Raw genomic sequence first — 57,671 nt, forward strand, 5'->3', positions numbered from 1 at the left:
ATCTATCTTTATTATATGCAAATGTCCGCACAATAGCAATACCATTTTTACGCTCCAATAATCTTATTGAATAACTGTAACAATACGTCTTTTACGCCGGATGCATTGAATACAAGACCAACGGCTACCTTTCTTAACTCCAGTCACATTTGTTTTCCTGACAGCATTGGAAAAGAGCCCTAGCCTTTGCAGGAAGATTGTCTGCATTGTAGTATCCGTCATAATAATTCCATCAAATGAGTGAAAGTCTCTGCTCTTTGGCAAAGTATTCGATAACACGGCTATATTTTTTCTGAAGCCGTTGCTATTTGTAGAGAATCACTCTTGTCTCGTATGGCTGCAAAATTCCTTCTACATGGTTTTTGTAGTTTGTGATCAGCTCTTCGCCTTTGTTTTCTTCGAACAGTTCGCATGGGACTTCCTTATTTATAAAGTTGCATGCTACCACCAGTTTTTCGTTTCCAAGCGTTCTCTCATATGCATAGATATCATCATTATCTTTCCAGCAGTCCGTGGAATACTCCTTCCACGATCACTTCATACTGGTGACGCAGCCGGATCAGTTTCTGATAGTAGTAGAATACACTATCCTTGTCTTCCAGTGCTGCTTTTGCATTAATCTGTGTATAATTTTTGTTTACACTGATCCAGGGGGTTCCCATAGTAAATCCTGCATTTGCGCTGTCATCCCACTGCATTGGTGTTCTGGCATTGTCACGGCTGATCATCTTCAGGCAGTTCAACATTTCTTCTTCTGTCATCAGCCCGCTTTCTGTATACTCTTTGTATGCATTGATCGATTCGATGTCTCTGTAATCACTGATCGATTTGAAATATGCATTTGTCATACCTATTTCTTCTCCCTGATAAATATATGGGGATCCTTTTAACATATGCAGACAAGTTGCAATCATCTTTGCAGATATATCCCAGTACTTTTATATCAAGAGTTCTCCAAAGGAGAACTTTCCTACAAAGTGAAAAAAGCCGTCCATTTCTGAACGACTGGGAATAGAAAAGGAACGCCAAAAGTGTACGTTCCGTAGTCTATAAAGTATTTAATTTTTCTCTCTGGTGTGCTATCTGACGCCAATTTTGACCCCAAATTTCTGAAAAATGACGATTTTTGATGAACAGCTACAAATTTTCAAAATCCGTGAATTCCTTGTAAACAGGGCGTTACGGAACTATATGAAACTAGACAAAACCAACGTCACAATAACAAGAGGTGAGTGCTAATTTTTTTGTGAAGAATTTGTGAACGCTACGAGCCATGCAAAATGGTAAAAATAAACGCCCTGCAAGTTTATGATCAGTTTTCAGTGCTTTTTTCATATTACTTTATTGAATATCCCTCATTCTGCCTATATAAGTAAAACTTAGCGAAACTTAAATTAAATCTCTTTCAGACAATTCAATTTGGATATTCACCAACTGTGGATTATTTCTCAGTGCACCAGTTTCCAACTTACCGCCTGCTGCCTTGCATCCACAAATCTCTTATAAATACCTTCCTGTTTCATTAATTGCTCATGTGTTCCCTGCTGTGCAATTCTTCCTTTTTCAACAACCACTATCTGGTCTGCATGTCTGACTGTTTTTAATCTGTGGGCAATCATAATAATCGTTTTTTCCTTTGTAAGTGCATCTACTGCATCCATCAGTTCCTTTTCATTCTCCGGATCAACATTTGCCGTTGCTTCATCCAATATGACGATTGGCGCATCCTTCATAATCGCTCTGGCTATCGAAATACGCTGCTTCTCACCACCGGAAAGTGTGGCTCCTCCTTCTCCGATCACTGTGTCATATCCATTTGGAAGTTTGCTGATGAAATCATGACAACATGCTTTCTTCGCCGCTTCCACCACTTCCTCATGACTTGCATCCTGGCGTCCGAATTTAATATTATTCTCAATGGTGTCTGCAAACAAATACACAGACTGAAATACAAATGAAAAATTACGCATCAGACTGTTCATACTATAGTCTTTTACATTCACGCCTCCAAGTGTCACTTCCCCTGAATCCACATCCCAGAATCTGGCGATCAGATTGCAAAGTGTTGATTTTCCTCCACCAGATGGTCCAACGATTGCTGTCGTCGTTTTCTGCGGAATAGAGAGCGATATATCATCAATGATCTTCCGTTTGTCATAAGAAAACGAAACATTAGAAAGTCTGATATCGTAATTTTCCGGCTGTATTTCTTTACCGTCGATATCCATGGTATCCAGCTCCAATATTGCATTTGCTTTATCTACACATACGCTTACCACATGTAAAAGAGATGAATAATTTCCTGCACATTCCAGACTGGCATAAAGCATAAATGCTGAAATTGTCATACCGATCGCATAGACCGCACTCATAGTTCCATTAATATAAAAATATGCACTGCAAGCCACGATCACAGCACCTGTAATTTTGGTTATCACACTTTGCAGAAAATGATAGGGCACAAACAGCATTTCCATCTTTGTATTGATCTTTTCACATGCTTCATTTGCATCATTTAATCTTTTCGCCTGTTTCCCAAGCAAGTTATATGATTTAACTTCTGATATTCCCTGCAGATACTCCATGATCTGGTTTACAAGCTCCGTATCGCATACCACTTTTTGCTCTGAATCTTTTTTACCCGCATTCTGCATCACAGAATTGACCCCAAAGAAAATAAGTACTCCTGCTGCAGCTATCAGTCCGATTCTCCAGTCAAAAATAAACAGCATAAGAATGATCATTGATGTTTCCAGAATTCCCTGCATTGTCAGCATAACCACTCTCGCAGCCACATCGCCAAGTATTTCCATTGTATTGGTTGTAATGGAAGAAATTTCCCCGATACTATTGGAATTGAAATACCCCATCGGCAGATATCGCAGATGTTCTGCAATCTTGATTCTCATAAAAGCACTTGCATTATATCCTCCCTCTGTCTGAAGCACTGTAGAGTATCTCTTGCAGATTACGTCGACTACAATTGCAAGAACCATAATCGCAACGGAGCCTCCAATATATTTTCCTGTCGGTTTCCCACTCAGCAGACCAATCAGTATGTACATAATAGCCGGAATCTTCATTGCTGAGGCAAGAGCCTCTATGAGTCCGATCACTATCGACAGTTTAAATTTATTGCCATTTTCCCTGCCTGAAAAACGAAAGAATTTTGCCAGAATCCCAAACATATCATTCTCCCTCCTTCACCGTATCTTTTACAGAAATATGGGCATTCCACATTTCCTTATAAAGCGGGCATGACACCAGAAGTTCCTCATGTGTGCCATGTGCTGTTACATTTCCATCATTTACAACAAAGATCTGGTCACTGTCCTTAACAGTAGAAAGTCTGTGTGCTATTACGATCAGGGTCTTCCCTGCTACCAGTTTTGCGATAGAATTCTGCAGAATTGCCTCATTTTCCGGATCTGTGTAGGCAGTTGCCTCATCAAGGATCACGATCGGAGCATCCTTTAACATTGCTCTTGCAATGGAGATACGCTGCCTCTCGCCACCTGACAGATGTCCTCCTGCACCTCCTACAACCGTATCAAATCCATTCTCCAACTGCATGATAAATTCATAGCATCCACTTTTCTTTGTCACCTCGATGATCTGTTCATCTGTAGCATCCGGATTTCCCTGTCTGATATTTTCACGGACTGTTTCATTAAACAGATAATTGTCCTGTGCAACATATGCAATTTTCCGATTAAAATCTGCAAATGCCAGTTCTTTGACATCAACTCCACCGATTTTGATGCTTCCGGAATCCACATCCCACAGGGACGCAATCAGCTTTGCGATGGTCGACTTGCCGCTTCCGGAAGGTCCTACGATTGCATTTACCGTTCCTGCTTTCAGCTCCATAGTTACTCCGTGCAGGATTTCTTTGTCGTGATAACCAAATCTGACATCTTCAAGAGTAACGGAGTTATCTTTTGGAACACTTTTACTTTTCTCTGGACGTTCAAGCTCCGGCTGTTCCAGAATTCCTGTCACTTCACCAACAATCACTCCGATCTTGCCAAGATCATCTGTATAGGAACCCACTGTGATCAACGGTCCAACGATTCCAAGTGATAAAATAATGCAGATGACAAAATCTGAAATCGCAAGTGTTCCATTGGCTACATAATGTGCCCCAAACGGCAATACCGTAAGAAGCGTATAAGGTGTGACCACCATCATCAGTCCATGAAAGATCGAGCACCGTTTCATCCAGGAAATAAAGGAATCTGCATAAGCCATAGCCGCCTTTGTAAATTTTGCATAAGAACTTTCTGTCTTTCCAAATGCCTTGATCACTTCGATTCCGTCAATATATTCCACTGCCGCATCATTCAGATCTTTTGTTGTCTGAACCGTTCTCTCGAAGCTTGGTTTATAATCCAGCATCATTCCAAAATAAGAGAATAGTCCAACAATAACCGGCACCAATGACCAGAGTGCCAGTCTCCAGTCTGTCAGAAAGAAATAGATTAAAATCACAACCGGTGCCAGCAGATTGGACGTGAATTCCGGGACAATATGCGCCAGTGTCGTCTCGATACTGTCGATTCTTTCCACCATGATATTTTTAAATGTACCGGAGGGTGTATCCTTTACATAACCCAGCGGCACCCGCGCCAGCTTGTCACAGCAGGTTTCTCTTATATTTGCGAGTACCGCAAACGTTGCTTTATGTGACAATGCTGTCGAGAGCGAATGAAACAGTTCTGCAATGATAAACGACAGTGCAATGAAAACTGCTTTTGCAAGATATGGTTCAAACTCCTTTTCACCACTTAAAAACAGCTTAACTACATCTGCAATGATAAAATACGGAAAAATCTTAAAAATCACATTTCCTATTGCAAGTAACACACTCCACACATAGGCAATTCTTTTTTGTCCGGCCCATGTCAGGATCCAACTGACTGCCGACTTCTTTTTTTCTTTCACATCTGTTCACTCCTTACGTTCGTTTTATTGTTTCGTTTTATTGTTTTACCTTCTATTAGTTCGCACTAACCACCATATAATAAAATAGGTGGTTTACTGGCATCAACCACCTGATATTATTATCCTGTCTGAACTTTATTCAGAAATCCAGAACCTGCAACACACATAACCTATTCAGAATTCCTGCATCAGTTATACTGGAAATTCAATATTCCACAATCGTTCCCAGCCACCTGTATTAAATTCTTTCAGTTGATGTACATTTTTCTTTGCAGTCTCCCTGTCTATATCATGCTCAATAATCTGAAATACTGATGAAAAAAATCCCGTATAGATCATATGCATAAGACTTTCCTCTACAGTCGGTATTTTGACACCGTTCTCTTTCATTTTTTCCATATATTTCAGGCTGGACTTCATTTCCCGCTCTACCATATTGTGTATGAATAGTTCAAATTTTCCACTGTCTCCGCATTTCAACAATAATCTGAAATTATCATAATGATCATAGATATAATCAACCATCTGCTCCATCCCATCACTGGATGTATCCGACATATTCCTTGTCTGATCACTGGCAGAAAGCTTTTCAAACTCCTCAACAATCTGGTCATAAATCTGATAAATATGTTCCATATAGGGATCCGTCAGCGCATCAAAAAGTGCCTCTTTCGTCGGATAATATTTGTAAAATGCGCTAGTAGTAAGCCCTGCATCTTTTACAATATTTCTTAAAGATGCTCCTGTCAAACCATCTTTCAGAAAATGTTTTCTGGCTGTATCTAATATGTTTTTCTGTGTATCTTCTGCTTTCGTCGACATGCTTTTTGTATCCTCAAAATTTTCTTTTCATAAATATAACAGTGTTATATAGCACTGTTATATTTTAACTCATTATAGGAATTTGTCAAGTCTACTGTTTAGATTTTCTTTATCTTTTATCTATCTACTCTTTTCCATTTTGCAACAGCATTTCTTACCCGCCAGTCAATATCCAGACGTGCTCTGCGACATTCTTTCGGATGTTTTCTTGCTGCCTGAAATGCCAGTTTCACAAAGAGTCCGGATCCAACCGGGAGCATTGTCTTTAGCATGCTCTCCGGAAAAACGAAATGGGTTCCATGCTCATAAATGACATAATCCAATCTGCATGTGTGTGAATGTTCTTTCATACGCTGCTTCATACGGCGGATATATTTTACAGTATCCCACAACACATCATCTTCCGCACCAATTAACAATACTGTTCCATGGATTTTTTCAATCTTGATCATCTCGTCTTCTGTGATTGGATGAGCCTTTTCCGAGTCATCAAACAGTTTTCTTGAATTAATCATATCACCGGTCCGTTTTGTTTCTTTCTTAATCACATGCCAGTAATCCGGATGTTTGTAGCAAAAAGGCATATACGGAAGGGGTTCTCCTTTGTAAGAAAAAAGAGATTCTCCTTCAATCGGCCATTCCTTACAGCCATCTTTTTTGCCCTGCATAAACCCCTGCCAGATAAAATCACTCGGTGTCAGACCTATCGTTAATGTAATATTCTCAAAATAAGAAGCGGCAGTCAATGCAAGTGTTCCTGTAGTAGATGCCCCGACAATTCCTATCTTCTGATTACTATTCATTTTTAACCAATTGATTGCTTTCTCTATACGTTCCAATGGATAATTATGATGTCCATAATCTTTTTTTCCAGGTGACATTGTCATCACATTTACGCCAAGTTTATGTAGCCATTTCACGGATGTACGCGCCAGATAATCCTCTGGATCATCCCCGATCATTGCTATCATTGCACAGTCTGAGCCTGTTTTACATTTCCAGTATGCACCATAAAATCCATCTGTTTCCACATCAAAATGTCTTTTCTTCATTTGTATCATCTCCTTAATATCGGCCACGTTTCTCCAAAACTATTATTTTGTTTGAGATATTCCGAACAGCCGGAATCTTACCTATTACACAATAAACAGGCATAAGCTCTTTCATTCCTTCAACAAGACTGACTTCCTGCCGAACAGAAAATGCCGGCACAATTCTTTGCAGTTCTGTTCCGTTCTTAACTCCCCATGTGAATTTTGCATTGCTTCCCTCTATGGATTTCTCTTTCATATGCTTTACAACAAAGGGTGACATGGTTTCGACCATTACTGTAACTTTCTGAAATGATTTATCAATAATAGAAAACATCTTCCTGATATCTTTCTCATACAAATACATTGTAAGTCCTTCGATTATTACCAGAATATTCTTACCGTGATAATCGATATCATCTATGTAGGAATCATCCATTGCAGACTTTGCAATCTGATACACCGGATCAGTTTCGGTAAGGAACTGGCTCCTTATTTTCATTGTTTCCGGAAGGTCTACATTATACCAGCGCAGATATTTTTCCTTCATCCGGTAGCATCTGGTATCCAGTCCGCATGCAATATTTACGACAACTGTATTTTCATGCTTCTTCAAATATTGCTCAACCATCTGGTCTAATACAATTGTTCTTGCAATCACACCATAGTTCATAGCGTTATCTTTATCTGCTATAGAAAAGTCATAGTCCAGCTTTTCCACAAGTTCTACTGCAATCTCATCTTTGATCTTTGCATTTTGTTTTTTTGTTTCTTTTGCTCTTGCATACAGGGTCTGTACCATCGTTTCCGGCACACCTGTCACATTCACTTTTTCTTTCATTATCTGTCGCCTTCCACTGCCTTTCTTACTTCTTCCACCCACTCTGCACTATGACAGCAAAACAGTTCTTCATGCTGCATGTTATGTCTCCGAATATCCGGATTTTTAAAATAAGTACAATATCTCTTTTCATATTTTCTGCCCATCTTTGTTGCGTAAAACACGTGTATCGTAGTTCCCGGCACATCAATTCCATGCTGGACTTTCGTAACCAGATCAGAATAAAACTGATTATAAACACTCTGTTTCGTAATCCATGGATTTCCTCCTTTACCGATTCCAAACATATTCAAAAATCCATTATATAATTCTTTTTTAACCTCATCTGTCTTATTCAGTTTTTTCTGCATAAATTTCGGAAGAGCACCTGTATGTATCATTTTATACATGAAAGGGACTACCATGGATGACTTGATTTTTGCCACAAGACGACCTGCTTCGTCCATATCACTGCTCCCAATAATGCCATGATCTATATGAATTCTTTTTCGCTGAATCAAAAGGGATACAAAACTTCCACCAAGGGAACACCCATACGCTGCTTTAATTCTTCCACCATACTTTTTCTTGATTTCCAGCTCAATCTTTTCACATTCATCTTCCATTGAATAAAATTCTGTTTTCTCATTTGGATCAAATCCATCATAAGAAACTGTTACCGTGTAAAAATAAGAATGTAATCTATCCAGTACATGTTCAAAGCTGCTATACAGGCAACAGGTACCAGGAAATAAAAATATCACTGGTTTACTACTGTCTCCACTTTCATAAAATTTCATATCTGTCCTCCTTTAGTTTTTTCATATAAGCATAAAATTGCTTATGCAGCTCCCTCATTTCATCTGGTGCCTTCCTGGCATGTTGATACATAAATTTATCTCCAAAGCTACTTTCGAATGTAACAGCAAGCATAAGTATTATAACCAGTTTCTGCAAATAAGACCGCATACAAGGATCCAATCACACCTGCACCATAAATCAATATTCTCATAGAAATCCGTCCTCTTTTTCATTTTCAAAAAAACTGCCAGCGCCCATGTTAGTGATATCTAACTCTCATTTTCTAAAAAACCGTGTGAAAACAAAACTATAATTCCACACGGTTTCTTTTCTTATGCATTCAGTATATCACTTTTACTTAGTTAATCAACCAAATTTTGTCTTCATAATATTTAAAATTTCATGTTCATGCGCATTATATTCACTGCACTTGGAATGCAATTTATACCCTCATCTGGTCATTAAAATAATAATTTACATACTCTTCCGAAGATACATTCTAATCAGTATGATTCCCATATTGACAAACACAAATAACACAATTAAATTCACAAGCAGATATTCTCTGATTCCATCTCCTAGCACTGCAATCCCCGAAAGACTTCCAAGTAAAAACATCTGAGAAATTTTATCCCACATTTTTTTGTATCGTTTTATTGCTTCTGCAATCATTACTATCATAATTACCAATATAAAAATTATAGCTACGATTGCCAAAATCCTGATAACCCAGGCTTCTCCCCCCGTATAAGCTATTTTCTGATTGAACCCATTATCATAAGTCGGATATACCAACCATTCACAAAATCGAACATGCCATTTGATCTGCTTCTTTATCCGGCAGTGGTTCTTTTTCTTCCAACTGTTTCAGAATCATTTCTTCCCGTTCTCTGGCTGCCTTATCTACTTCCAGAAGGTATTCTCCAATGGTGTCCTGCAGAAGCATTACCTGATAGATTGAATTTCGATGGTTCTTCAGATAATCTCTGCGAAGAAAACCATACTTGCCAAGTTGCTCCATCTGCTCACCGGATTTATAGGTGAGATTCGGGATCAGATATCCATTTACATTTGTATACGTTATATAAACAGGACATTCGCAATCCGCTTTCGCTACTTGCTCATGAACGCAGTTGCTTCGCTGCCTGCGTTCATTTTATTAGCACTCTCCATTTCTCATCATTTTTTGACCACAAATTTACGACATTTACGACAAATCTGACACTGCTTTACAATACCAGACAAAATGACTGATGCCCCGGAAAGCCTGTAAAATAGCCACTTTCGGGATACACAAGACAGGACAAAAACCGACTTCCATTATCAAGAGGTGAGTGCTAATTCTTTTGTGAACGCTACGAGCCATGCATACGTATATAATTCTTTTTTGTTCTTTCCTTGATATTCTTTGTTGCCATGTATCGCTCAAACAACGTATTTACGGTCAGTTTCTTGACTGATGCATCTGCAATAAGCAGATCATCCATATCCTTATTAATCTTCTTTTCCTTTTCTCGCAGACTCGCCAGATTAGTTGCATAAACCGAATTATGCTTTCCATTTTCTCCTTCTTAATCCCATTTGAAAGAATCTGTGCCAATACGATTGATCGGTTCATCCAAATCATGAAATTTGTTTGCCATTGTTTTTACCTCATTTTTTCAATATCTTCATCATCTGTTTTTTCGATGGCACCTGACCTGCAACAATCAGTTTCCCGTCAATCATCACAGAAGGAGCCGTCATCACTCCCAGCTTTACGATCTCAACCAGATCTGTCACTCTCTCGATTTCCGTATCCATCCCGAGTTCTTCAAGACACTCCTTCACAACCGCATTTGTCTTATCACAATTTTCACAGCCACTTCCGATTACTTTTATATTCATATCCTACCTCCAGATTTAATTATTCAGTTTCATAGGAAGTCCCACACATTCTTCCCACGCTGCCGCGATTTCACGGATCAGTGCAATTCCGATTTTAGAAATAAAGACAAGCTGAGACTTCGGCTGGGCTTTGTAAGGTGCATAATCCCGTTTTTTTCCAACTACGTCAACCTTTTCCCATCCTTCTTTTTCTACTTTAAAGAATCCCTTTACACGGAAAACATCCGGTTCAATCTTTGCAAGGAAAGCTTCCAGCTTTTCCTTCTGGATCTCTCCTGTAAAATCCATGGAAAATGTTTTCGGTTTATTTTTCGATGAATTCGTAGTATCCTCACATTCTGCCCATTTGTACAGCATCAGATCCATATCATAAAACGAACGGTCAATATTTCCATTCGCACTCTCTGTAATTGGGCATACTGGATTAATTTCACGCACTTTGTCTTTCACCTGTTCAATCTGCTCGCTACCCACCAGATCAACCTTTGTCAGAACCGCAAGATTGCAGTGTTTAAGTTGACGGTCAATTGTCTCTGAATCCCCGATCTGATCCAGAAAATTATAACAGTCCACCAGGCAGATGCATCCTCTGAAGTCATATGCCCCAGGCGTCATTACTTCTGTGGCTGCAAGAATTTCTTCTGCATTAGACGGGTCCCCGAATCCAGAGCTTTCCACAAACACATATTCCAGACCTTTCTGTGCCATCTGCGTCAGTGCATCCACAAAGGATAAACGAAGGCAACTGCAAAAAATAGAGCCTCTGTTCAATTCTATCATCTGGATATCATTATTCTGAAGCACCGTTCCGTCAATACTGATCTTTCCCAGTTCATTCTGGATTACCCCAACCTTTGTTCCTTCCATGTTTTCAAGCAGATTTCTCAAGATTGTTGTTTTCCCAGCTCCTAAGAACCCTGTCAGAAAATATAATTTAATTTTACTCATGATTCATTTTCTCCTTTTCCGTATTACAATTGCAATTTAAAAGTCCGGCATAATCTCCCGGAATCATCAGATGCCCCACTGTCTTATAAACCTCATTCATTACGTCTATGTCCAGAGAATACTGCATCCATTTTCCTTCTTTGCGCGCCTTTACGATTCCCAGATCACACATCAGCTTCATATCATGCGATAAGGTCGGCTGTGTAATATGAAATTCCTCCAGGATCTTACAGGCACATAATTCTCCTTCGGATAACATGTCGATGATCTTCAGGCGTTTCGGATCCGACATCACTTTGAATATACGGGCATATTTTTCATAGTCTATCTGCATTTTCTTCGTAAATCGCTCCTTCCTCATGTCCGGCGGGTAGCAAATTCATATGCCTTTTCGTGCAAGCACGAATGATATTTAAATCCGCCCCACTACTTTGATAATATTACGGATTGCTCCGCAGCGTTGCTGCTCACGCAATCCTCCGGCCATTCGGATTCCGCTGATTTCCTTCGTAAATCGCTCCTTCCTCATGTCCGGCGGGTAGCAAATTCATATGCCTTTTCGTGCAAGCACGAACGGCATATGAGTTTGCTACCCTATATTATCACATTAAACCCATACCCCACAATGATGATTCCGATACACACGATTCCAATGAATGTTCCGAGTAACTTTTTCTTAATCGCTTTGGACAGCATTACCATTGATGGAAGGGAAAGTGTAGTCACTGCCATCATAAAGGATAAAATCGTTCCAAGTCCTGCCCCTTTTGCGAGCAGGCTTTCTGCGACTGGGATGGTTCCAAAAATATCCGCATACATGGGAACGCCTACTGCTGTCGCCAGTGGCACGGCGTACCAGGTCTGTTTTCCAAGAATGCTTCGGACGATATGCTCTGGGATCAGATTGTGGATAGCTGCCCCGATGATGACTCCGACAACGATATACGGAGCTACCTTTTTGACGGTAGCCACAACCTGATTTTTTGCATAATCCATACGGTCTGCTATTGTAAGCGACGGCGAAGCTACCTCCACATTCGGCGCCTGCCGGATAAAATCTGCCACCTGGTCTTCCATATGCAGCCGCTCAATGATCGTTCCCCCTATAACAGCTATGACAAGTCCAACAATCACATAAGCAAATGCGATCTTCCCTCCAAAGACACTCATCAGAAGAATCAGAGATCCCAGATCCACCATCGGAGATGAAATCAGAAACGAGAAAGTAACTCCCAGCGGCAATCCCGCACTGGTGAATCCCATAAAGATCGGAATCGATGAGCAGGAGCAGAACGGAGTCACTGTTCCAAGAAGTGCTCCGATCAGATTCGCCCAGATTCCATGAAATCTTCCCATAATCTTTCTGCTTTTCTCTGGCGGAAAATAGCTTTGAATATAGGATATCACAAAGATCAGCACCGCAAGCAGCACAAAAATTTTTATGATATCATACAGGAAAAAGTGAAGAAATTCTCCTGGAAACCTCCCCTCTCCCAATCCGGCTTTAACAAGAAGTTTTCCGATCAGATCTTTCAGCCAATGCATTCCAAGAATCTGGTCCTGAAAGAAATCCCATCCGTTTTTTATGATTTTCATTCTCTCTCCCTTCCCATAGAAATATAGAAATATTTCTATATATTTTTCATTTTTTAACCGGTGCAATCTATTTCTCACACCGGTTTTCTAATTACATCTTACTCTTCATATAGAATTTTGTCAATATGTTCCCGCTTTTTTTCTAATTTATCCCCTTCGCATTTGGATAGATTTTCTTCATCTTTGCGTCATCATAATGTGCATCCGCCCACTTCTGGACGGCATTTGTCGCCTGCACACCATTTCCTCTCTCATCATATCTTACCAGTGCCACACAGGATACCAGAATGTTGCAAACCATAAATCCCAGTAAAACCCAGGTCAGAATCTTTCCTGCAACTGCCGGTATTTTTTCAATCCATTTTTCCACAGGTGGAAATAATATTTTAAACCACACAACCGCAGCAATTCCCCAGAAAAAGCAGTAGAGCAGATTGATTCGACCTCCCAGGTTAAACGGGATCTTACTGTAATCCCAGAACACTTTTCCAAATACAAGTTCCGTAAACACACTGCAGAAATACTCATAAGCACCACCAAGCAATGTTCCTGTAAGGAAAAGAAAACGATCCCCTTTATCCTTATATTTGTACAAAAGTGCTGTGACAAGCGCAATTGCAAGCCCCCAGACAATGCTGAACGGTCCCCAGACCACACTGCTTCTGCTCATCCATACTCCAGCCGTCACACGACAGAAAATCGTTTCTGTGATATCTCCCAGAAAAGCACCGATCATAAACAGCATCACGATCTTATAAAAGCCGCACCCTTTTGCAAATACCTTTTCTTCGTTCTCTTCCCGGATTTCCTCTTCAATTTTTCTTGCCTTTGGATATGCTTTTTTCAGACGCTTTTCCAGACTTCCGGCAATCTTTCCCGCAATTTTTGTGCTGATCTTATCCATCCCGGCATCCGTTGCGATCCAGCGCTCCGGATTCTTACTCTTTCCGGTAAGAAGCATAAAGGAACCAAAGATATCCACAAAAAGTACACCGATCAGTGTCAGCAGCACAATATGCATCAGAAGCTTCGGCAGAATATGTAATAAAATCAACGTGATCCCATTGCACCATCTCACTGCCAGATAACCGAGCACACCCCAAAATAGTGAAGCAGGAAGACAAATATATCCATCCAGGTTCCATTTGATATTTGAATAATCCCACCATCTTGCCTTGAATGCTTTTTCGATCAGATGTCCACTGACCCATTCTGCAACTGTTGCATAGACCGTTGCAAAGATAAATAGCCAGATTCCCCGAAGTTCCTGTAATCCCACTGTCATCGCAATTGCGGTCAGACCATAGAGCACACAGAACGGTCCATTTACCAGGCCTCGGTTAGCAAACTTTCTCTGCTTCAAAGTTGCCGATATCGTTTCCAATACCCAGCCACCAAAAGAATAAATAAAAAAGAGCCACAGTAATTCATATCCAGTATAGTGATTCATAGTCTTCTCCTTTGTAAATTCATGGTATCATCTTATCATGCCAACCATGAACTTACAATTGGGATTTTATCCGTAAAGATATTATATAACACCAATCGTTTTTACAACCGGTTAAACCGGTATCCGACTCCCCATACCGTCTCGATGATCTGCAGATTCCGCATATCCACATCGTCATTTCATTTCCTGTAGTCGAAATTCGGACTGCGCCTTCTGCTTTTTCTGTATATTTATTTGTTTATCATATATATTTCTCTATTTTTTATCTGTATTCCTGATTTATTTCATATATTTAAAATTATTTTATTTTTTTCAGAATTTTTATTGACATTTTGCATTTTATGAGATATTATAATATCAACAAAACAAAAGGAGGACGGACCACCAGAAACTTAATCTTAACTCCAAAGTCTAAGAAAGTAAGAGGTATGGGCCAAAGGACACTTAATTTAAAACTCGGACAAATCTAATGAAAGTAAGAGGTACGGACCAAAAGGAACATAATTTAAAACCAGAACAAAATTTAATGAAAGTAAGAGGTACAGACCACCGGAAACTTAATTTAAAACCAGAACAAAATCTAATGAAAGTAAGAGGTACAGACCACCGGAAACTTAATTTAAAACCAGAACAAATCTAATGAAAGTAAGAGGTATGGACCAAAAGGAACATAATTTAAAACCAGAATAAATCTGATGAAAGCAAGAGGTACAGACCAATGGCAAGATAATTTATACAATATCAAATCAATAAGAGTAAGAGGTGCAGACCAATGGCATAATAATTATTGAAATTTACATAGAAAAAACTATTTGAGATAATAGTTTCAGATAGATAAGAAGTGAATAAGGAGGATAATCCAATGGATGGATCAAATTAAAATCCACTGTAGCTGAAAGATCAGATACAGTGGATTTTTTATGACATATTTTCTGTTCCAAAGTTCAAGAGCGCGCCTGCTGACGCGCTCAATTTCTGCTGATTCATAGTACAGCGGATTCTATGAAGTCTTCCGGTCCATATCCCATACTGCTTTACCATCATCACAGTATTCCAGATCCGGGCATTCCCCCTGTACAAAGGAATAAACCGGCTCTTTTCCTTCATATTCCTGAATGATACCATTTAATTTGGCAAGCATTTTTTCTTTATCACCCGGAAGATGTCCTCTGACTCTCACATGGATAAAGTCATGAAAACCATCATATAAAATATTTGCTCCTGCTTTTTCCGGTGCGATCCTCTCGATCAGATGATATTCTTCCCGAATTGTTTCCAGCTCATCTGCCGGAACAAAAGTACCTTGCCGTATATCTTGATATAACGGAACTTCTTTATGCAGAAACATGGAAAAATTCACTACATGCGCCGGATTGGTCCTGTTCAGGAACTGCGCCAGTGCTTCTGCATTTTCCATTCCTCTTCCTTTTCCTGCGACTCCGGTCATAATATGTGCATCATAGATCAGTCCTGCTTCATGAAGCCTGTCGATTGCCTGATATGCCTGTGCCAGATCATGATCTTTTTTCATAAATTTCAGCACATCATCCAGTCCGCTCTCGATTCCAATATACAGATGCTTTACCTTTTTTCTAGCAAGCATTTCCAGCTCTTCCTGGCTTTTATGTAAAATACTCGTAACAGTCGCATCCATATTAATCCCTTCACATTCCGGGAAGTAATATGCGATCAAATCCAGAATCTCATACAATTTTTCTGTCTTCAGACCAAATGCATTACCATCCCCCAGAAAGATCTTCTTCGGCTTCCCATGCAGTTCCCGCACTCTCTTTAGTTCCGCTTCAATCTGTTCCATCGGAAGTTCCCGATACTTCAGATGCCGGAATAAATTACAGAATTTACACTGATTATATGAGCATCCAACCATAACCGGAAGCATGAAAGAGCTTCTTTCCATCGGGGCCCGGCAAATCTGTCCTTCGTAATCCATATGTCACACTCCTATGCTTCTACATAATAGACATAATTTTCTTTTCTTGGTTTTGCTGCAGGAAGTTCTGCTGCCGCATATCCAAGTACGCAATGACCGATTCCTTCATAGTCTCCTTCGATTCCCCATCTTTTCAGAAGAGCCTTTCCTTCCTCGGATTCAAATTCTTCTTTTGCCCGGTGGATCCAGCAGCTTCCGATTCCAAGCGAATGCGCTGCATTCATCAAATTTCCCATCACAAGACTTCCATCATAAAGATATGTCGGTCTTGCCTTATCTGCAAGTACAATAAGAACTACCGGTGCACCATAAAACGGATCTGTATCGGTTCCCATAATTTTTGCATTCATTGCTGAAAGCTGATCTCTTGTTGCTTTATCCGTCACTGCCACGATGATCGGTGACTGCATTCCCATTCCCGTTGCCGCATAAGTTCCGGCCTCAATGATCGTATCCAGATCCTCTTTTTTGATCATATCCGGTTTGTATCCACGGACACTTCTGCGTTCTTCCATATTTTTGATTACTTCATTCATAAATTTTCAGCTCCTTTCAAATCTGCTTCTATTGTAGCACGATTTGAAAGGAGCTGTATGTATCTTATTTATTAAATTTTTATATCTGGCTTATTTTTCTTCGCCCCAGACTTCTTCCGCGATTTCTTTTACCAGTGCAAGCTTCTTCCACTGTTCTTCTTCTGTCAGTTTATTTCCGATTTCACAGGAAGCAAATCCACACTGTGGACTCAAATACAGTCTGTCGAGCGGGACATATTTCGCTGCTTCATGGATTCTCTTAATTACGTCTTCTTTATCTTCCAGCTTTGGTGACTTGGTTGTGATCAGACCGAGAACCACTTTTTTATCACCACTTACACTCTTCAACGGCTCAAATCCACCAGAACGTGCATCATCAAATTCCAGATAATATGCACTTACATTTTCACGGGCGAATAAAGCTTCTGCCACACGGTCATATGCACCACTGCTTGCATAAGTAGAATGGAAATTTCCACGGCATACATGAGTGTTGATCACCAGATCCTCCGGCGCTCCCTCAATTGCACGGTTATTGATAGCAAGAAGCTGTTCCATGATTTTCTGAAGTCCGGCTTCATCTGTTCCGAAAATAGCTGCCGCATGCGGATCTACACACATTCCCCATGAACAGTCATCTAACTGAATGTTTCTGCAGCCAGCATCGTATAAGTCACGGATTACTTTCTTATATCCATTGGCGATATCTTCTACCAGTTCCTCTACATCCGGATAATATTTATTTGTATTCGGAAGTGCCATCGGCATAATAAACTGTTCCAGGAACTGCGCCGGTGCAGGAATCGTCTGTTTTGCCACTGTATTTTCATCCTCCAGAGCTTTTACGAATTTGAAATGCTCTACAAATGGGTGCTGATCTACGGAAATTTTTCCAGTCAGATAAGTATCATCGATCATTGCAGCTTCTCCGTGGAACGGAAGTCCGGTCTTGGTCGGCTCATGTCCTACCCCGTTAAATCCCCACATGAAATCAAGATGCCAGGTTGCTCTTCTGAACTCGCCGTCTGTGATCACATGATATCCGGCTTTTTTCTGCTTCTCTACCAGGTCTAAAATTGCAGCATCCTCTACTTTTGTCAGTTCTTCTTTTGAAATCTTTCCTTCTTCAAAATCTCTTCTTGCTCTTTTCAGTGTTTCCGGTCTTAAAAAACTTCCTACATAATCATAACGAAATGGTGTATTTTTACTCATAATATAGCTCTCCTTTTCTCTTTCGTACTGTCTGTCTTTTATGTTTGAAAGTATAGCAGAGTATTCTGCATCTGAAAAATACAAAAAAAATGCAGTTTGCCATAGTTTAAAACTATAACAATATCAAAAAAATGTTTCACGCTCCCTGCTTCCATGCTACAATATTACCAGGATATCTGGTCAGAAGTATTTTCCGCTAAGATACATTTTCCAGATACTTTTCTGATATCCCAAACCCCAAAAAAATATTCTTTATAGAAAGTGAAAAATATGACTCTTCAACAATTAAAATACGTCGTAACTGTTGCTGAAACAGGAACAATTACCGAAGCCGCAAATCGTCTTTATATTTCCCAGCCAAGCCTGACAAACGCAATCCGTGAACTGGAAAAAGAAATGAAGATTACCATTTTTCTCCGGACTAATAAAGGGATCATCCTTTCAAAAGAAGGCGAAGATTTCTTAGGATACGCCAGACAGGTGCTGGAACAGGCCGCTATTCTCGAAGATAAATACAAAGGAACTTCCGGCGGGAAAAAGAAATTCTGTGTATCCACGCAACACTATTCTTTCGCTGTCAATGCCTTTGTCGATCTGATCAAAACCTACGGACAGGATGAATATGATTTCAGTCTCCGCGAAACCCAGACATACGAAATCATCGAAGATGTAGCAAAAATGCGCAGCGAGATTGGAATTCTTTTCTTAAATAATTTTAATGAAACGGTTCTGGAAAAAATTTTAAAATCCAACGGGCTTATTTTTCATCAGCTGTTTGTTGCTAAACCACATGTATTTATCAGCAGACGTCACCCTCTCGCCGATCACAAAATAATCACCAATGAAGAACTGGACGATTATCCATATCTTTCCTTTGAACAGGGTGAACACAATTCCTTTTATTTTTCAGAAGAAATCTTTTCTGTATCTGAACGCAAAAAAAATATCCGTGTACGGGATCGTGCCACCTTATTTAATCTTCTGATCGGGCTAAATGGCTACACAGTATGCAGTGGTGTAATTGACAAAAAGTTGAATGGAAAAGATATCATTGCCGTTCCTCTTGCTGACGAAAGTGATATGCGGATTGGGTATATTACACATAAAAAAAGGATGTTAAGCAGATTAGGGACAACTTATCTGGATGCCTTAAAAAAATATCTGCAATAAAAAACTTCTGGAAGCAGTTTTCCTGTTTCCAGAAGTTTTTGTTTTAAAACAAACATACAATTCCATGCACAATAAATGCAGCAACCCATGCAATCACGCACTGAAAGATCACAACACCGATCGCCCATTTACCACCAAGTTCTCTTTTAATAGAAGCAATCGCTGCCACGCACGGTGTATACAAAAGACAGAAAATCAAAAGTGCTGCTGCACCGGCTGTATTTATCACCGCTGTCAGTGCTGCTGTTGACCCAAACAAAATCGAAAGAGTGGAAACGACACTCTCTTTTGCCATAAATCCGGAAATCAGTGCCGTTGATATTCTCCAATCACCAAATCCAAGTGGAATGAATACAGGTGCGATCATACCTGCTACCGTTGCAAGGATACTTGTCTGTGAATCTGTCACCATGTTCAGATGCAGATCAAAGCTCTGCAGGAACCAGATCACGATCGTTGCACCAAAAATAACGGTAAATGCTCTCTGCAGGAAGTCCTTTGCTTTTTCCCAGAGAAGCTGACCAACATTTTTCGCTCCCGGCATACGATAATTCGGAAGCTCCATAACAAACGGAACAGGTTCTCCTTTGAACATCGTCCCTTTCATTGCAAGTGCAGTAAGGATTCCCATCAGGATTCCGAAGAAATAGAGACCAATCATTACAATTGCACCCTTCCCCGGGAAAAACGCCGCTGTAAAGAATGCATAGATCGGAAGTTTTGCTGAACAACTCATAAACGGAGTCAGCATAATCGTCATTTTACGATCACGCTCTGAAGAAAGTGTCCGGCTCGCCATAACTCCCGGTACTGTACATCCAAATCCGATCAGCATCGGTACAATACTTCTTCCGGAAAGACCAATCTTTCGCAAAAGTTTATCCATAATAAACGCAACCCTTGCCATATATCCACTGTCCTCCAGCATCGAAAGGAAAAAGAACAGTGTAACAATGATCGGCAGGAAACTCAGCACGCTTCCAACCCCCTGAAAGATTCCATCTACAATCAGTGACTTTAATACGCCATTGACTCCTGCCGCATCCAGCGCCTGACTGCAGGCTACAATCACCTGGTCAATTCCCTGTTGCAGAAGATCCTGCAAAAATGCTCCGATCACATTAAATGTGAGCCAGAATACCAGTCCCATAATTGCGATAAATGCCGGAATCCCGGTATATTTTCCTGTCAGGACCTGATCAATCTTCCTGCTTCGCACCCGCTCCCTGCTCTCATGTGGCTTTAAGACCGTATCTTCACAGGCACGCTGGATATAGTTAAAACGCATTCCCGCTACTGCCGATGAACGGTCTACCTTGCATTCTTCTTCCATCTGCAGATTGATATGTTCCAGAAGTTCCTTTTCATTCTGGCTCAGCTTTAATTTTTCCAGGACAAGCTCATCATTCTCTGCCAGTTTACTTGCTGCAAATCTGACCGGGATCCCTGCTTCCTTTGCATGATCTTCAATCAGATGCATGATCGCATGAATGCATCTGTGAACCGCACTTTCCTGACCTTCAGCAGAGCAAAAATCCACTTCCTCCGGTGCTTCCTGATATTTTGCGACATGCAGTGCATGTTCTACCAGTTCCGCAATACCTTCTCCCTTTGCTGCCGAGATTGGTACAACCGGTACTCCGAGAAATGCTTCCAGCTCATTCACACGCACAGAGCCACCGTTCACACGCATCTCATCCATCATATTCAGCGCAACAACCATTGGGATCTCAAGTTCCATAAGCTGCATCGTCAGATACATATTCCGTTCAATATTGGTTGCATCTACAATATTGATGATTCCTTTCGGTTTATCCTGAAGCAGAAATTCTCTTGTAACAATTTCCTCACTGCTATACGGAGACATAGAATAAATTCCCGGAAGATCGGTAATACGGGTATTGGGATGTTCCTTGATCACACCGTCTTTTCTGTCAACCGTAACACCTGGGAAATTTCCCACATGCTGATTCGATCCGGTCAGCTGGTTGAACAGCGTTGTTTTTCCACAATTCTGATTTCCAACCAATGCAAACGTAAGTGTCGTATTCTCCGGTAACGGATGCTCTGTTTTCTTCTCATGAAAAATGCCTGCTTCTCCATACCCCGGATGCTGTGCATCTCCTAACGGTTGTCTGCCTTCCTTCTTCTTATAATGCGGCTCATGGGCCGGCGTAATTTCAATCTGTCCGGCATCCTCCAGACGGATCGTAAGTTCATAACCATGGATCCTGATCTCAACCGGATCCCCCATCGGCGCATACTTTACAATCGTTACTTCTGTTCCCTGGATCAATCCCATATCCAGAAAATGCTGCCTGAGTGCACCATTTCCTCCTACGGAAAGAATCGTAGCTGTCTTTCCGACTTGTAATTCTTTTAATGTCATTCCTCTATCTGTCTCCTTTGGCAAAACCATTTATTGATAATTTATATCATTATCATATCAGTCCTGTAGGTAGTCATTCAAGAATAACATTCGTTTTTTCTAACTAATTTCATCGTCTGCAAATTGTTTTATTCCGTAGCCTCTCTAAACCGGTACCCTACTCCGATTTCTGTCAGAATAAATCTGCAATTTCCGGGATCCTTTTCTATCTTCCTTCGCAGTGCTGCCATAAATACCCTCAGGTTGGCTGCTTCTACTCCCTGTGCACTGCCCCAGATCTGACCGAGAATATAATTATGTGTCAGTACCTTTCCCCTGTTGTCGATCAATAGTTTCAAAATCTTATATTCCATCGGAGTCAGATGAACTTCTTTCCCATCTATCGATACCTGATGTTTTTCCCAGTCCACTTTCAGATAATCACACTGAAAGATTTTTTCTTTCTTTTCCTCCGGAATCTGGTTACTCTTTCTGAGCGCCACACGGATTCTGGCCAGCAGTTCGCCCATATAAAACGGTTTTGTCACATAATCATCTGCCCCCAGATCCAGTGCCTGTATTTTTTCTTCCTCTTCCTGTCTTGCACTGACCACAATGATCGGTATCTTCGAGATTTCTCTTACATTTTTTATAATCTCAATCCCGTCACCATCCGGAAGTCCAAGATCCAGAATGATCATATCTGGTCTGTTTGCATAGAACAGTGCATTTGCTTCTCCACATGTCTTCGCAATCACATAATCATAGTCTTCTTTCTTAAGACTCATCGAGATAAAGTTAATAATATATTTATCGTCTTCCACAATTAAAATCTTATGCTTATCTGCCATCTGTACTTACCTGCCTTGCCTCCAACCAGAACATGAACCTTGCTCCGCCTTCTTTTCTGTTCTCTGCACAAATATTTCCACCATGTGCATTTACTACCGCTTTACATATAGCCAATCCCAGTCCAATTCCTCTTTGTCTGTCCCCTTTTTCATCTGACCTTGTAACAAATTCGTCAAAAATATTTTCTTTCAGATCTTCCTGAATCCCGTCTCCGTCATCTTCTACACTGATCCACACTTTCCCTGCATCATATCTGGCTTCTATACAGATCCATCCATTTTCCCCTGTATGCTTCATCGCATTATCCAGAAGATTGACCAGCACCTGGACCATCAGTTTTCCATCTACATTTACAACAATCAGCTCCGACGGAAGTTTAATTTCAAACCTCCTCTTTTCCCGGAGTCCTATGATATGTGATACGGCTTCATAGATCAGATCATCCACTACTTCCTGGTTTTTCCGGATCTCAAATTCTTCACTTTCCAGCTTTGTCATATTCAAAATATTTTCCATCAGGCGCATCAGCCATACAGACTGCTCCTGTATCTCTCCTGCCAGTTCCTTTCTGACTCCGGCATCCAACTCATCCGCCTCTTTTAAGAGTCCTGCAGCTCCCATAATTCCGGTCAAAGGTGTCCTGAAATCATGGGATATACTTCTCAGCATATTGCTTTTCAGCTTTTCTCTTTCCATCTGTGCCCTTGTTTCCTCTGCAATACGCACCTGATTATGAAATCGTACCATAATACTTGCGGAAATGAATCCTGTGATAAGGAAAAATACCAGACGTACCACATCATTCTGATCCGTCATCGCAAATGTATGCACCGGCACTGTAAAAAAATAATTAAACAGCAGCACACTGCATACAGAAGCCATCATTCCATACAGATAACCGGTAGTTGTAACTGTTATGACCAGTACACCCACAATATAGATCATCAGAATATTTTCTTTTCGAATTCCATAACTCTGGAGAAAAAAAGACAAAAATGTTGCAACCGCCATGATCGCAATCGACTGCACCATATATTTTACTCTCTTTTTTGTCATTTTCTTTCCCCCATCATTCATCATTTTATACTTGCAAGCAGACGATCAATATCCTTTGTAAGACCTACTACAAGCAGATGATCCTTCTCATGCATCACATAATCCGCTCTCGGAAGGACCACCACCTCTGTATTTTTCTTTATTCCAAATACATTTATATGATAGTTTGCCCTTATATCCGCTTCTTCTATCGTCCGCCCGATCCATGCAGCCTTCGGCTGGATTTCAAAAATCGAATAATCCTTACTGAGTTCAAAATAGTCAAAAACATGATTTGCACTGTATTTTACAGCCAGTCGCTCTGCAATATCCCGATCCGGATAAAAGACTTCATCCGCTCCATTTCTCAATAAGAATTTTGCATGGATATCCCTGTTTGCCTTACTGACAACATGTTTGGCTCCAAGCTCTTTTACCAGGCTTGTTATCTCCAGACTGCTCTGGAAATTTGATCCGATGCACACAAAGCAAAGATCGAAATTTCCTACTCCAAGACTTCTTAATACTTCTTCATTTGTACAGTCCCCTACCCGTACTGCTGTTGCGTATTCCAACAAATCCGGTGTCTTTTTCTCATCTTTATCGATGACCATTACCTCATTTCCCCGATTTGCCATATCAATACACAGATGATGACCAAATCTTCCAAGTCCTATAATCAATACTGATTTCATTTTCTACTCCTTGTTCTATCCTATCGTAATTTCTTCTACCGGTTTCCGGATCGGTGCTTCATGTCTGTGCCCTTTCAATGAAAGCGCAAATGTCAGACTTCCTATTCTTCCGCAAAACATCAGAAATACCAGCACCATTCTTGATGCCATACATACATCTCTTGTGATTCCCGCAGACATTCCCACTGTTCCCATTGCAGAAAAGACTTCAAACATCACATCCGACAAAGAAAACGGCTGCATAATTTCCATGAAGATCGTTCCTGTTAGTATAAGGAACAAATTCGTACACATTACAACACTGGCCTTTCTGATCGCAGTTTCATCCAGTCTTCTGTTAAATACATTACAACCGGCTGCTTCCATCAGATTTGCACGCACAAATACAATAAGAACCACTACGGTTGTCGTCTTAATTCCACCTGCTGTAGATCCCGGGCTTCCTCCTATGAACATCAGAATCATAGTAACAAGTTTACTGCCTTCCGTCAACGCTCCTGTATCGGTTGTATTAAATCCTGCCGTTCTGGCTGTCACCGAGTGAAATAAAGAACAGAGTATCTGTTCTTTCACAGGCATCCCTGCCAGTACATTATTTTTTTCCAGTATCAGGAATAAAACTGCTCCTCCTATAATCAGAAAACCTGTTGTTGATAATACAATCTTTGTATGCAGATGATATTTTTTCCATTGAAATTTTTTCACAGACAGATCATCCCACACCAAAAAACCGATTCCACCGATTATAATCAGCAGCATGATCACTGTATTTACCAGCCAGTCATCCGAATATCTGATCAGTGACTGATAGGCACCATTTTCTCCCATAAGGTCAAACCCGGCGTTGCAAAAGGCTGATATAGAATGAAAGATCCCGTACCAGATTCCTCTTCCTATTCCGAATTCCGGAATAAACCGGATCATCAGCAATACAGCTCCAATGCTTTCAAAAAAAAGTGTTCCTTTTATAATCTTCTTCGTAAGCTTTACAATTCCACCAATTTGAATACTATTGATACTCTCCTGCAAAATTCCACGGACTTTAAGCCCTATCTTTCTTCTTAACAGAATCGCCACACAGACACCAATTGTCATAAATCCCATACCACCGATCTGGATCAGGATCAAAATGATAAGCTGTCCCAAAAAAGACCAGTGCAGATATGTATCCTGTACAACCAGCCCAGTCACACAGGATGCGGATGTCGAGGTAAATAATGCATCTGCAAAAGATGTCATATTTCCATCCCTTGATGAAACCGGAAGCATTAAGAGAATACTTCCCAAAAGGATCAACAACAAATACCCGACAACAATCATCTGTGTCTGTGTCATCTTTTTATATATTACTGTCATTTGTTTCGTTTCCTTTCTCCTCTATATCTTTCTTCCTCTCTCTCTTTTTTATCCTTCTTCAGAAAAATGTCGAGTTCACGCATCAGATGCAATCCGGCGATCAGCAGAAAGCTCAGGATCCCTGTAAATAAAATAATACTCTCAATCTCGAACATAACCTTTCCTTCCTCTCACTGTTTTTCCTCTCCTGTTTTGTAAATCAATGATAGTATTTTTAGTATAAAGATTGTATAAAGATTCCTGATTTTATGTAAATATTCCGTTATGATTTCCTGCTGAAAAATGGGATTAGGAATTTCATTAAATAGAAAGAATGTGCATCTCCGGAACGCAGTGCCTTTTGTTTCATAGGAAGTTCCTTCGGGATTTTCTATGAAGCAAAAAACGGGCACTTTGCAGTTCTTTCTGCAAAGCGTCCGCCTTTTTTACAAAATCTTTTTATTCAACTGCTGCTTCTTCCTCATCTGTTTCCGGAACATCATTATGAACGGCAGCCACACCTGCTACATCTGCTTCCGGATCTGTGATCAGTTTGACATCTTTATCCTTTGCGATGTCAAGGTCTTTGACTTTAATGGTTTCTCCAACCTTCAAATCTCCAACGTCAACAATTACTTTTTCAACAAGTGCCGATGGAAGTGCTTTGTATTCAATTTCACCAAGCAGTTCCTCCACAACACCTGTGACAACCTTTGACTGATTGTGGATCACAACTTCTGCTACGGAATGTACCATTTCTCCACTTACCAGTGCCTGAAAATCTATTTCAAGTACTTTTGAACCCATAGAATCATAATCGACTTCTTTTACCAGCACATCCATCTGCTCTCCGTCCAAATCCAACATGATCTGGCTTCCTTTGCCATTAGCTTTCAGGAACTTTTCCGCTTCTTTCTGTGTCATCTGTACCGGAATGGAGCCTTCAATCTCACGTCCGAATACATTGCCGGTTACATAACCTTCTCTTCTGAGTTTTTTGGCTTTTGTCTGCATGTTTCTTTTTTCAGCTTTTAAAGTATTCATTTATCTTTTCCTCCAATCACTGACTTCTGGTAAAGTACCTATTTCCTTGTTACAGCTGTATTATAGCACTCATGGATTATCAAGATTAACCAAAATCACATCTTTTTTGATCAATATTTTTGCTGTTTTTCAAACTTTTTTATTTGTTTTGTGCAATTTTTTTATTTTTTACTTTTTTCATTTTTCAAAAATTTCCACATTTTCATCCCTTGATTTTTTTCTTGCGTTATGTTAATCTACTTATAGTTAGATTTTACTAACTAATCATGTGAATAAGTCATGGAACTCCGGCTGTCTTTTGAGCGGGACAGCCCCTGAGATCCATGGGAAAGGGCGAAGTATCATGAAGCATTTGACAATTGAAAAAGTAATCGGAAGAGAAATTATTGACTCCAGAGGCAACCCGACTGTAGAAGCAGAAGTTTATCTGTCAGACGGAACCATCGGAAGAGGTACTGCACCAAGCGGCGCATCTACCGGAGAATTTGAAGCACTGGAACTCAGAGATCAGGATAAATCAAGATTCGGCGGAAAAGGCGTATCCAAAGCCGTTGAAAATATCAATACAACTATCTGTGATGTATTAAAAGGAAAAAATGCGGCAGATGTATACGCTGTCGATAAAGCAATGATCGAAGCAGACGGAACAAAAGACAAATCAAATCTTGGCGCAAACGCAATCCTTGCAGTTTCTATCGCAAACGCAAGAGCTGCTGCAAATGCACTTGAGACTCCACTTTACCGTTTTCTTGGCGGTGTAAATGGAAACCGTCTCCCACTTCCTATGATGAATATCTTAAATGGTGGAGCTCATGCAGCAAACACTGTTGACGTTCAGGAATTCATGATCATGCCGGCAGGCGCACCAAGCTTCAAAGAAGGACTCCGCTGGTGTACAGAAGTATTCCATGCACTGGCTGCTCTTCTCAAAGAAAAAGGACTTGCTACATCTGTTGGCGATGAAGGTGGGTTCGCACCGGACCTTGGCAGCGATGAAGAAGCAATCGAGTGCATCCTCGAAGCTGTAAAACGTGCCGGATACGAACCAGGAAAAGATTTCGTTCTCGCAATGGACGCTGCTTCAAGTGAATGGAAAGGAAGCAAGAAGGGTGAATATGTTCTTCCTAAATGTGGTAAGACTTTCACTTCTGAAGAACTGGTTGCTCACTGGAAAGACCTTTGCAGCAAATACCCGATCTACTCAATCGAAGATGGTCTGGATGAAGAAGACTGGGAAGGATGGCAGGTACTTACAAAAGAACTTGGCGACAAAGTACAGCTTGTCGGAGATGACCTTTTCGTAACAAATACCGAACGTCTTGCAAAAGGAATCAGCCTTGGCTGCGGTAACTCTATCCTGATCAAATTAAACCAGATCGGTTCTGTATCTGAGACTCTTGAAGCAATCAAGATGGCTCACAAAGCAGGATACACAGCAATCGCTTCTCACCGTTCAGGAGAGACTGAAGATACAACAATCGCTGACCTTGCAGTAGCTCTGAATACCTGCCAGATCAAGACAGGTGCTCCAAGCCGAAGTGAACGTGTTGCCAAATACAACCAGCTTCTCAGAATCGAAGAAGAACTTGACGAAGCTGCTGTATTTCCGGGAGTAAATGCATTTAACATCAAAAGATAATCCTCTTTATCTTAAGCTGGCTCATGCGTAGTCATGAGCCAGTTTTTTTTGCTTACCTGGCACCAATTGCATATTCACCTGCAAAATGCTATACTCGGATAAGAAATGTTAATGAAAAGAGGTTTTATTATGAGAGCATATGAACGACTTTTAAATTATGTAGTAGTCCGTACCCCAAGTGATGAACACAGTACGACTTCTCCTTCTTCCCAGTGTCAGTTCGACCTGGCACGTATTCTGGCAGATGAGATGACTGCCCTCGGGATTTCTGACGTAAGTCTGGATGAATTCTGCTATGTATACGGAAAGATTCCTGCCACACCGGGATACGAGAATAAGCCATCTATCGGATTTATCGCACACATGGATACCGTTTCCGATTACTGTGACCATGATATCATCCCGGTCGTACACAAGAACTACGATGGCGGTGATCTGCCGCTTGGCACAAGTGGACGTACCCTTACCGTAAAAGCTTTTCCGCATCTTCCATCTCTTGCCGGACGCACCCTGATCACAACAGACGGTACAACCGTTCTTGGTGCCGATGATAAAGCCGGAGTTGCCGAGATCATGACCATGGCTGAAGCACTGTTCAAAGAAAATATTCCTCATGGACCGATCTCAATCGCTTTTACACCAGATGAAGAAGTCGGTGGTGGAACTGATCATTTTAACGTGGAAAAATTTGGTGCACAGTTTGCCTACACTCTGGATGGCGATACCGAAGGCGAAATTCAATATGAAAACTTCCATGCATGCAAGGCAGATTTTGAAATTACAGGATTTGCTGTGCATCCCGGTTCCAGCAAGGATACGATGATCAATGCGTGCCTGGTTGCTGCCGAAATCAACAACATGCTTCCAGGCCTTGAAATCCCGCGTGAAACAGAGGATTATGAAGGATTCTACCATCTGACCGGTATGAGTGGAGATGTGGCAAAAGCTGAGCTTCATTATATTGTAAGAGATCATGACAAGAATCTGTTTGAAGCCAGAAAAGAAACTCTTCGCCATATTGAAAAAACTCTCAATGAAAAATGGGGCGACGGTACTGTAAAACTTACAATTACCGACCAGTACCAGAATATGGCTGAAATTATTGCCGGATGCATGCATCTGATTGAGAATGCAAAGAAAGCCTGTGAAAATGCGGGTGTTGCACCGCTTGTGCTTCCAATCCGCGGCGGAACAGACGGATGCCAGCTCAGCTTTATGGGACTTCCTTGCCCGAACCTTGGAACAGGGGGACATGCATTCCATGGACCATATGAACACATCACGGTAGAAGGAATGGACAAGGCTGTGGATATCGTGGTTGAACTTGTGAAATTATACGCGGAGATGTAAAGGGTTGTCTGACGGACAGAAGAAATAATACAATAGGGATCACAGACATTTGCAGGAATCCAAGAGCATCTAGGTCTGTAGTAAATTTGCTAAAAGCAGTAAGAAAAATGACAAACTCGCTGGCGCTCAGACAGTGTCATTTTTCTTACTAACGCAAATCTGCTACAGACTAAGATGCTTAGGATTCCTGCAAATGTCTGTGATCCCTATTGTATTATTTCTTCTTGTACTGTCGAAAAGTTTTATATATGGATAAGAGTTCCAGGCTCAAGTGAATTTTTTTGGTTAGGATGTCCATATTGCAGGTTATTCAGTTTTATGTTATGTAGCTTTATTTTTATGCTGTTGTTTTTTACATTAAATGGATATTTTATTCAAAGTGTCACATTTCAGGGTTGTATTTCGTCTTTATTTATAGAACGTTCAATAAAGATATGAAAGAAGGTGTTATTTTTATATGCGTGAGTATTCTGACAGTGAGAAGTTGGAACGATTGTATGAGTTGTATGAGCAGAAGATGTATGCGGTGGCTTTTTCGATTCTGAGGAATGAGTGGCAGGCTGAAGATGCGGTGCAGGATGCTTTTGTACGGTTGCTTAAGAATATACGAAAGCTTCGGGATCTGGAAGATGAAAAAACACGGTCCTATGTTCTTCAGACGATTCAAAGTGCTTCCCTCGATCAGTACCGGAAAAATCAAATAACGTCCAATGCAACGGTTCCAATCAAAGATATGGATTTTGCTGATGAGCGTGATGATATTATGAAGCTGGTCAGCCGTCTTGCCGGTGACTCTGTCCTTGAGCAGATCCTTGGAAAACTTCCCGACTCTTATCGCGATGTGATCCTGTTCCGCTGTGTACACCAGCTTTCGGTAAAAGAAACAGCTTCCGTCCTTGAAATCGGCGAATCTCTGGTTCGGAAACGTCAGCAAAGAGCATTGAAAAAACTCAGATTGATCATAGGAGATGATATGTATGCAAAACAAAAAATTTGACCAAATAAGCCTTGAAGAATTTGATTCTATGAATATGGATCACACTTTTTCCGATAACTATAACCGAAAAAAGCAGAACTTACTGCATGCTGTCTCGGAAAGCGAGCATAACCGGCATCGAAACCATCTTTACCGTGTTGCCGCTGCCGTCGTTGCTCTTTCCCTCCTTCCCGCAACCGCATATGCAGCTGACAGACTGCTTCAAATGCATTACAACAGTACCGGAACATACAGCGGTGATCTTTCTCTAACTACTACCTCAAAAGATACTGTATTTTCTCCGGTAAAGCTGACTCCAACTTATTTACCTGATGGAAGTATTGCTGCTTCATACCGTGGACCTGACAAGTACTATGTCCCTTCCGATACAGAATCTTCTTCACATGGTACTGTATTTTCTCTCTACAAGATGGATACCGATGATTTTATATTTTCGCACTCCTATATGACTTCTCGCGAAGAATTTAATGCCAATGGAAATGATGCGGTTCTGATGACTTTCGACTCTTCTGGAGTCTTTGATAAGGAAGTCTACGTCGTCTTCCAGGATTCAGGCTATATTGTTGAAATCAATATGGGAAATGCAATCACCAATGAAGAAGCGAAAAAGATTGCTTCTGGTGTGACACTTACACCTGCTACAGATTCTGACGCTACCTTTGCAGGTTCTTTGTCCGAACTTAAAACGGAATTAGCTGAAGATGCAGCTGCACCAAAAGATCTACAGACTACCTGGCTTAAAGTAAATGATACCTGGACCGACGAAACCTGTGGCTATCAGATGACTGTTAAAAAAGTAGAAGCTTTTGATAATATCCGTTCACTTAACGCAGATTTCTTTACTGATAATGGTAAAAATCTTCCAGATGGTTCGATTAACGACAACGGAGATCTTATATCATACAATCGTGCTATTATACAGACCGGAAATGGAACCGACTCACTCAATACACAAACAGGTACTGCACAGATTCATCGAAAATTATTATATGTAACTCTTGAGATTACAAATCCATCCGACAATCCTTTTTCCGATACGGAATCCTGTGTAAATTATGATCTGACCATTCCGTCCGAAAATCCAGACGGATATTATAACAATGCATTGTTCGATAATCCAACATACAAAGATGTTATCAATTATCCAATTTATTTTGATGCCTCTGTATGCTCCGACAACTCTGACCATCATTACTTTTTCACCAGTCTTGAAAAAGGGCAGACCATCACCTGCCATCTTGGTTATATTGTCGATGAAGATCTGTTGGATCAGCTTTGTCTCAATACTTCTTTTGACGGACAGATTGGACAGTTTGTGACTCTTTACAAGTAAACGAATATTTTAAACAAAACCGGAGTTGCCGCATATCACTAAAATCCATGCGCCAACTCCGGTTTCTTAAATTTGAAAATATTCTTTTAACTGTCCCAGTATTATCCCCATCAGCTTTGTCCTTGCTTCCACGCTCGCCCATGCTACATGTGGTGTAATCAGCAGTTTTTTGCTGTCTTTTATTTTTCGCAGCGGATTCGTCTCACTCATCGGCTCCTGGCAAAGTACGTCAAGTCCGGCTGCAGCTATCTCGTCATTTTCAAGTGCCTCATACAGATCCTGCTCGACTACGATCGGACCACGTCCGAGATTCAGGAAAATACAGGTTTTTTTCATTTTTGCAAATGCTGCTTTATCCATTAAGCCCTCTGTATGTTCATTTAACGGTGCATGAATGGATATAATGTCAGATTTTGCAAGCAATGTATCCAGATCTACCTGTTCGTAACCTTCCTGCGCCGAACGCCCTGATGCAGAGTAATAAATAATCTGTGCTCCAAATGCTTTTGCGATATCCGCAACTCTCCGTCCAATTGTTCCCAGACCTATGATCCCCCACGTTTTGCCACTGATCTCCGTAAAATGCTCTGTAAAATGCGTAAATATTGTATCATTGATGTAACGCTCTTCTTTTACATAATCATCGTAATAACGTATCTTTTCCAGCAGATAGAGAAGCATTGCAAAAGTGTGCTGTGCCACCGTTTCTGTCGAATAGCCTGCTACATTTCTCCATGCAACTCCTCTTTTTTCCAGATATTCTTTATCCAGATTGTTGGTCCCCGTTGCCGTCACGCATACCAGCTTTAACTTCTCTGCTTTTCCAATCGTCTGCTCATTGACCTGTACTTTATTTAAAATAATCACATCTGCATCCTGAACTCTTTCCGTTACTTCTTCTGATGTAGAAAAATCGTATTTTACGACTTCACCAAGCCTGTCAAATCCAGAAAGATCAATATCTTCTCCAATTGTTTTTACATCTAAAAAAACTATTTTCATAATCTGTCCCTCACTTTATCACTGTAATTTGCAACTTTTCCTGTTCATTATCATAACAAATTTATTTTACGGATACAACCCAAACAACCGTTGACATTCTTATCCTATGGCGCGTATACTAAAGAAATGAAGAGCATTTGCGATTATATCCTGATATAATTAGCAGATGTTTTTTTTGGTCTTTCTGGCAAGCCTTCGCTTTTTATAAATCACATTCCATCAACATCAAGGAGGATACTATCATGAATCAGAACAAAGCTTTGGAACTTACAAAAGATATCGCAACTGATATTATCGGAGGAATCCTGATCGCTGTCGGTGTCTATAATTTTGCTGCCGCCGCAAAGTTTCCGATGGTAGGGGTAAACGGAATCGCCCTGATCTTTTACCAGTTGTTTGGACTGCCGATCGGTACTGTTGCCCTGATCCTTAACATCCCGATCGCCATCTGTTGTTTTCGGCTTCTGGGCCGCAGATTTTTCCTGAATTCAGTCCGGACGATCATCATTACTTCCATAATCATGGACGCGATCGCACCGCTGTTCCCGGTTTATCAGGGTGACAGACTTCTTTCTGCCATCTGCTGCGGTGTCCTTTCCGGACTTGGTTATGCAATGATCTATATGCGGGATTCTTCAACCGGAGGCTCTGACTTTATCATGATGTCGATCAAAGCACTGAATCCTCACCTTTCCCTTGGAAATATTGCATTTGCACTGGATGCAGTAATTGTGATCCTCGGAACCGTAATTGTATCCCGTGACGTGGACAGTCTGATCTACGGTCTGATCGTCAGCTATCTGCTCTCTCTTGTTATGGATAAAGTTATGTACGGAATTGATGAAGGAAAGCTTGCCCTGATCGTAACCGATCCCGAGCACAGTACTGAAATCTGCTTCAAAATCGATGAAGTTCTCGGACGCGGCTCTACAATTTTAAATGGTATGGGAAGTTATTCCAAAGATGATAAGCACATCATAATGTGCGCCTGCAACAATAAGCAGATGTACGGAATCCGCAAGCTGATCAAAACGATTGATCCAAAATCCTTCCTTGTAATCATGGAATCGAATGATGTAGTGGGTGAAGGATTTAAAGATGAGTAAATTGCGGTCAGCTTTTTCAGACAGCTAAGCAAATCATCCGTATCACTTGTTGGACACTTTGCATCAAAAATAGAATTCCTGATAATAAAAACCGGAGGCTCATGTGTCTTTTTACACAAGCCTCCGGTTTTTCTATAATCTGCCAAGCCAATACTTCGCTTTTATACACACTCTGATTCCCTGTCCTTTTTTAAGTCCGGCTCTTCCTATGAATTCAGATCTTCTGTGATTGATTTAAGGTTCATGAAGTTTGTCAGATAATCTGCTGTACCAGTCTTCGCATCTGTTCCGGACATGTTAAATCCACCAAATGGATGCTGAAGTACAACTGCTGCTGTAGATTTTCTGTTAAAGTATAAGTTACCTACCTGGAATTCTACTTTTGCTCTCTGGATATTTTCACGTGTCTCACTGTATACAGATCCTGTCAGACCATATTCTGTCTGGTTTGCTACATCAAGTGCTTCATCAAAAGAATCTACTTTGATAACAGCAAGGACTGGTCCAAAGATTTCTTCATTGGCAATTCTTGCATCTCTCTTGATATCGCGGATTACAGTAGGATCAATATAATATCCTTCTGCGTCACTGTATGTACCACCGAATACAACATTTCCTTCTTTACGTCCGATCTCGATGTAATTGGTAATGCTGTTATAAGCGCCCTGGTTGATAACCGGTCCCATCGTTGCATTGCTTTCGCCTGATCCCTGGTTTGCCTTCAGTTCTGCTGCGCATTTTACAACTTCATCTACAAACTCATCATATACATCTGCCAGAACAATTGCTCTTGAGCATGCAGAGCATTTCTGTCCCTGGAATGTAAATGCAGAGCTTGCAACTCCATTTGCTGCTTTCTTGATGTCTGCTGTTGAATCTACGATAATTGCATTCTTTCCACCCATCTCAGCCACAACACGTTTGATCCATCTCTGTCCGTCAGCGATCTTGGCTGCATGTTCATTGATTCTGCATCCAACTGCTTTTGATCCTGTGAAGTTTACAAATCTTGTAAGCGGATGTTCTACGATGAAGTCACCAATCTCTGATCCTGATCCAGGAATGTAACTTACTACGTCAGCCGGAATACCGGCTTTCTGGCAGAGTTCTACGAATTTGTATGCAACGATCGGAGCGTCTGAAGATGGTTTGCAGCAGATCGTGTTACCGGTAACAACTGCCGATACGATCATTCCACCAAACAGTGAGAGTGGGAAGTTCCATGGAGAAACAGCCACACCTACACCGATCGGGATGTAAACGCATTTTGTAAGTTCATCTGTAGGAACCAGTTCTTTTCCTTTTTCCAGATTCTGGATATGCATTACATAAGAATTGATAAAGTCAAGCTGTTCGCAAAGTTCTCCGTCAGCTTCTCCCCAGTTCTTTCCACTTTCAAGGACGTTCCATGCATCCATGATGAAACGGTTCTCGATCAGAAGTGCTGCAAGTCTTCTTAATACACGTACTCTTTCTTCTACAGATGTAAGGCTCCATTTTTTGAATGCTTCGTAAGATGACTTGATTGCCTCGTCAGCCTGTTCTTTGCTGCATGAGCATGCATATCCGAGTACTTCCTTTGTAGCCGGTGATACAGAAGCGATCTTCTTTTCTGTCTCAACTTTTTTTCCACCGATGATCAGCGGGTAAACAGCACCTGCTTCTGCATGAGCCTGTTTGAATGCTTCTTCTATTTTCTTTTTATTTTCTTCCAATGTGAAATCAACTTCTACTGCGTTTTTAAATCCTGTAAGCATGTACTTATGTCCTCCTTGAACTATGGTCTATAAATTGTTTATTATTGTAACAGCAAATTTTCCCCACGTCAATATGTTAAAGTAAAAAAATGTATTTTCGTATACAATTATACCGTTTATATTTTAACAAATAACTTGCATATTTTCGTTCTATTGACATTTTATCTCAATTGATATAAGATATTATTTAAATTGTTCTTTTTAGAACCATTTTTCAAGTGACTGCGCTCAGCGCGAGAATGTGTCAAGGCACATTCTTTTTTATTAAAAAACGGAGGTGTATGGATGAACATTACATATCTGCTTGTATTAATGCAGCGAATTGGGAAAATACATGAACAGATGTTGAAAGAATTATGCCGCCAGTATGATCTCTCGCTGATCGAGGCTAAGATCATTGCTTTCTTACATAATAACCCCACAAAAGATACCGCAGGTGATATTGCCGAGCTCCGGATGCTCTCAAAAGGGAATGTATCCCTGGCAGTTGATCTTTTGTGTCAGAAAGGGTTTCTTTCAAAAACAGCAGACCAGACGGATCGCAGGAAAACGCATCTTTCCCTGCTGCCATCATGCGAAAATGTTACCGGAGCAATCGACACGTTCCAGTCTGCTTTTTACCACAATCTGTTTGACGGATTTTCATTAGAAGAATTCCAGATGTTCGCCTCGCTGAATGAACGTCTGGCATCCAACGTAGCAACTATTTATCACAAAGGAGATTATTAGACATGAACAAAGACAAAGATTTTCTGGGTACTGAACCCGTCGGAAAGCTGATGTTCCGGCTGGCGCTTCCGACGATCACCGCACAGCTCATCAATATGCTGTACAACATTATTGACCGTATTTACATCGGACACATTCCTGGTAATGGGGCACTTGCCCTTACCGGAGTCGGCGTATGTATGCCACTGATTATGATCATTTCCGCTTTTGCCGCACTGGTTGGAGGCGGTGGTGCACCGCGTGCTTCGATTGAAATGGGAAAAAATGATCTTAATACTGCAGAACATATTTTGGGTAACTGCTTTTTCCTGCAGATTCTGATTTCTATAATCCTGACAGTCATCCTGCTGTTTGGTAACCGTACTTTTCTTCTTGCCTTCGGTGCCAGTGAAAATACGATTGAATACGCTGTAAATTATATGAACATTTACGCTGTCGGCACTATTTTCGTCCAGCTTACCCTTGGCATGAATATGTTTATCACCACACAGGGCTTTGCCAAAACAGGTATGCTCTCTGTTCTGATCGGAGCAGTGATGAACATTATTCTGGATCCGCTGTTTATCTTTGCATTCCATCTGGGTGTCAGAGGTGCTGCGCTTGCCACAATTCTGTCACAGGCAGTCTCCTGCATCTGGGTTCTTTCTTTCCTTTGCGGAAAAAAGACGATCCTGCACATCCGGAAAAAGAATCTCATCCTGAAACCGGAGATTATTCTTCCTTGTGTCGCTCTCGGGCTTGCCACATTTATCATGCAGGCTAGTGAGAGTATCATCTCCGTATGCTTCAACTCTTCTCTGCTGAAATACGGAGGAGATATCGCAGTTGGTGCCATGACGATTCTTACCAGTGTCATGCAGTTCGCAATGCTGCCGTTGCAGGGCCTGGGACAGGGTGCACAACCAGTCCTGAGTTATAATTACGGTGCAAAAAACGGAGATCGTGTAAAAAAAGCTTTCAGGCTTCTTTTAACAGCAAGCCTCTGTTATTCCACACTTCTGTGGGCATTTATTATGCTCTTCCCTCAGGTGTTTGCAGAAATGTTTACTTCAGATTCTGCACTGCTTGGTTTTACTAAATCAGCACTCCGGATTTACTGTGCCTGCCTGCTGCTTTTCGGAATCCAGATTGCATGTCAAATGGCATTTACATCATTCGGAAAAGCAAAGGCTTCGATTGCTGTCGCTGTTACACGTAAATTTATCCTGTTGCTACCACTGATCTATCTGCTTCCGCATATTCTGACCGGGGACAAGACCAATGCAGTATATATGGCTGAACCGATTGCAGACTTCCTGGCTGTATCCTTCACGACGGTTTTGTTTACGTTTCAGTTTAGGAAAGTGTTGAAAGAACTTGAGGGGTAGTCGCAAGAGGGCATAAAAAATAATCCCTGGTAGCTGCTAAGTTGCACGAACCATTCTAACGAGCCTTTCAAAGCATCAATTGTGTCAGCAATGGCTTCCACAATTGATTAAGTCTCGTTTCCATCGTGCAAAGACGCATCTACCAGGGATTATTTTTTATTTACGTTGTTGACTGAGTTTTACTTCTTTGACAGGATTTTGAACTGGAGCCGTAAATCATTGTTTTATAATTTACACTTTACCTCAATTAGGCTTCCTGACCATCGGCGATTTTAGATGTTTCTTTTTCCTGGAATAATAATGCAAAAATCTTTCTTACTAATGGGCCGGCGAAGCAGAGCTGCCAGAAAAATGCCATCGGGAAGTTGATTGCAGTGGTCTGGAACCAGACGGATACGAACTGGGTTCCGGCATTTTTGAAGAGCAGGGTTGCTGCGAAGCTCATAAGCGGACACATTCCTATGACGGATACTACGGAAATGGCGATCACCAGGTGAAAGGCATTGTCTCTTTCCAGATTAACAATGGAAAATGCTTCTTTCTTTGCAAATGGTCCAATCAGGAAGAAATCAAGAATGAATGCAATTGGTCCCATAATGACCAGCTCGTGGAATGCATTTAAAAATACCTGGTTGTTCATTCCTCCTACGTTGAGAGCAATGTTGTAACAGATCATGGTATAAACCATCACGAACACCATGATAATTGTGAAAATAACGTCTTGAAATTTGTTTTTTGGCATAAAAATATCCTCCTTCATAATAAGCGTAACAGAAAATGTGTTGTTCGTTCATCATTCCGGAGGAATGTATCGTTTCCAATATAACCGAGATTCTATTCTTTTTTCTATATGGCATATGCCAGACAACGCCATATCAGCAAGGTTTATAATACCTCAACTCTTTAAAAACAGTCAAGTATTTTTTCAGATACATTGAATCATTTTTATCTCTTTTTTCCAAATAAAGAACTCCATACCGTCAGGACCGCTCCTGCAAAAAGAGCCAGATCCGAGAGATTAAAAGTGATATCCGAGAGTTTCCTGTTCTTTGTTTTCAGAGACAGATAATCGACCACATAACCTCTTTTGAAACGGTCATAAGTATTACCAACTGCTCCGCCCAGCATCAGCGATGTTCCAAGCTTTGCCAGTTTGCGTCCCGGTTCTTTCCAAAGAAGGTGCTCCCAGAAAAACAGGATTCCAAGTGCTGCCGCCGACATGCCTTTTACCAGCTTTGGTCTGCAATCCAAATGATTCATCATCAGACCTTTGTTGTGGACTTTGCGGTAGATTCCTTTTCCTTTCCAAATCCGGCGTTCTTCCCCGTCTCTTACATTTTCTTCAGTATATTTTTTAATTCCAAGATCGCACCCGGCAACAAAAGCTCCGGTTAAAATGCTCAGGATTTCCATAATTATTCTCCTTTGATTCGCGCGATTTCCTGCTCGCATACCTCTGTCTGTTCTTCACGCTTTTCGATTGCTTCGCAGAGTGCGATAAAATCGGTATCTACCACTTCCCCCTGTTTGAAACGCTCATATACCAATCGTCCGATCTCTGTCATATCCCGCTCGCTATCTCGCTTCAGACCATAGATCTCATTTTTCTTTTTCTGAATATCGATCGTATCTCCTGCCTTCTTTCCAAGATCATCCACGGTATCTGAAATCCGCTTTCCTATTGTATCGAAAAAATCACTCATTTACTTTTTCCCCTTTCGCATCTGCGTATTTTTCAGAACCGCCTGATCTGCTCAAAAGTACGGTAAAGGTTCAATGCTCCATATCCCCATTCCTGGTTCGGATAATTCATGTCTGTCTTCCGTGAAGCTCCCAATATCAGCAGATTCTTCATCTGTGATGCATCCAGATTCACTCCATGCCTATCCAGCCACTCCATAAAAAGTGCCAATGCTCCGGAAGTGATTCCAACTGCTATACTGGAACCAGACCTTGCAACAAACTGCCCCTTTAAATTGATCCCTGTCACATTGATCCCCGGCGCAGCAAAATCCGGTTTGATTCTGTTATCTCTAGTATAACCTCTTCCCGAACTGACTGCAATGCTATTTTCCTTTCCATTATAGTACGCTGCACAGACCACCGCCCCGGTATCCCCTGGTTCCATCACCGTATATTCCGGATTTGCACGGATAAAATAGACATTTCCCGTCAGAAACTCTTCCATTGGAAGCCAGATATGAAAGATTCCATTCCCAAGCTCCAGTGTTTCCGGTATAATCTTCCAGATTCCGCTTCCCGGTCTGTCAAACTGAAAAAATGCCAGCTGCGCCCCGGTCGTCTCTACCAGAACCCGGTAATTAAATATTACCCTGGTCTGCTCGAATACAAACACATACTCTCCTATTCCCCGTCTGAGCGAGACCGGTCCTATTGTCTGTCCTGTTGGAGATTCGATAGAAAGTGCCAGAAGATTCGGAAGTTCTGTCCATAGTTCCATCACAAAGCCTCTGGTATTATTCCCTACATTGATCTCCACCGGCTGATTATTTTCCTGTTCCAGAATTCCCAGATAATGATGCCTTTTATCTGCCTCGTTGCCACTTCCGGTCACAATCCCGATTCCTTCGCTCGCCGCCACATTTTGCAGATACTCTGACAGGATTGAATATCCTCCATGTCCTCCAAAGCTTGTTCCAACTGCCAGACAGATCACCAATGGTCTTTTCAGCTCTTCTTGTACCTTCTGCAGATAAAAAACCGCCGCTACCAGATCATTTTCCTGATAGCATCTGGCATCACAGTCTACAAAATAGTACTCCCGTAAATATTCTTTTGCCTCCTTCAGCTTCACGATCACCATCTCTGCCTCCGGCGCTGCCCCGATAAACAGATTCTCCGGATTTGCCCCTCCGCATGCCACACTTGCAACAAAAGTGCCATGTCCGTCCGTATCAAATGACGGAACGGTTTCCTTTGGATTCTCGCTCTGGATCGCCAGATTGATTTGTTCTCTCGTATATTCACTTCCATATCCGATTTCCCGGGGCGCTGTTCCACTTTGTTCTTCCTGATCCCAGATTCGCCGGATCCTGGTCGAACCATCCAGATTCCGGAAAATGGGATCCAGATAGTTGATCCCAGTATCAATGATCCCAACTAGAACTCCTTCACCGCTTAATTCCAGACCAGTCAGATTCTGAACCGCAGCAATTCCCGCCTGTTGGATCGCTGCCATATCCAGTGTTGTATAGCACTTCGGAACCATTGTATACGGATAATCGCCAAGTGGCTTTTTTCTGTCTTCACTCTGGTCAATATAAAGAAGCTCAAAACCGTATTTTAACGGTATCCGGCATCCGTTTTCCAAAGGAAAATTTTCCCCGAGAGCACCGGTATCCCTCATCATAAAATCCCTGTATTCTTCCGACAGAATCTTTTCTTTACATTCTTCCTGTGGCATAACAATCCCTCATATATTTTCTTTTGGAAAATATATGAGGGATTGTTCTTTCTTATACTATGATACTGGACGGTTACGCATTTTGCACTCCATATCCATTCTTTATTCGGTACGTTTCTTTTCAATATCCTCGTAGAAGGAAGTCACTTCTTTTCCTTTTTCCAGGGTACTTACATTCGGACCGCTCTTGAATACGATTTTCAGAAGAATTGGTGTGATGATCGTTGTGATCACTACCACGATGATAACCGGTCCGAGGAAATTACCGCCCATCATACCGAGTGCTTCTCCCTTGCTGGCAACGATCAGCGCAACCTCACCACGGGAGATCATTCCGACACCGATTCGTGCACACTGATAATTCTTATATCCACACATCTTCGCACCAAGGGCACAGCCAACGATCTTTGTCAGGATCGCAACAATGGTAAGAATCACTGCAAAGCCTACAATTGCAGCACTCATCTTCGGAAGTTCTACCTTCAGCCCGATACTTGCGAAAAATACCGGTGAAAGCAGCATATAAGACATGGTATCAAATTTCTTCAGCACAAAATCAGATTTACTTGTATTGGAAATGATCAGTCCGGCAATAAATGCACCAGTGATATCTGCAACACCGAAGAATTTCTCTGCCACATAAGCCATCAGCAGACAGAATACAAATGCCATGATTGCATGGCGTCTGAGTCCTTTTTCCGCCTGATCTGTCCATTTTTTAAATATCTTGTAAAAGATAAATCCGATCACACCTGCAAATGCGAAGAATGCAACGATCTTCAGTAATACAACTGAAATCTTTACTGATTCATCTGCCATACTTGTTACCAGTGTCAGTGCAATGATACCAAGCACGTCATCAATGATCGCAGCTCCAAGAATCGCATTTCCGGATTTGGTTTTTAATTTACCAAGTTCTTTTAATGTCTCTACCGTAATACTTACGGAAGTTGCTGTCAGGATAACACCGATAAAGATATTCTGCAAAAATACGCTGCAGGATGCATCGGATGCGATCACATCCGGACGGTTAAAGAACATTGCAGTCGCATAACCGCCGATCAGTGGAACGATAACACCTATCAGTGCAATAACGAAGGATGCTTTTCCACTTGCCTTCAATTCCTGTATATCAGTTTCCAGACCTGCACAAAACATCAGCACGATAACACCGATCTCTGCAACGTTGTGTATAAAGCTTGTCTCTGTCAGGATCCCAAGCATCGCCGGTCCAAGAAGAACGCCTGCAAGAAGTGCCCCTACAACCTGTGGCATCTGTACCTTTCTGGTCGCAAGACCAAGTGCTTTAGTACAAAGTAAAATAATTGCAAGATCCAGTAAATACTTATAAGTCTCCATTCTCTCTCACTCCTGTTTATATCTTGTTTTTTTAGACACATTGTCTAATGTACACCTTTTAATACAATTTTTCAACAAAAAAATACCCGTAAATCTTAAATTTACGGATATTTCCCATTCTTTTTTTGTATGATCGCCATGTTTTTTTGATATATGAAGGTTATTGTTATACTCAGTGATGCTCAAGCCTTGGTACAGACTGGCTTCTCAGCTCGATCAGCGGTCCTCCGGTTCCTTCGATATATGCCTCCGTGATCGTCACTTCCCCGATGCTGTCATCCTTCGGAATCTCATACATAATATCCAGCATGAATTCTTCAATGATCGCACGCAGTGCACGGGCTCCAGTATCCTTCTTCATTGCCTTTCTTGCGATCGCATGAAGTGCACCATCATCGAATTTCAGATTGACCTCATCCAGTGCCAGAAGCTTCTGATACTGCTTGAGGATCGCATTTTTCGGCTCTTTTAATATCTGAACCATCATCTCTTCATCCAGTCCCTGAAGCGTAAATACGATCGGGAGACGTCCCAGAAATTCCGGAATCATTCCGAAGTTACGCAGATCTTCTGTCGTCACCTTCTCCAGTATTTTCTTATCATGATCATATTTGTCTTTCAGATCCGCTCCAAACCCGATAGAAGAATTCTTCATCAGTCTTTCCTTGATGATCTGCTCAAGATCCGGGAACGCACCGCCACAGATAAAAAGGATATTCTTTGTATTGACTATAGTGAGCGGAACCATCGCATTCTTACTGTTGGCTCCTACCGGCACTTCCACTTCGCTGCCTTCTAACAGCTTTAACATTCCCTGCTGTACGGATTCTCCGCTGACATCTCTCTGGCTGGTATTCTTTTTCTTCGCAATCTTGTCGATCTCATCGATAAAGATAATTCCCTGTTCCGCCTTATCTACGTCGTTGTCCGCAGCTGCAAGGAGCTTTGATACTACACTTTCAATATCATCCCCTATGTAGCCGGCCTCGGTAAGAGAGGTCGCATCTGTAATTGCAAGCGGCACATCCAAAAGTTTTGCCAGTGTCTTTACCAGATACGTCTTTCCAGAGCCGGTAGGTCCGATCATCAGCATATTGGATTTCTCGATTTCAATCTCATCCATTGTATCCGTTGCCACTCTTTTATAATGATTGTATACAGCAACCGACATTACCTTCTTGGCGTATTCCTGTCCTACTACATATTCATCCAGTTTCGCTTTGATCTTATGCGGAGCAGGAATATCCTTGATATTCAGGATCGGTTCTTTTTCTTCTTCCGGCTTTTTCTTTTTCACACGCTGGCTCTTCGGGATCTGTGCATCCATGTCTCCAAATCCCATCATCGGTCCCATGTTCATAAACTGGCTGTAATCCATCCCGCCAAAATTCATATTGTTCATTGTATCAAAGCTTTTTTGCATACAGTCCGGACACACGCAGATGTTGTTCGGAAGATCGATCATCTTTCCGGTCACACTCTCCGGTCTGTGACAGATGAAGCAGACCTTTTCATAGCGGTCTTCATTATTCTCTTTTTTGTCTGTATTTTCTACCTCACCGGTTACTTTCTCAACTGTCTTGTCCTTCTGGTCATTTTCTGCCATTGGCTGGTCCTCCTTTTCTCGGTCGTATTCAGACAGATTCCTCTGTCCTTCTTATTCGATTTCCACCCCTGCAAGTTCTATAAACTCTTCCTCTGAAATGATCGGCACTCCAAGTTCTTTCGCCTTTCTGTTCTTGGAAGAAGCAGACTCTACATCATTGTTGATCAGATAATTTGTCTTCTTCGTTACAGATCCGGTCACTTTTCCACCCATCTTCTCAACCAGTTCTTTTACCTCATTCCGGTTTGCAAAATGATTCACGCTGCCAGTGATAACGAAACTCATACCTACAAATTTCTGTTCCTCTGCCATCTCTTCCGGCTGGATCTCCAGTTCTCCGAGAAGGAGCTTAAATTCCTTTTTTCTTTCCTCTGATATAAAATATTTTACAAATGCCGCCGCAAGCACCGGACCTACCCCCTGGATATCACTCAGTTCTTCTTCCGATGCTCCTGTCATTTTTTCCACATCATTTTTAAAATGGCGGCAGATCAGTTTTGCATTTGCGAGACCGATTCCTGCAATCCCAAGTCCATATACCACTTTAGCAAGTGTTGTGCTTCTCGCCTTATCCACGCTTGCGATCAGGTTCGCATAGGATTTTTCTCCAAAGCCTTCCATCGTCTGAATTTCTTCCTGATAGGAATCCAGATGGAAGATATCTCTGTATTTGTGAATGAATCCTCTCGCAATAAATTTCTCCAGTGTCGCCTCAGAAAGCCCGTCAATATTGAGTGCATCCCTGCTGACAAACAATGCAAAGGATTTGATTCTTTTTGCCTGACACATCGGATTTGTGCAATACAACGACTTTGCATCATTCATCTGACGGATCTCCGTAGCTCCACCACAAACCGGACAGACTTTCGGGATCTCAATATTATCACTGCCGGTCAGATTCTTTGCAATCTGCGGAATGATCATATTCGCCTTATAGACTTCGATCGTATCCCCGATTCCCAGATGCAGCTCCTCCATAATACTTAAATTGTGTACACTTGCACGGCTTACCGTTGTTCCTTCCAGCTCTACCGGTTCAAAGATCGCTACCGGATTAATAAGCCCTGTTCTTGATGGACTCCATTCAATCTCCAGAAGGTGCGTCTCGCGGATCTCATCTGCCCATTTGAAAGCAAAAGAATCACGTGGGAATTTTGCCGTTCTCCCAAGCGACTGCCCATACGCAATGTCATCATATACAAGAACCAGACCATCTGACGGAAAATCATTTTCTACGATCTTTTCTGCAAAAAATGCAACCTTCTCATCCAGTTCTTCCCTTGTCACCAGATAATGCTCCACCACATCAAATCCCTGCTGTTCCAGCCAGTCAAGCTGTTCTTTTCTGGAATTGTGGAAATCCACATTTTCTGCACGTACCAGGGTAAATGCATAGAACTTTACATTTCTCTGTGCCGTGATCTTGTTGTTCAGCTGGCGGACAGAACCACTGCACAGATTCCGTGGGTTTTTATATTTTGCATCCACGTCATCAATTTCTTCATTGATCCGCTCAAAATCTTTGTAACCGATCACCGCTTCCCCTCGCAGGATCAGTTCCCCTTTATACGGAATATGAAGCGGCACGTTTTTAAATACTTTCGCATTGTTGGTAATGACCTCACCGACTTCCCCATTTCCTCTTGTAACTGCCTTAAAAAGTTCGCCGTCACGATAGGTCAGAACAATCGTCAGACCATCCATCTTCCATGAGATCACAGCCATCTGGTCTCCGACAAATTCCTTCAGCCTTGCCACTTCTTTTGTCTTGTCAAGAGAAAGCATCGGTGACTCATGACGTTCTTTCGGAAGCTCACTTAATACTTCATATCCTACATTCACCGTCGGACTGGAAGCCATAACGGTTCCCAGCTCTTCTTCCAGACCTTTCAGTTCATCATACAGCGCATCATACTCATAATTGCTCATAATTTCCTGCGCATCCTGATAATAAGCTTTTCCGGCTTTATTCAGAAGCCCTACCAGCTCCTGCATCCTTTTCATCTTATCCATATCCAAATCCACACTTTTAATTATTGTTCCACGGTGTCGGCTCTGACTTTGAATCCCTGATCAGCTCATAGAGTTCATTCAGTTCCTGATCCGTAACCTTCCGGTATTCTCCCGGCTTTAAATTACCAAGTTCGATATTCATGATCCGCACTCTCCGTAGCTCCTTTACCTCGTAGCCAAGTGCCTCACACATCCGGCGGATCTGCCGGTTGAGTCCCTGTGTCAGAATGATCTTAAATTTATATTTTCCAAGCTTTTCTACCTGGCATGGTCTTGTGACAGTATCCAGGATCGGGACACCGCCTGCCATCTCCTTGAGAAATTCATCTGTCACGGGCTTATCAACTGTAACTTTATATTCTTTTTCATGTTTATTTGCCGCACGCATCATCCGGTTGATAATGTCGCCGTTGTTCGTCATCAGAAGCAGCCCTTCCGAATCCTTATCCAGACGTCCTACATAAGTAATCCGTACCGGATAGTTAAGAAAACGTACAATACTGTCTCTCTCCCGTCTCTCCTCAGTACAGACAATTCCACGCGGCTTATTGACCGCAAGCACGATCATCTCTTCCTGTCTGGATACCTGCTTTTTCCCAATCCGGACAACCTGACACGGCTCTACCTTCATTCCGGTCTCTGCACGCACACCGTCAACCGTCACCTGTCCGGCTGCTATCAGTTTGTCCGCTTCCCTTCTGGAACATACACCAGCTTCACTTAAATATTTGTTCAGCCGGACCGGTCCTTTATTTTCCGTGTCCAGAAACTGCTTTTCTATTTTATTTGCCATGTTTTTCTCCTGTTAATTCTCATCCAGTACCCCCGCCAGCATCCGGTCTTCAAAGAATGTATTGGCATTATACAGGAACAGCACATCATCAAACTGTTTATCTGACATCACAGAACTTAATTTACCGGTATAATAACGAGGGTCGATCACAACGATTTCCCGGTAATACGGAGCCAGAAGCGGAAGAAAACAGTTTGCATATGAATCTTTGAACACCAGAAGTCTGCGTTTTTCTGTCTGTGTTGATTGGATATCGATCATTGCATGATTTCCACCGAAGAATACGGAATATTGATCTCTCTCATCCAGTTTGGATGAATCATACATAGAAGCACTCTTTTTCTGTTCTTCCACATAATTGACTGCAACCTGTGGTGCATCCGCACTCTTTGGCAGATAAATATAGATTGGTTCCTTATAATCTGTCTCATATCCACTCTTTGCGGATAACGTTCCGTTAAAAGAATCCGATACCGCATAGGCTTTCATCTTAATTTCTTCACTCTTATCCAGTCCAAGCTGCGTCTTTGCTCCCTGGAATGCATACCATGCACCAAGAGAAGTCCAGTGATGATCCGTGTGATAATAAATTGCTTCATCCTTGTGAGCATCCAGTACTTTTTCTGCATCGATCCAGTCATAAGAATCTCCAAGTTCTGCCTTTACACGGCTGATCTGTCTGCTCTGACTGGCAGTCACCGCAAATGCCGGAAGCTTGTCCTCCATAACATTTGCCGCATTCGGGACCAGCATCATATGCATCTGGATATCCGGATAACGCTCTTTAAAATTCTTCATTGCATCCAGATTCTCTTTCAGATCACTTTCATCTGCCACAGCAACAACTTCCATCAGATAATGATCCTTTCCTTTGAAAACACCACCTTCTTCTGTCCTCCCCGCCACACTGTCCGCAAATGTCTTAATTCTTACCCAGGTATCTCTTCCTGCAAACTGATCCGATACATACTCCTCGTACTGCTCCATAAACCTTCCGGAAGCAATTCCGGAAAGAGAAATTTCCGGTTTCTGCGCCAGCATACGCATTTCTTTTTCTGACATCTGCCTGTCTTTATGCATAAGGTTTACTCCGCAGCTGAGAATAAGGACTCCCAGAAATAAAAACGCACATACTGCCTGGATCTGTTTTTTCCCTCCTGGCAGAAAATACTTTGTTCTGTTTTTTTGTTTATTATTCTTTCTTTCTACCATTGTCTTTCCTTAAAATCTAAAATATAAAAATGGATTGTAACTTTCTGTCACCAGATATGCCACACACAGCACAAACAGTCCTGCCATCAGGCAGCCTGCCAGAACCGTATGCGGTCTTTCTTCATTAAATACCAGCCGCTTTCCGAGCAGATGCATAAACGGTGTACTTCCTATGATCCCTGCCACCCAGAAGAGCCAGTTTCGCATGATCAGGTACAATGCCTGGCTATCCATAAATCCGGTTGCACCCTGTCCGAACATATTGCCGATCCAGGTAAGTGCGCTTCCGAGTGTCGGGCTGAAGAACAGTACCCAGCCGAGCATGACCAGAATCATTGTGTAAAGTGTCTGGACTGCCCCCGGCAGCTTTGCAAGTATTTTTCCTGTAAAATATTTTTCAGTAATGAGGATCACTCCGTAGAAGAGCCCCCATACTACAAAGTTCCAGCTTGCCCCGTGCCAGAGACCGGTCAGGAACCATACAATCAGAAGATTCAGTAAATGCCGCGGAACCGTTACCCTGTTTCCTCCAAGCGGAATATACACATACTCGCGGAACCATGATCCCAGCGAAATATGCCATCTTCTCCAGAACTCGGTAACACTTTTGGAAATATACGGATAATTGAAGTTCTGCATAAACTCAAATCCGAACATCTTTCCAAGTCCGACTGCCATGTCCGAATAACCGCTGAAATCGAAATAAATCTGGAAAGTGTAGGCAAGACATCCAAGCCACGCAGTCACTACTGACATTCCATCCATCGCCGCGATATTTTCATAAATCGAACCAATCGTATTCGCCAAAAGCACCTTCTTTGCCAGTCCCATCACAAAGAACCAGGCACCGTATCCAAACTTCGTCAGTGATTCCTTTCTTTCACGCAGTTGTCTCTCCACATCTGCATACTGTACGATCGGACCTGCGATCAGCTGTGGGAACATTGTAACATAGGTTCCGAAATCAATCAGATTTACCTGTACGTCTACATTTCCCCTATATACATCAATGATGTAAGACAATGTCTGGAAAGTATAGAAAGAAATTCCGATTGGGAGTTCCAGTTTTCTATATGGAATATAGAACGGAAGGATCGCATTTAAATTTGTTACGATAAATCCGTAATATTTGAAAAATCCAAGAATAAACAGGTTTACAACGATCGTAAAGATCAGACTGCGCACCTGCGATTTTCTTCCTGCTTTTAATGCAATGTCCATTCCGCAAAAATAATTGAACAGAATGGAAATCAGCATCAGGAAGATATAGACCGGCTCTCCCCACGCATAAAATATGAGGGAAGCGATCAAAAGTACCACATTTTTTACCTTACGCGGCACCAAATAATATACCAACAGTGTAATTGGCAAAAATGTAAACAAAAATACCAGACTACTAAATAACATAACTTTTTCGTTTCCTTTTATCTACTTCAGGCTCTTTGTAAACGCCTTTTCTACAGTTTCAGCTTTTGGTGAAATAACAAAAAGCACGTATGTACCTTTCGTCTTAATGATCGAAGCATCCAGAAGCTTTACCTGCTCGGCCCCATATCCTTCAAAATTATCGAGCTGTGTCTTTTTTCGCTGTTCTGCGGCTTTCTCAACTGCCTCTGCCTCATTCTCGTCCTTTGTTTTCACCAGAAGGAGCTCGTTGACTCCCATTGTTTCATTCGTATAATACAGTGTTATATCTTCATAATCCTTTGGATTGATCCCATAGAATCTCTTGATCTCCTGGGTTCCGGCAAGTGTCATGTTCTTGTCATCTGCCGCATCCACAACCGCTTTCTGTACATCTGCAAACGGTGTATCGCTGTCTCCCTTAGACTGAAAGATCAGACCGATATAGATAAGCAAAATAATTACCATCCCAGCTCTGATATTACGCAGAACTGTAAATTCCCCTTTTTTCTTTGTCATATTCCGGCCACCTCCGCCATATATTCTGCCCAGATTGGATAATACTCCGCCTTCATATGCTCGCCATCCTGCTCATAATACTCATCTTTTACGATCTCTGTATTATCGATAAATGTAATTCCTTCTTCATCACACATTGCTTTAAGTGCGGTATTATAATCCGGAATCTTGGCATAAACCGGCTCTTCTTCTTCTTTTTGGGCGGAAACAGGAAGAACACAGTTGATGTAGATCACTGCATCCGGCATCTGCTCACGTACATTTGCAAGTACCGCTTTGTACTTTTCAATAAATGCATCTGTATCTCCATCTGTTCCGGAAATATCATTCAGTCCAAGTGCCAGAAAAAGGACTTCCGGCTTTAATTCTGCAGCTGTCTTAATCAGATCACCGGTCTGATCGAGGTGCATTCCCTTTTCCGCTACAACCTTAGAAGTATCAAGCACATCATATACGGTAAAACCGGTTGTGATCGAATCTCCGAGAATCACCGCATGCGCAAATTTTTCGGACAACGGACGGTTCTGCCAGTCCTCTGTCGCCTGTTTTTCTTCTTTTTCAATATTTGAAATTTTGGTCTCCACCTCAGATACATCTGCTTTTTCTAACTTCTTGATTGCTTTTACTCCTGCTGATGTATTCACCTTATCTGTTCCAAGATGCGAAAGACCAATACTTACGATTACCGTCAGTACAACAACCGCTCCTGCAATTTCCATCAGAACTTTTTTTCTTCTTTCTTCTGCCTGATGTTCTTTCTCCATCGTTCTTTTTTTCATGCTATGCATCCTATCTTTTATTAAAATATGAGTTTCATTTTCATTGAATCATGTAATAAATACTCTAACTTATTTATTTTACTTTCTTCTATTATAAAAGTCAAATCTTTAATAATGCCAAAATCACCAAATGTGCAGGGTAAAACACGTAAAAAAAATACTTTTTCACAAGAAAATGTTTCTGTGATTTTTTTCCGTTATAAAATACCAAAACACAGGCTCCCGCTGCCAGTACTGCGATCATTGCCCCTGCTCCTGATGCCAATCCTGCTGCTCCCGGAAGTTCGGCTGTCACCGTAATCCCCAGAACAAGTGCCGCAATAAAAAATACCTTTTTCCGGCGCTTTGGATCCTCTCCTGCCCGGTAAAACCAAAGCGTATACAAGGGAGCCAGAATTGCCCAGTCACAGATACTGCTTACTGCTATAATTCCCAGCACAACCAGACTTTTCTTGCCCGGATCTAATATTTTTTCCTCTGCAATCAGCAGACACAGACACAGAAAAAGTGTAAACATCATATTTAAGGTATACCACGGTGCCAGATGATTCCGCGCAAATGCCAGATAATACGGAAGCTGTGAAATAACAGCAAAAATCAGCAGTCTTCCGGCATATTTTTTTACTGACCTTGTATAGCGGTATCCCTCAACCAGAAACCAGCACATGACCGGTGCCGTAAAATAACCGATATCCTTTAGCACTTCGCAGGCAAAGGTTCCTGGCTGCAGAAATATATTTGCAACATGATTGAGCAACATGGTAAACACTGCAATGTATTTGATCTGATCCCGGTTTAATTCTATTTTCATCTTGTTATCCATCCTTTTTCTTTCCCGTATTGTATCAAATTCTTATGCATATCTCAAGATTTATGCTATACTGATACTATTACACTGATGACAGGAGGAAGTCTATGCTTATTTTTTCTCTGGATACAAAAAAATGCATGAACGCACTTTTACTGCATCCTGCATTTGATTCCTTTTTATTTATTGAAGGAGATATCACAACTTTTAATACCTTTCAATTTAACGGACGACTGAAAAAAGATTTCTTCAGTGCTGAAGAAAAAGAAGCTCTGGATGACCGGGAATATGCTCTCTGGAAGGAACTTCGCGAGTTTTGTCTTTCTCTGATCAAAGGAAAGCGTACTCCGCTGGGATTTCATTTTGTTCTTTCTATGTCAGCACCGAATATTGCACGGCTTCTCGAACAGGAACATCTTTCCTTTGCTCCGGCAGATGTGCAGGGATTGTACCTGAATTTTAAATATGACGGGACAAAACTTAGCTGTACGACAGGAACGTCTATGAACCTGTTCACGCTGGACAAGTCACTGGAGCAGGCATGGGACAAGATGGCGCAGCGGATTTTTGCAAAGTACGAGATTCCGTTTGAGGTTGAGTAAAATTTTGAAAATAGTGGTGAGACAAAGAGCATAAAATACTGTATGCGGTATTTTATGCTCTTTGTCTTTCTACTGTTAATGACCTCGTTGGCAAAATTCTTACACAATGCCTCAACTCGGAATTGCAAGAGGACGGTCGGCGGGTTCCGGAAAATCCGGAACCTTGGACCTGGTTCTGGGTAAATTCAGATATATGTTCCGTTTCTTATACGTGGGTAATGATTGCTGTCAGTAATTCCTGGAATTGCTCAGCCACCCGGTCGGCGGTTTGTTGGACTTCCTGGTGGTTCAGATGTTGTGATGTCATGCCGGCGGCGAGGTTGGTGATACAGGAGATGCCACAGACTTCGATTCCCATGTGGCGCGCAGCGATCGTCTCGCAGGCGGTGCTCATGCCTACGGCATCAGCCCCACAGGTGCGGTACATACGGATTTCTGCCGGGGTCTCATAAGAAGGACCGGTAAGCTGAAGGTATACACCTTCTTTCAGAGGAATGCCGAGTTTTTGGGCTTCTTTTTTTATGATCTGCTGCATCCGCTCACTATAGGCTTCACTCATATCCGGAAAACGGGTTCCAAGTTCTTCGACATTGGCACCGATCAGTGGATTAGGGATTCCACTCATAATCTGGTCTGTGATGAGCATGAGATCGCCCGGATGGAATCCGGTATTGATTCCGCCTGATGCATTGGTAAGAATCAGCTTCTTTGCGCCTAACATTCCCATCAGCCGCACCGGAAGCACCACATCTGTTACCGGATACCCTTCATAATAATGCACACGTCCCTGCATGATCACAACCGGAACTTCTTTTACATAACCAAATACAAATTGTCCTTTATGTCCCACAACTGTCGACACCGGAAAACCTTCAATTTCTGTATATGGAATGATCTGTTCTATCTTGATTTTTGATGCGTATTCGCCAAGACCGGAGCCCAGAATCACTGCCACTTCCGGTTTAAAATTCGTTTTTTGAAGAATGCTTTTCCGGCATATTTCCAGCTTTTCATAAATTTCATTGCTCATACAGAATTCCTCTTTTCTCTTATTCTTCAGAGTCAATCCTCTCTGTTTGTAGTTTCTTTATTTCAGCATTTTGCAAATTTTATCTTTTATAGAATCATCGGCAAATGCAGTATCAATTGCATTTTTCATCATCTGAAGGATTTCTTCGTCCCGGATTCCATAATTTTTCTGAATAAATTCCAGTTCTTTTGTAAGACTGGTGTTACTTACCGTTCGGTTATCTGTGTTGACCGATACTTTTAAGCCTGCATCCAGAAATTCCCGCATCGGATATTCCGCCATGCAGTTTACAGATTTGGTCTGTAAATTGCTGATCGGACACATCTCGATACCAATATCTGCTTTTTTTGCCATTTTCCGGATCTCCTGGTTGCCACGCATCGCGATCCCATGCCCGATCCTTCCAGCTCCCACGTTTATCGAATCTATGACATTCTGTGGATTTCCACATTCTCCGGCATGGAGTGTAAATGGCATTCCCATCTTCTTTGTCTCTGTAAAAATATCCATAAATTCAGACATCGGATACAATGCTTCTGCTCCTGCAAGATCTGCTGCACAAACTCCGGATCCCAGATATTCTCTTGCCGTCTTGATCATCCGCATATTATCCTCAGCGCTGTGATGCCGCATTGCACAGACGATCACACCATACTCGATTCCAAAATCTTTTTTCCCCTGCTCCATTCCGCTGATTACTGCTTCGATCACCTTCCGGCTGTCCATCTTTTTTGTCTCTGACAGAAGTGGAGCAAAACGGATCTCCGCATAACAGACATTTTCTTCGTTCATCTGGGAGAGCAGATCATACGCAGCTCCGGAAAGTCCCTCTTCATCCATAATGCATCTGCCGGGAAGGTCAAATTTTTCCAGATATTCATTCAGACTTGTGCAGTTTTCTGAAACACTGAGTTCTTCAGGTCTTACAGTTCTTCCAAGCCTTTTTTCAATAAATGGTCTGCTAAGAGAACCGTCCAGATGACAGTGAAGCTCAATCTTTGGTAATTCTTTCAAGGTTTCCTGTGTCATTTTTCATTCCTTCTCTTTTTCCTTTTCTTCAAAAATCTTCTTTTGGAGTCTGAGTCCTTTCTCATTCTGTAAGATTGGATGGTCCGAAACCTTTTGGCAACATTTCTTTCAAGGTATAGATATCATAATGCTTTTCATCTACTGCAAGAATGATCTGAAATGTCTCCGGATCGCAGAATTCCATCATGACCTGCCTGCATACTCCGCACGGCGGTGCATACTCTGTCACAACACCGCCCTTTCCCCCTACAATACAGATTGCATCAAATTCTTTTACTCCTTCGCTGACTGCCTTGAAAAATGCGGTACGCTCCGCACAGTTTGTCGGTGTATAAGCCGCATTTTCAATATTGCATCCCGTATATATCCGTCCATTCTTTCCAAGCAGCGCAGCTCCCACTTTAAAGTCAGAATAAGGGGTATAAGAATATGCAAGCTGAGAAAGCGCGATTTCTATCATTTTTTTAATTTGTTCTTTTTTCATTCTCTTTTTTCCTGCTTTTTCTTGCTAAATAAGTTCATTCAGAATCGAATGTCCGATCGTTCCTTCCGGCATTTTTACACCAAAATTATCTGTGACCGTTGCCCCGATCACTGCAAAGGTATTTTCCTCCATAATCACGCCACCCTCATCCATCTTTTTGGAATACGCCAAAAACGGTACATATTCCCGTGTATGATCGGTTCCTGTGTAGGTCGGATCGTTTCCATGATCGGCGGTAATAATAAGAAGATCATCCTCCCGCAGTTCATCCAGCAAAATTCCAAGATTTTTATCAAATCTCTCAATCTCATGTCCGTAGCCAACCGGATCGCGCCGGTGCCCCCACTGTGCATCAAAATCAACCAGATTTACAAAGCACAGTCCGTCAAAATCTTTTTTGCAAATCTCAATGGTCTGCTCCATTCCATGCACGGAGCTGTTGGAATGATACGATTCTGTGATTCCTTCTCCGCAAAAGATATCATGGATCTTTCCGACTGCGATCACATCCTTTCCCGCATCTTTCAGTGCGTCAAGTGCAGTCTTTCCAGTCGGCTCAAGTGCATAATCCCTGCGGTTGCTGGTTCTTTTAAATTCACCTTTTTTCTTTCCTACATACGGTCTTGCAATGACTCGTCCCACGCGCCATTCATCCTTCATCGTGATCTCTCTTGCGATCTCACAACACCGGTACAGATTTGCCAGATCAAATGTCTCTTCATTTCCACAAATCTGCAATACAGAATCCGCAGAGGTATAGACAATCATTACACCTGTTTCAATTTCTTCTTCCCCAAGTTCTTCAATGATCTTTGTTCCGCTCTCACTACGGTTTCCAATCACTTTTTTCCCGCAACGTTTTTCCAGTTCTGCGATCAGTTCCGGTGGAAATCCATGTTCGGTAAAGGTTTTAAATGGTTTTTCTGTATAAATCCCCATCATTTCCCAGTGTCCGGTCATCGTATCTTTTCCGTTACTCGCCTCTTTCAGTCTGGTAATTTTTCCAACCGGATTCTCTATTCCATACATCTTTCCCCCGGTGTGCAGATTCAGCATACCAAGTTTCCGAAGATTTGGGATCTCCAGTGTCCCCATTCTGTCTAAAATATGACCAAATGTATCTACATCCCTGTCACCGAATTGCTCAGAATCAGGCATTGCACCAATTCCAAGCGAATCCAGAACGATCACAAAAATTCGTTTATATATTGTTTCTTTCATTTACCGATCCTCTTTGATTAACTTTCTGATGGCTTCCACTGCCACCTGCACTGCCATATCTGTATCATGTACTACCGGATTTTCAAGTCCCAGTTTTTCTCTTTCCTGATTTGCCATTACAAGGAAACACGCACCCACGCGTACATGAAGCTTTGCTGCCACAATGTAAAGTGCTGCCGTCTCCATCTCTGATGCCAGACATCCCAGTTTCTTCCAGGCTTCCCATTTATTGATCAGTTCATAACCTGCCGGCATCATCTCCGGCTCATGCTGTCCGTAAAATGCATCTTTTGACTGTACCACTCCGGTATAAAATTCACAGTCCTTTTCCTTCGCAGCACTGACCAGTGCGTTCACCACCATAAGGTCTGCCACTGCCGGATATTCGATCGGCGCATATTCTTTGCTAGTCCCTTCCATTCTGACGGCACCCGTAGCAACTACTATATCCCCACTTTTTACTTCCGGCTGTATCCCACCGCAGGTTCCAATCCGTACAAACGTATCAGCTCCACATCTGGCTAATTCTTCCATCGCAATTGCTGCTGATGGCCCCCCGATTCCGGTAGATGTGACACTTACCTTTATGCCGTCTAAAGTTCCTGTATAAGTGATAAATTCCCGGTTATCTGCAATCATTACCGGATCTTCAAAATACTGTGCTATTTTTTTGCAGCGCTTTGGATCTCCCGGGAGAATGACATAACGGCCGACTTCCCCGTTGGCCACCTGAACATGATATTGTCTGCTTATATCCTTTGAATAATTCTTCATCGTATCCACCGCCTCTCTTTTGTTATATTATACTATAAAAGACCAGGAAGTTCACCAACACTTTGTGGAAAGTATTTCCAAATACAGCCAAAAAAGCCTGACCATTCAGACCTTTTCGCATAAGCGAAAACAAGAATCTGAATGATTCAGGCTTTTCCGGGTATCTACAGCAAAATTACTTTGCCAGTTTCATCATAATTTCATTACTGCGTTTTACAAATTCTGTCATCTCTTCCGGGCTGAGTGGCTTGTGTGCCAGCATTGCCAGGTCATATAACTGATGGCAGAACATTTCTGTATTTTCGCCATCTTTATGCTCTACAACATATTCTACCAGCGGATGATTTGCATTCAGGATCAGGGTTGCATTGGTTCCGAACATAGACGGATCCATGCCTGACATTCCATACATCTTCATCATTTCCTGCATACGGCGTGATTCTTCGGAAAGTGTAATCATAGATGCCACATTTTCATCTTTCATCTTTTCCACTTTTACTTCCAGTTTGTCATTGCCAAGTGCTTTGCGGAAGATTTCGACCAGACTGTCAGTTTTTTCTTTGAATGCTTCTTTTTCTTCTTCAGATACATCTTCTTTGAAGTGGTCAGTCAGATCTGCATCGATTCTCTGGAACTTGATATGTTCGTTCTTCTGTTCCATCTGAGTAATAAATGGAGAATCAATATTATGTGACAAGATCACTGCGTCCAGTCCCTCTTTTTTGAACATATTGATATACTGGCTCTGCTGCTGTTCATCTGTTACATAGTAGATTGTTGTCTTCTCTGTTTCTTTCTTTTCTGCTGACTGCTCTGCATTTTCACCCTCGGTCTTTT

The 57,671-nt window shown here is 41.7% G+C and carries 55 protein-coding genes and 1 pseudogene (1 of these 56 only partly in view); 9 read left to right on the forward strand and 47 right to left on the reverse strand.

What is annotated here, in order from left to right; all coding sequences use genetic code 11:
* Window positions 1-304: 304 nt before the first annotated feature.
* The 19 genes and pseudogenes from PGU50_RS07595 to PGU50_RS07695 form a co-directional block, all read right to left on the reverse strand.
* A complete protein-coding gene (locus PGU50_RS07595) occupies window positions 305-448 on the reverse strand; it encodes a hypothetical protein (RefSeq protein ID WP_270246571.1) in 144 nt (47 codons plus the stop codon).
* A 46-nt stretch (window positions 449-494) separates the two neighbouring features.
* Window positions 495-914, reverse strand: a complete 420-nt coding sequence (locus PGU50_RS07600; protein WP_442872529.1) for an alpha-amylase family glycosyl hydrolase — start codon at window positions 912-914, stop codon at window positions 495-497.
* 534 nt (window positions 915-1,448) lie between these two features.
* Window positions 1,449-3,188, reverse strand: a complete 1,740-nt coding sequence (locus PGU50_RS07605; protein WP_270246572.1) for an ABC transporter ATP-binding protein — start codon at window positions 3,186-3,188, stop codon at window positions 1,449-1,451.
* Window position 3,189: 1 nt separating this feature from the next.
* Window positions 3,190-4,944, reverse strand: coding sequence for an ABC transporter ATP-binding protein (locus PGU50_RS07610; RefSeq protein WP_117556848.1), 1,755 nt, complete (start codon window positions 4,942-4,944; stop codon window positions 3,190-3,192).
* Between the two features lie 192 nt (window positions 4,945-5,136).
* On the reverse strand, window positions 5,137-5,766 hold the full coding sequence (locus PGU50_RS07615) for a TetR/AcrR family transcriptional regulator (RefSeq protein WP_270246573.1): 630 nt from the start codon (window positions 5,764-5,766) through the stop codon (window positions 5,137-5,139).
* Window positions 5,767-5,882: 116 nt separating this feature from the next.
* Window positions 5,883-6,818, reverse strand: coding sequence for an acyl-CoA thioester hydrolase/BAAT C-terminal domain-containing protein (locus tag PGU50_RS07620; RefSeq protein ID WP_270246574.1), 936 nt, complete (start codon window positions 6,816-6,818; stop codon window positions 5,883-5,885).
* Between the two features lie 13 nt (window positions 6,819-6,831).
* Complete coding sequence (locus PGU50_RS07625; RefSeq protein WP_270246575.1) at window positions 6,832-7,638, reverse strand: class I SAM-dependent methyltransferase; 807 nt, start codon at window positions 7,636-7,638, stop codon at window positions 6,832-6,834.
* Window positions 7,638-8,417: a hypothetical protein gene (locus PGU50_RS07630; RefSeq protein ID WP_117556844.1), complete on the reverse strand. Its 780-nt coding sequence runs from the start codon at window positions 8,415-8,417 to the stop codon at window positions 7,638-7,640. The genes PGU50_RS07625 and PGU50_RS07630 overlap by 1 nt, the downstream gene beginning before the upstream one ends.
* A 475-nt stretch (window positions 8,418-8,892) precedes the next feature.
* Complete coding sequence (locus tag PGU50_RS07640; protein WP_270246576.1) at window positions 8,893-9,213, reverse strand: DUF6040 family protein; 321 nt, start codon at window positions 9,211-9,213, stop codon at window positions 8,893-8,895.
* Between the two features lie 19 nt (window positions 9,214-9,232).
* Window positions 9,233-9,502: pseudogene (locus PGU50_RS07645) on the reverse strand (TnpV protein); the annotation flags it as partial.
* 271 nt (window positions 9,503-9,773) lie between these two features.
* A complete protein-coding gene (locus PGU50_RS07650; RefSeq protein WP_270246578.1) occupies window positions 9,774-9,905 on the reverse strand; it encodes a hypothetical protein in 132 nt (43 codons plus the stop codon).
* A 166-nt stretch (window positions 9,906-10,071) separates the two neighbouring features.
* Window positions 10,072-10,305: a thioredoxin family protein gene (locus PGU50_RS07660; RefSeq protein WP_270246579.1), complete on the reverse strand. Its 234-nt coding sequence runs from the start codon at window positions 10,303-10,305 to the stop codon at window positions 10,072-10,074.
* 15 nt (window positions 10,306-10,320) lie between these two features.
* Complete coding sequence (locus PGU50_RS07665; protein ID WP_270246580.1) at window positions 10,321-11,253, reverse strand: CobW family GTP-binding protein; 933 nt, start codon at window positions 11,251-11,253, stop codon at window positions 10,321-10,323.
* A complete protein-coding gene (locus tag PGU50_RS07670) occupies window positions 11,246-11,587 on the reverse strand; it encodes an ArsR/SmtB family transcription factor (protein ID WP_117556838.1) in 342 nt (113 codons plus the stop codon). Before PGU50_RS07670 ends, PGU50_RS07665 begins: the two co-directional genes overlap by 8 nt.
* 260 nt (window positions 11,588-11,847) lie before the next feature.
* Entirely contained in the window at window positions 11,848-12,849 is a 1,002-nt protein-coding gene (locus PGU50_RS07675) for a permease (protein WP_117556836.1), read from the reverse strand.
* Between the two features lie 142 nt (window positions 12,850-12,991).
* Entirely contained in the window at window positions 12,992-14,299 is a 1,308-nt protein-coding gene (locus PGU50_RS07680; RefSeq protein ID WP_117556834.1) for a putative ABC transporter permease, read from the reverse strand.
* Between the two features lie 1,000 nt (window positions 14,300-15,299).
* Complete coding sequence (locus tag PGU50_RS07685) at window positions 15,300-16,250, reverse strand: radical SAM protein (protein ID WP_117824162.1); 951 nt, start codon at window positions 16,248-16,250, stop codon at window positions 15,300-15,302.
* Window positions 16,251-16,261: 11 nt separating this feature from the next.
* Window positions 16,262-16,786: a nitroreductase gene (locus PGU50_RS07690; RefSeq protein WP_270246581.1), complete on the reverse strand. Its 525-nt coding sequence runs from the start codon at window positions 16,784-16,786 to the stop codon at window positions 16,262-16,264.
* 90 nt (window positions 16,787-16,876) lie between these two features.
* Window positions 16,877-17,998: a 5-methyltetrahydropteroyltriglutamate--homocysteine S-methyltransferase gene (locus PGU50_RS07695; RefSeq protein ID WP_270246582.1), complete on the reverse strand. Its 1,122-nt coding sequence runs from the start codon at window positions 17,996-17,998 to the stop codon at window positions 16,877-16,879.
* Window positions 17,999-18,268: 270 nt separating this feature from the next.
* Here PGU50_RS07695 and PGU50_RS07700 point away from each other — a divergent pair, with 270 nt between their 5' ends.
* Window positions 18,269-19,168 (forward strand): LysR family transcriptional regulator, encoded by a 900-nt coding sequence (locus PGU50_RS07700; protein WP_008374293.1) that lies wholly within the window; start codon window positions 18,269-18,271, stop codon window positions 19,166-19,168.
* Window positions 19,169-19,211: 43 nt separating this feature from the next.
* Here PGU50_RS07700 and feoB read toward each other — a convergent pair whose 3' ends face one another.
* From feoB to PGU50_RS07735, 7 genes are all read right to left on the reverse strand, one after another.
* On the reverse strand, window positions 19,212-21,557 hold the full coding sequence (feoB, locus tag PGU50_RS07705) for a ferrous iron transport protein B (RefSeq protein WP_055158390.1): 2,346 nt from the start codon (window positions 21,555-21,557) through the stop codon (window positions 19,212-19,214).
* Between the two features lie 128 nt (window positions 21,558-21,685).
* The gene (locus PGU50_RS07710; RefSeq protein ID WP_118198520.1) at window positions 21,686-22,387 is read right to left on the reverse strand and encodes a response regulator; all 702 of its coding nucleotides are present in this window, start codon (window positions 22,385-22,387) and stop codon (window positions 21,686-21,688) included.
* A complete protein-coding gene (locus tag PGU50_RS07715; protein ID WP_227084649.1) occupies window positions 22,377-23,444 on the reverse strand; it encodes a sensor histidine kinase in 1,068 nt (355 codons plus the stop codon). The genes PGU50_RS07710 and PGU50_RS07715 overlap by 11 nt, the downstream gene beginning before the upstream one ends.
* A gap of 20 nt (window positions 23,445-23,464) precedes the next feature.
* The gene (locus PGU50_RS07720) at window positions 23,465-24,118 is read right to left on the reverse strand and encodes a potassium channel family protein (protein ID WP_117556825.1); all 654 of its coding nucleotides are present in this window, start codon (window positions 24,116-24,118) and stop codon (window positions 23,465-23,467) included.
* Between the two features lie 15 nt (window positions 24,119-24,133).
* Window positions 24,134-25,474, reverse strand: a complete 1,341-nt coding sequence (locus PGU50_RS07725) for a TrkH family potassium uptake protein (RefSeq protein WP_270246584.1) — start codon at window positions 25,472-25,474, stop codon at window positions 24,134-24,136.
* The gene (locus tag PGU50_RS07730) at window positions 25,471-25,629 is read right to left on the reverse strand and encodes a hypothetical protein (RefSeq protein ID WP_008374277.1); all 159 of its coding nucleotides are present in this window, start codon (window positions 25,627-25,629) and stop codon (window positions 25,471-25,473) included. The genes PGU50_RS07725 and PGU50_RS07730 overlap by 4 nt, the downstream gene beginning before the upstream one ends.
* Before the next feature lie 283 nt (window positions 25,630-25,912).
* A complete protein-coding gene (locus PGU50_RS07735; protein ID WP_270246585.1) occupies window positions 25,913-26,497 on the reverse strand; it encodes a 50S ribosomal protein L25 in 585 nt (194 codons plus the stop codon).
* A 343-nt stretch (window positions 26,498-26,840) separates the two neighbouring features.
* On the opposite strand from PGU50_RS07735, the gene eno reads away from it, so the two are divergent.
* The 4 genes from eno to PGU50_RS07755 all read left to right on the forward strand — a co-directional run bounded on the left by eno (window position 26,841) and on the right by PGU50_RS07755 (window position 31,816).
* Window positions 26,841-28,136, forward strand: a complete 1,296-nt coding sequence (eno, locus tag PGU50_RS07740; protein ID WP_270246586.1) for a phosphopyruvate hydratase — start codon at window positions 26,841-26,843, stop codon at window positions 28,134-28,136.
* 129 nt (window positions 28,137-28,265) lie between these two features.
* Complete coding sequence (pepT, locus tag PGU50_RS07745; RefSeq protein WP_270246587.1) at window positions 28,266-29,486, forward strand: peptidase T; 1,221 nt, start codon at window positions 28,266-28,268, stop codon at window positions 29,484-29,486.
* A 457-nt stretch (window positions 29,487-29,943) separates the two neighbouring features.
* Window positions 29,944-30,483 carry an RNA polymerase sigma factor gene (locus PGU50_RS07750; RefSeq protein ID WP_117824167.1) on the forward strand — a complete coding sequence of 180 codons (540 nt, stop codon included), beginning with the start codon at window positions 29,944-29,946 and terminating at the stop codon, window positions 30,481-30,483.
* Entirely contained in the window at window positions 30,464-31,816 is a 1,353-nt protein-coding gene (locus PGU50_RS07755) for a DUF4367 domain-containing protein (RefSeq protein ID WP_270246588.1), read from the forward strand. Before PGU50_RS07750 ends, PGU50_RS07755 begins: the two co-directional genes overlap by 20 nt.
* 66 nt (window positions 31,817-31,882) lie before the next feature.
* Here the strand turns inward: PGU50_RS07755 and PGU50_RS07760 are convergent, their stop codons facing one another.
* Complete coding sequence (locus tag PGU50_RS07760) at window positions 31,883-32,818, reverse strand: D-2-hydroxyacid dehydrogenase (protein WP_270246589.1); 936 nt, start codon at window positions 32,816-32,818, stop codon at window positions 31,883-31,885.
* A gap of 242 nt (window positions 32,819-33,060) precedes the next feature.
* Between PGU50_RS07760 and PGU50_RS07765 the strand changes: the two genes are divergently transcribed.
* Window positions 33,061-33,924 carry a YitT family protein gene (locus PGU50_RS07765; protein ID WP_117824170.1) on the forward strand — a complete coding sequence of 288 codons (864 nt, stop codon included), beginning with the start codon at window positions 33,061-33,063 and terminating at the stop codon, window positions 33,922-33,924.
* 206 nt (window positions 33,925-34,130) lie between these two features.
* On the opposite strand, the gene PGU50_RS07770 is transcribed toward PGU50_RS07765, so the two are convergent.
* A complete protein-coding gene (locus PGU50_RS07770) occupies window positions 34,131-35,681 on the reverse strand; it encodes an L-glutamate gamma-semialdehyde dehydrogenase (RefSeq protein WP_270203237.1) in 1,551 nt (516 codons plus the stop codon).
* 285 nt (window positions 35,682-35,966) lie between these two features.
* Between PGU50_RS07770 and PGU50_RS07775 the strand changes: the two genes are divergently transcribed.
* On the forward strand, window positions 35,967-36,410 hold the full coding sequence (locus PGU50_RS07775; protein WP_117556811.1) for a MarR family winged helix-turn-helix transcriptional regulator: 444 nt from the start codon (window positions 35,967-35,969) through the stop codon (window positions 36,408-36,410).
* A 2-nt stretch (window positions 36,411-36,412) separates the two neighbouring features.
* On the forward strand, window positions 36,413-37,777 hold the full coding sequence (locus PGU50_RS07780; protein ID WP_117556809.1) for an MATE family efflux transporter: 1,365 nt from the start codon (window positions 36,413-36,415) through the stop codon (window positions 37,775-37,777).
* Window positions 37,778-38,024: 247 nt separating this feature from the next.
* On the opposite strand, the gene PGU50_RS07785 is transcribed toward PGU50_RS07780, so the two are convergent.
* From PGU50_RS07785 to PGU50_RS07845, 13 genes are all read right to left on the reverse strand, one after another.
* Window positions 38,025-38,519 (reverse strand): DUF2798 domain-containing protein, encoded by a 495-nt coding sequence (locus tag PGU50_RS07785; RefSeq protein ID WP_270246591.1) that lies wholly within the window; start codon window positions 38,517-38,519, stop codon window positions 38,025-38,027.
* A gap of 203 nt (window positions 38,520-38,722) precedes the next feature.
* Window positions 38,723-39,190 carry a signal peptidase II gene (locus tag PGU50_RS07790; RefSeq protein ID WP_215687049.1) on the reverse strand — a complete coding sequence of 156 codons (468 nt, stop codon included), beginning with the start codon at window positions 39,188-39,190 and terminating at the stop codon, window positions 38,723-38,725.
* Between the two features lie 2 nt (window positions 39,191-39,192).
* Window positions 39,193-39,480 (reverse strand): hypothetical protein, encoded by a 288-nt coding sequence (locus tag PGU50_RS07795; protein ID WP_022220857.1) that lies wholly within the window; start codon window positions 39,478-39,480, stop codon window positions 39,193-39,195.
* Window positions 39,481-39,512: 32 nt separating this feature from the next.
* On the reverse strand, window positions 39,513-41,201 hold the full coding sequence (locus PGU50_RS07800) for a S8 family peptidase (protein ID WP_117824174.1): 1,689 nt from the start codon (window positions 41,199-41,201) through the stop codon (window positions 39,513-39,515).
* 102 nt (window positions 41,202-41,303) lie between these two features.
* Window positions 41,304-42,560, reverse strand: coding sequence for a cation:proton antiporter (locus PGU50_RS07805; RefSeq protein ID WP_270246593.1), 1,257 nt, complete (start codon window positions 42,558-42,560; stop codon window positions 41,304-41,306).
* Between the two features lie 172 nt (window positions 42,561-42,732).
* Window positions 42,733-44,166: an ATP-dependent Clp protease ATP-binding subunit ClpX gene (clpX, locus tag PGU50_RS07810; protein WP_270246594.1), complete on the reverse strand. Its 1,434-nt coding sequence runs from the start codon at window positions 44,164-44,166 to the stop codon at window positions 42,733-42,735.
* 51 nt (window positions 44,167-44,217) lie between these two features.
* Window positions 44,218-46,179, reverse strand: a complete 1,962-nt coding sequence (ligA, locus tag PGU50_RS07815) for an NAD-dependent DNA ligase LigA (RefSeq protein WP_270246595.1) — start codon at window positions 46,177-46,179, stop codon at window positions 44,218-44,220.
* A 16-nt stretch (window positions 46,180-46,195) separates the two neighbouring features.
* Window positions 46,196-46,972 carry a pseudouridine synthase gene (locus PGU50_RS07820; protein WP_270246596.1) on the reverse strand — a complete coding sequence of 259 codons (777 nt, stop codon included), beginning with the start codon at window positions 46,970-46,972 and terminating at the stop codon, window positions 46,196-46,198.
* 12 nt (window positions 46,973-46,984) lie between these two features.
* Window positions 46,985-48,052 carry a DHHW family protein gene (locus PGU50_RS07825; protein ID WP_270246597.1) on the reverse strand — a complete coding sequence of 356 codons (1,068 nt, stop codon included), beginning with the start codon at window positions 48,050-48,052 and terminating at the stop codon, window positions 46,985-46,987.
* Between the two features lie 141 nt (window positions 48,053-48,193).
* Window positions 48,194-49,591 carry an MBOAT family O-acyltransferase gene (locus PGU50_RS07830; RefSeq protein WP_117835495.1) on the reverse strand — a complete coding sequence of 466 codons (1,398 nt, stop codon included), beginning with the start codon at window positions 49,589-49,591 and terminating at the stop codon, window positions 48,194-48,196.
* Window positions 49,592-49,612: 21 nt separating this feature from the next.
* Window positions 49,613-50,107 (reverse strand): DUF4358 domain-containing protein, encoded by a 495-nt coding sequence (locus tag PGU50_RS07835; RefSeq protein WP_022220849.1) that lies wholly within the window; start codon window positions 50,105-50,107, stop codon window positions 49,613-49,615.
* The gene (locus tag PGU50_RS07840) at window positions 50,104-50,886 is read right to left on the reverse strand and encodes a GDSL-type esterase/lipase family protein (RefSeq protein ID WP_270246598.1); all 783 of its coding nucleotides are present in this window, start codon (window positions 50,884-50,886) and stop codon (window positions 50,104-50,106) included. The genes PGU50_RS07835 and PGU50_RS07840 overlap by 4 nt, the downstream gene beginning before the upstream one ends.
* A 100-nt stretch (window positions 50,887-50,986) precedes the next feature.
* Entirely contained in the window at window positions 50,987-51,697 is a 711-nt protein-coding gene (locus PGU50_RS07845; protein ID WP_270246599.1) for a TraX family protein, read from the reverse strand.
* Window positions 51,698-51,801: 104 nt separating this feature from the next.
* Here PGU50_RS07845 and PGU50_RS07850 point away from each other — a divergent pair, with 104 nt between their 5' ends.
* On the forward strand, window positions 51,802-52,296 hold the full coding sequence (locus tag PGU50_RS07850) for a DUF5721 family protein (RefSeq protein ID WP_022220846.1): 495 nt from the start codon (window positions 51,802-51,804) through the stop codon (window positions 52,294-52,296).
* Window positions 52,297-52,501: 205 nt separating this feature from the next.
* On the opposite strand, the gene PGU50_RS07855 is transcribed toward PGU50_RS07850, so the two are convergent.
* The 6 genes from PGU50_RS07855 to htpG form a co-directional block, all read right to left on the reverse strand.
* Window positions 52,502-53,326: a purine-nucleoside phosphorylase gene (locus tag PGU50_RS07855; RefSeq protein WP_055249118.1), complete on the reverse strand. Its 825-nt coding sequence runs from the start codon at window positions 53,324-53,326 to the stop codon at window positions 52,502-52,504.
* Window positions 53,327-53,383: 57 nt separating this feature from the next.
* Window positions 53,384-54,355: an adenosine deaminase gene (gene add, locus PGU50_RS07860; RefSeq protein ID WP_270246600.1), complete on the reverse strand. Its 972-nt coding sequence runs from the start codon at window positions 54,353-54,355 to the stop codon at window positions 53,384-53,386.
* A 61-nt stretch (window positions 54,356-54,416) separates the two neighbouring features.
* Window positions 54,417-54,839: a cytidine deaminase gene (locus tag PGU50_RS07865; protein ID WP_195255819.1), complete on the reverse strand. Its 423-nt coding sequence runs from the start codon at window positions 54,837-54,839 to the stop codon at window positions 54,417-54,419.
* Between the two features lie 24 nt (window positions 54,840-54,863).
* On the reverse strand, window positions 54,864-56,060 hold the full coding sequence (locus PGU50_RS07870; protein WP_270246601.1) for a phosphopentomutase: 1,197 nt from the start codon (window positions 56,058-56,060) through the stop codon (window positions 54,864-54,866).
* A complete protein-coding gene (gene udp, locus PGU50_RS07875; RefSeq protein ID WP_270246602.1) occupies window positions 56,061-56,834 on the reverse strand; it encodes a uridine phosphorylase in 774 nt (257 codons plus the stop codon).
* A gap of 175 nt (window positions 56,835-57,009) precedes the next feature.
* Window positions 57,010-57,671: the final stretch of a molecular chaperone HtpG gene (gene htpG, locus PGU50_RS07880; RefSeq protein ID WP_270246603.1), read on the reverse strand. It continues 1,402 nt past the right edge of the window; only the last 662 of its 2,064 coding nucleotides appear in the window; its start codon lies off the right edge, out of view; it ends in the stop codon at window positions 57,010-57,012.

It is taken from the genome of Coprococcus sp. AM11-30B, assembly GCF_027674365.1.
Taxonomy (GTDB): Bacteria; Bacillota; Clostridia; order Lachnospirales; family Lachnospiraceae; genus Allocoprococcus; species Allocoprococcus comes.

Bases quoted from the DNA above. Each gene is read 5' to 3' on its own strand.
- PGU50_RS07800 (WP_117824174.1), bottom strand. From the start codon at position 41,201: ATGCCACAGGAAGAATGTAAAGAAAAGATTCTGTCGGAAGAATACAGG.
- PGU50_RS07690 (WP_270246581.1), bottom strand. From the start codon at position 16,786: ATGAATGAAGTAATCAAAAATATGGAAGAACGCAGAAGTGTCCGTGGA.
- udp (WP_270246602.1), bottom strand. From the start codon at position 56,834: ATGAAGAATTATTCAAAGGATATAAGCAGACAATATCATGTTCAGGTG.
- PGU50_RS07830 (WP_117835495.1), bottom strand. From the start codon at position 49,591: ATGTTATTTAGTAGTCTGGTATTTTTGTTTACATTTTTGCCAATTACA.
- PGU50_RS07750 (WP_117824167.1), top strand. From the start codon at position 29,944: ATGCGTGAGTATTCTGACAGTGAGAAGTTGGAACGATTGTATGAGTTG.
- PGU50_RS07710 (WP_118198520.1), bottom strand. From the start codon at position 22,387: ATGGCAGATAAGCATAAGATTTTAATTGTGGAAGACGATAAATATATT.
- PGU50_RS07785 (WP_270246591.1), bottom strand. From the start codon at position 38,519: ATGCCAAAAAACAAATTTCAAGACGTTATTTTCACAATTATCATGGTG.
- PGU50_RS07660 (WP_270246579.1), bottom strand. From the start codon at position 10,305: ATGAATATAAAAGTAATCGGAAGTGGCTGTGAAAATTGTGATAAGACA.
- PGU50_RS07855 (WP_055249118.1), bottom strand. From the start codon at position 53,326: ATGAGCAATGAAATTTATGAAAAGCTGGAAATATGCCGGAAAAGCATT.
- PGU50_RS07600 (WP_442872529.1), bottom strand. From the start codon at position 914: ATGATTGCAACTTGTCTGCATATGTTAAAAGGATCCCCATATATTTAT.
- PGU50_RS07630 (WP_117556844.1), bottom strand. From the start codon at position 8,417: ATGAAATTTTATGAAAGTGGAGACAGTAGTAAACCAGTGATATTTTTA.
- PGU50_RS07770 (WP_270203237.1), bottom strand. From the start codon at position 35,681: ATGCTTACAGGATTTAAAAACGCAGTAGAAGTTGATTTCACATTGGAA.
- PGU50_RS07615 (WP_270246573.1), bottom strand. From the start codon at position 5,766: ATGTCGACGAAAGCAGAAGATACACAGAAAAACATATTAGATACAGCC.
- PGU50_RS07730 (WP_008374277.1), bottom strand. From the start codon at position 25,629: ATGTTCGAGATTGAGAGTATTATTTTATTTACAGGGATCCTGAGCTTT.
- PGU50_RS07755 (WP_270246588.1), top strand. From the start codon at position 30,464: ATGCAAAACAAAAAATTTGACCAAATAAGCCTTGAAGAATTTGATTCT.
- PGU50_RS07735 (WP_270246585.1), bottom strand. From the start codon at position 26,497: ATGAATACTTTAAAAGCTGAAAAAAGAAACATGCAGACAAAAGCCAAA.
- PGU50_RS07780 (WP_117556809.1), top strand. From the start codon at position 36,413: ATGAACAAAGACAAAGATTTTCTGGGTACTGAACCCGTCGGAAAGCTG.
- PGU50_RS07625 (WP_270246575.1), bottom strand. From the start codon at position 7,638: ATGAAAGAAAAAGTGAATGTGACAGGTGTGCCGGAAACGATGGTACAG.
- PGU50_RS07720 (WP_117556825.1), bottom strand. From the start codon at position 24,118: ATGAAATCAGTATTGATTATAGGACTTGGAAGATTTGGTCATCATCTG.
- PGU50_RS07765 (WP_117824170.1), top strand. From the start codon at position 33,061: ATGAATCAGAACAAAGCTTTGGAACTTACAAAAGATATCGCAACTGAT.
- add (WP_270246600.1), bottom strand. From the start codon at position 54,355: ATGACACAGGAAACCTTGAAAGAATTACCAAAGATTGAGCTTCACTGT.
- PGU50_RS07605 (WP_270246572.1), bottom strand. From the start codon at position 3,188: ATGTTTGGGATTCTGGCAAAATTCTTTCGTTTTTCAGGCAGGGAAAAT.
- eno (WP_270246586.1), top strand. From the start codon at position 26,841: ATGAAGCATTTGACAATTGAAAAAGTAATCGGAAGAGAAATTATTGAC.
- PGU50_RS07870 (WP_270246601.1), bottom strand. From the start codon at position 56,060: ATGAAAGAAACAATATATAAACGAATTTTTGTGATCGTTCTGGATTCG.
- PGU50_RS07760 (WP_270246589.1), bottom strand. From the start codon at position 32,818: ATGAAAATAGTTTTTTTAGATGTAAAAACAATTGGAGAAGATATTGAT.
- PGU50_RS07825 (WP_270246597.1), bottom strand. From the start codon at position 48,052: ATGCATAAAGACAGGCAGATGTCAGAAAAAGAAATGCGTATGCTGGCG.
- PGU50_RS07840 (WP_270246598.1), bottom strand. From the start codon at position 50,886: ATGAAAAAAAGAACGATGGAGAAAGAACATCAGGCAGAAGAAAGAAGA.
- PGU50_RS07700 (WP_008374293.1), top strand. From the start codon at position 18,269: ATGACTCTTCAACAATTAAAATACGTCGTAACTGTTGCTGAAACAGGA.
- PGU50_RS07675 (WP_117556836.1), bottom strand. From the start codon at position 12,849: ATGAAAATCATAAAAAACGGATGGGATTTCTTTCAGGACCAGATTCTT.
- PGU50_RS07805 (WP_270246593.1), bottom strand. From the start codon at position 42,560: ATGGAGACTTATAAGTATTTACTGGATCTTGCAATTATTTTACTTTGT.
- PGU50_RS07725 (WP_270246584.1), bottom strand. From the start codon at position 25,474: ATGACAGTAATATATAAAAAGATGACACAGACACAGATGATTGTTGTC.
- PGU50_RS07685 (WP_117824162.1), bottom strand. From the start codon at position 16,250: ATGGATTACGAAGGACAGATTTGCCGGGCCCCGATGGAAAGAAGCTCT.
- PGU50_RS07845 (WP_270246599.1), bottom strand. From the start codon at position 51,697: ATGAAAATAGAATTAAACCGGGATCAGATCAAATACATTGCAGTGTTT.
- PGU50_RS07695 (WP_270246582.1), bottom strand. From the start codon at position 17,998: ATGAGTAAAAATACACCATTTCGTTATGATTATGTAGGAAGTTTTTTA.
- PGU50_RS07865 (WP_195255819.1), bottom strand. From the start codon at position 54,839: ATGAAAAAAGAACAAATTAAAAAAATGATAGAAATCGCGCTTTCTCAG.
- PGU50_RS07820 (WP_270246596.1), bottom strand. From the start codon at position 46,972: ATGGCAAATAAAATAGAAAAGCAGTTTCTGGACACGGAAAATAAAGGA.
- PGU50_RS07665 (WP_270246580.1), bottom strand. From the start codon at position 11,253: ATGAGTAAAATTAAATTATATTTTCTGACAGGGTTCTTAGGAGCTGGG.
- PGU50_RS07795 (WP_022220857.1), bottom strand. From the start codon at position 39,480: ATGAGTGATTTTTTCGATACAATAGGAAAGCGGATTTCAGATACCGTG.
- PGU50_RS07620 (WP_270246574.1), bottom strand. From the start codon at position 6,818: ATGAAGAAAAGACATTTTGATGTGGAAACAGATGGATTTTATGGTGCA.
- PGU50_RS07715 (WP_227084649.1), bottom strand. From the start codon at position 23,444: ATGACAAAAAAGAGAGTAAAATATATGGTGCAGTCGATTGCGATCATG.
- PGU50_RS07650 (WP_270246578.1), bottom strand. From the start codon at position 9,905: ATGGATGATCTGCTTATTGCAGATGCATCAGTCAAGAAACTGACCGTA.
- ligA (WP_270246595.1), bottom strand. From the start codon at position 46,179: ATGGATAAGATGAAAAGGATGCAGGAGCTGGTAGGGCTTCTGAATAAA.
- PGU50_RS07775 (WP_117556811.1), top strand. From the start codon at position 35,967: ATGAACATTACATATCTGCTTGTATTAATGCAGCGAATTGGGAAAATA.
- PGU50_RS07835 (WP_022220849.1), bottom strand. From the start codon at position 50,107: ATGACAAAGAAAAAAGGGGAATTTACAGTTCTGCGTAATATCAGAGCT.
- PGU50_RS07790 (WP_215687049.1), bottom strand. From the start codon at position 39,190: ATGGAAATCCTGAGCATTTTAACCGGAGCTTTTGTTGCCGGGTGCGAT.
- PGU50_RS07850 (WP_022220846.1), top strand. From the start codon at position 51,802: ATGCTTATTTTTTCTCTGGATACAAAAAAATGCATGAACGCACTTTTA.
- pepT (WP_270246587.1), top strand. From the start codon at position 28,266: ATGAGAGCATATGAACGACTTTTAAATTATGTAGTAGTCCGTACCCCA.
- PGU50_RS07670 (WP_117556838.1), bottom strand. From the start codon at position 11,587: ATGCAGATAGACTATGAAAAATATGCCCGTATATTCAAAGTGATGTCG.
- clpX (WP_270246594.1), bottom strand. From the start codon at position 44,166: ATGGCAGAAAATGACCAGAAGGACAAGACAGTTGAGAAAGTAACCGGT.
- PGU50_RS07680 (WP_117556834.1), bottom strand. From the start codon at position 14,299: ATGAATCACTATACTGGATATGAATTACTGTGGCTCTTTTTTATTTAT.
- feoB (WP_055158390.1), bottom strand. From the start codon at position 21,557: ATGACATTAAAAGAATTACAAGTCGGAAAGACAGCTACGATTCTTTCC.